The sequence below is a fragment of the Streptomyces sp. NPDC048484 genome, assembly GCF_040651415.1.
Taxonomy (GTDB): domain Bacteria; phylum Actinomycetota; class Actinomycetes; order Streptomycetales; family Streptomycetaceae; genus Streptomyces.
Genome location: NZ_JBEZJY010000038.1, coordinates 1 through 55,023, shown reverse-complemented (window position 1 = coordinate 55,023; position 55,023 = coordinate 1). Strand labels below are relative to the sequence as shown.

Sequence of the window (55,023 nt, the reverse complement as noted above, 5' to 3'; positions counted from 1 at the left end):
TGGGTGGCCAGGACGCTCTTGAGGGGTGATCATGAGAAGTCCAGAGCGCACTTCCGCTGAGGAGGCACGGGTGGCCGAGACTCTGAAGAAGGGCAGCCGGGTAACCGGCGCCGCGCGCGACAAGCTCGCGGCAGACCTGAAGAAGAAGTACGACTCCGGTGCGAGCATTCGAGCACTGGCCGAGGAGACCGGCCGCTCGTATGGCTTCGTGCACCGGATGCTCAGTGAGTCGGGTGTCACGCTTCGAGGGCGTGGCGGAGCGACGCGGGGCAAGAAGGCCGCGTCGGGCTGAAGCCGGGCGGCTACTCGTTCTCGATGGTGGCCACCCGGTCGGTTCTTTGACCAGCCGGGTGGTTACTGTGCAGTCACTTAAGGGTGCTCTTCCATGGCACCCTCTCTGACCGCACCCATCGGAGGCGTGCCCATGGCTTCGTTCGACCCGCTGCTCGACAAGGACGGCGTACGGCTCACCGTCGACGACGCGATCGCCACGGTGACGCTCACCAACCCGGCCAAGCGCAACGCGCAGAGCCCCGCTCTGTGGCGGGCGCTGGCCGAGGCGGGCCGGCTGCTGCCAGGCACCGTCCGCGTGGTGGTGCTGCGCGCCGAAGGCAAGTCCTTCTCCGCGGGGCTCGACCGGCAGGCGTTCACGCCCGAGGGGTTCGACGGCGAGCCGTCCTTCATCGATCTCGCGCGCGGTTCCGACGCCGAACTGGACGCGGCCATCGCCGAGTACCAGGGCGGTTTCACCTGGTGGCGACGGAGCGACATCGTGTCCATCGCCGCCGTGCAGGGGCATGCCATCGGGGCGGGCTTCCAGCTCGCGCTCGCCTGTGACCTGCGCGTCGTCGCGGACGACGTCCAGTTCGCCATGCGCGAGACCGGTCTGGGGCTCGTTCCGGACCTCACGGGCACGCATCCGCTCGTGGGGCTCGTCGGCTATGCCCGCGCGCTGGAGATCTGTGCGACGGGGCGGTTCGTGCAGGCCGAGGAGGCACAGCGGAGCGGGCTCGCCAATATTGCCGTGCCCGTCGATCAGCTCGACGACACGGTGGGCGAGCTGGCCGCGGCGCTGCTGGCCGCGCCGCGGGACGCCCTCGTCGAGACGAAGGTTCTGCTCCAGGGTGCGGTGGATCGTACGTACGAGGAGCAGCGGGTTGCCGAGCGGGGCGCTCAGGGGCGGCGGTTGCGGGATCTTGCGGGGCTTTCCGACTGATCCGGCTGAAGGGCCCTCGCGTCTCTAGAGGGCCGGGGTCACCGGAGCTACCGCTGTTACCAGTACCGCTGCCGACGGGCGGTCGGGAAGCGACTGCGTGATGTTCGCCCGGACGGCCCTGGCCACGTCCAGCGTGCGCTCGGCCGTGTCGACCCTGATCTCCACGCGGACGTGGCGGCGGGGAAGAGCCGCGTCGCTGTGGCGCTCCTCGACCTGTGCCGTGCGGCTCAGGGCTGTCACACCCGGGACGGAAAGGGCGGCGGCCGCCACGCGGGACTCGTCCGTGCCGGACGAGGGCCGCCGCTCGTCAGGGTGTGACGAGGGCCGCCGCTCGTCAGGGCGTACGGCGTCGGGTTCGGCCGGCTCGGGAGCGTCCGCACCGTCCTCCAGCAGCCCCGTCACCCGTAGGTCCACTTCCGTGACCGTCAGCCCCAGCCGCTCCGTCGCCGTCGAGGCGAGGACAGTGCGCAGGCGGGACGCGGTCGCGGGAAGGGGGGCGTCCGGTGTGAGCGTCGCTGTGAACTCCGCGGTGACGCGCAGCGGGCCCGGTGGCAGCGCGCTCGGCGGTGGGGGTACGGCGGGCTCGGACGCGGCGTCCGGGTCGATGAGAGCCAGCCGCAGGGAACCGAGGCGTACGCCCGGCACCCGACGTACCGCACGGCGTAGCACCGAGGCGACCGCCGCCTCCGTGATCCATGCGCCGTCGCCCGGTCCGCCCAGGGGCAGCAGTCTGCCGAGGCCGAGCTGTTGTCGAATTTCCTGCGTCCATCGGTCCGCCGTCATTGCTCCAGCCTGCCGCATCCCCGGCGCGCGACCCGGTAACCGCACTTAATGTGGACGAAGAGGCCTACCGAAAGGGATGCACCGCGATGAGCGACATGACTCAGCAGAAGCGGCCGGAGAGCCCCGGGGCCGAGCAGCCGGACCAGTTGCACAAAAGGACCGGCGCGGCCAAACGAGGCGGTGGCGATCCGTCGACCCGGGGACGCACCACCATCGCCGACGGAGTCGTCGAGAAGATCGCCGGACTCGCCGCCCGCGACGTCCTCGGCGTGCACGCCATGGGCAGCGGGATCTCGCGCACGTTCGGCGCAGTACGCGACCGGGTACCGGGCGGCGGCTCGAAATCCGTCACCCGTGGCGTCAAGGCCGAGGTCGGTGAGGTCCAGACCGCGCTCGACCTGGAGATCGTCGTCGACTACGGCGTGTCCATCGCCGACGTCGCCCGTGACGTACGGGAGAACGTCATCGCGGCCGTCGAGCGCATGACAGGCCTTGAGGTCGTCGAGGTCAACATCGCGGTCAGCGATGTCAAGCTGCCGGACGAAGAGGACGAGGAACCGGAGAGCCGCCTCCAGTGACGCCGCACCGATGGCCCACCAGGCGCCTGTCGGGTGACCTGCTGAGTGGTCTGCCGTGTGACGGGTTGAGTGACTGGTCGAGTGACCTGCTGAGGAGCGCACCATGAGCATGGCCGTGATCGGCATGATCGCCGGAATGGCGCTGGGATTCGCCGGGTACTTCGGCGGGTTCGGTGCCTTCCTCCTGGTGGCGGCGCTGGGCGCCATCGGCTTCGTCGTGGGCCGCTTCCTGGAAGGGGACCTGGATCCCGGGGACTTTTTCCGCTCCCGCGGTACCCGCGACGACCGCCGGCGGTGACGCGCGTGTCCGGTGAGTCCGCCACGGCCCATGAGCCCGGAGAGCCCGGGGAGTCCAGCGAGTCCGGGGAGCCCCGTGAGTCCGGGGAGTCCGGTGAGCTCGTCGGGTCCGCCGGGGCCGGCGTCCGGCCCGGCAGCCCCGGCCGTGCCGTCGCGCCGGGCGAGCGCGGCGCCACCAGGATCGCCGACCGGGTCGTCGCGAAGATCGCCGCGCAGGCGGCGCGCGAGGCGCTCGACGCGCTGCCCCCCGACGCGGTGCCCCCGCACGCCACGGTCGTCGTACACCACGACCTCGCCCGCGTCCGGATCAGCCTCGAACTCGACTACCCCTGCGACATCGGCGGCCGGTGCGGTGCCGTGCGTCACCAAGTCACCCAGCGGGTAGAGGTGTTGGCGGGAATGAAAGTACCCGAGGTCGCCGTCCAGGTGGAGCGACTGCACTCCGTACGGACGCGCGGCGCGGTACAGGGAAGGACGCGATGAGCGAGCCCCAGGGCTTGGAGAGCACCCAACACCTGCCCGTCATCGAGAAGGCCGCCGAGAGCGAACTGGGCCAGTCCGCCTCCGCGGCGGAGTACACACCTCTGCCCACCCTCGACGACGCCGAGGACGGCAGCGGCCGGTTCTGGTCGGCCCGGCGGGTCCCCGCGGGAATCCTCGCGCTGCTGGTCCTGGCCACCGCGGGACTCCTGCTGTACGACGTCGCCGCCGTCCGCGCCGACCGGCCCGCCATGCACTGGCGCAGGTCCCTGGCCCGTGAACTCGCCGAACGGCCCCTCGACGACACCTGGGTGCTCGTCGGCGCCGGCGTCGCGACGGCCCTGGGCCTCTGGCTGCTCGTCCTCGCCGCGACCCCAGGACTGCGCGACGTCCTGCCGATGCGGCGCGCCCACCCCGACGTACGGGCCGGACTGCACCGGGACGCCGCCGCCATGGTCCTGCGCGACCGGGCCATGGAGGTGTCCGGCGTGCGATCGGTCCGGGTCCGCATGGGGCGCGGGAAGGCCGACGTCCGTGCGGTCGCGCACTTCCGTGAACTCGACGACGTACGCGCCGACCTGGACGCCACGCTCGCCGACGGCGTCAGGGGACTCGGCCTCGCCCGGCGTCCCGGGCTGTCGGTACATGTCGTCCGGCCTGGCCGGAAGGGGCGAGTGGGATGAAAGGGGTGAAAGGCGTGCTGAGGATCGTGAACCGGGTCCTGCTGGGTTTCGCGGGTCTGCTCCTGGTCGTGCTCGGCGGCTCCGTGCTCGCTGTCGGCCTCGGTGTGAACCCGCCCTCGTGGTGGATCCACGACGGGCGGCACGACGTGCTGCTGAGCGACGCCGACCGGGCGCGGTGGCGGGACGAGGGCTGGTGGTGGCCGACCGTCATCGCCGTGCTGGCCGTGGCCGTGCTGCTCGCCCTGTGGTGGCTGACGGCGGTGCTGCGGCGGCGCCGGCTCGCCGAGGTGCTCGTCGACACCGGCGACGGCGAGGGCGCGCTGCTGCGGGGGCGGGCCATGGAGGACGTACTGGCCGGTGAGGCGGGCGCGTTGGACGGGGTGCGAGGGGCGCGGGTGTCGCTCGCCGGGCGTCGCAGTGCCCCCGAGGCGCGGGTCTGGCTGCTGCTGGAGCCGCACGCCGGCCCAGGGGAGACCCTGCACCGGCTGACGACGCAGTCACTCGCCCACGCGAGGGACTCGGCCGGCCTCACCTCCCTCCCGGCGGAGGTGCGCCTGCGCGGAGCGAAACACGGCCCGGAAAGGGTCACCTGAGGACGCGCCCGTTTTCAGGGCCCGCTCTCAGAGCAGTCCGCACGACGAACCCCGGGTTCAGAACCCGTGCCGTGCACCCCCGTCGACCGGCACCATGATGCCGGTCAGATAAGACGCCGCGGGCGACAACAGGAACGCGGCCGTCCGGCCGAACTCCTCCGGCGTCCCGTACCGCCGCAGCGGAATCCGCGCCTCGTTGGCCGCCCGCGCGGCAGCCGGGTCGGCGGAGTACCCGTCCAGCTCACGTACGCGATCGGTGTCGATCCGGGCCGGGAGCACGCCGACCACACGGATGCCCCGCGGGCCGAGTTCGTCGGAGAGGGACTTGGCGAACCCGGCGAGCCCGGGACGCAGACCGTTGGAGATGGTCAGGCCCGGAATCGGTTCGTGCACCGAGCCGGAGAGCACGAAGCCGATGACCCCGCCCTCGCCCAGCTCGGCGGCGGCCGCGCGGGCCAGCCTGACCGCGCCGAGGAAGACGGAGTCGAACGCCGACTGCCACTGCTCGTCCGTGTTGTCGGCGACGAAGCCGGGCGTCGGGCCGCCGACGCTGATGAGGATGCCGTCGAAGCCGCCGAAGCGCTCACGGGCGGCCGCGATCAGGCTCTGCGGGGCCGTGGCGTCGGCGTTGTCCACGGCCACGCCGTGCGCGTTCGGGCCGAGCGCGGTGGCGGCCTCGCCCACCGTCTTCTCGTCGCGCCCGGTAATGATCACCTTCGCGCCGTCGGCGACGAGTTCACGCGCGGAGGCGTGGCCCAGGCCGCGCGTTGCTCCGGTGACGACGTAGACGCGGTCCTTCAGTCCAAGATCCATGGCCCCTATCCTGCCTCGTCTCCTGCCTCGTCCGGATCGGGTACCCCAGCTTTCCCCTCGTCGCCGAACAGGGCAAGGGCGGTGCCCACCAGACCGATGTGGCTGAACGCCTGCGGAAAGTTGCCGAGCTGGTGTCCGGCCACGGGGTCGTACTCCTCGGCCAGCAGCCCCACGTCGTTGCGGAGCGCGATCAGCCGCTCGAACAGGTCGAGGGCTTCCTTCGTACGGCCCGTCAGATGCAGCGCGTCCGCGAGCCAGAACGAGCAGACGAGGAACGAGCCCTCACCGCCCGGCAGCCCGTCGACGTCCTTCAGGCCCGAGCCGCCCACGTCCGAGCCGTGCGGCTTCGCTCCGTACCGGCCCGAACCGTGCGGCTTCGCCGCCTGCTGGTCCGAGCGGGGCGGCTCCGCGTCGTAGCGGTGTACGAAGCCGTCGCGGGCGAGTTCCGCGCGCACCGCGTCGACCGTGCCGACCACCCGTGGATCGTCCGGCGGCAGAAAGCCGAGGCGGGGGATGAGCAGCAGCGCGGCGTCCAGTTCACGGGAGCCGTAGGACTGCGTGAACGTGTTCCGCTCCGGGTCGTAGCCGCGCTCACACACCTCGCGGTGCACCTCGTCGCGCATCGCGCGCCACTTGTCCACGTCGCCGTCCAGCCCGGGGTTCTCCTCCAGGGTGCGCACGGTGCGGTCGGCGGCCACCCAGGCCATCACCTTCGAGTGCACGAAGTGCCGGCGCGGCCCGCGCACCTCCCACAGTCCCTCGTCGGGCTTGCGCCACGCCGAGTGCAGGAAGTCCATCAACGCCTGGTGCAGCCGCCACATGTCCGGTTCGACCGGCAGCCCCGCGTGCTGTGCCAGCGTGAGCGAGTCGATCACCTCGCCGTACACGTCGAGCTGCAGCTGCCGTACGGCGTCGTTGCCGATCCGCACCGGCGCCGAGCCGCGGAAGCCGGGCAGCCACGCCAGTTCGTACTCGGTGATGCGCCGCTCGCCCGCCAGGCCGTACATGATCTGCAGGTCCGCCGGATCCCCCGCGACCGCGCGCAGCAGCCAGTTGCGCCAGGCCTCCGCCTCCTCCTGGTAGCCGCACGCGAGCAGCGCGCCCAGCGTGAGAGTGGAGTCGCGCAGCCAGCAGTAGCGGTAGTCCCAGTTGCGCACCCCGCCGATCTCCTCGGGCAACGAGGTCGTGGGGGCGGCGACGATGCCGCCGCTCGGCGCGTACGTGAGGGCCTTGAGGGTGATCAGGGAGCGGACGACCGCGTCGCGGTGCGGCCCGTCGTAGCGGCAGCGGGCCGCCCACGCCTGCCAGTCGGCGACGCTGTGCGCCAGCGCCTCGTGCGGGTCGACGAGGGCGGGGCGCGGCTCGTGCGAGGGATGCCAGGTCAGGACGAAGGCGACCTGCTCGCCCTCGGCGACCGTGAACTCCGCGTGCGTACCGAAGTCCTCGCCCCAGGTGTGCACCTCGGGTTCGCTGCGCAGCCACACCGAGTCCGGCCCCGCCACGGCCACCCGGTGGCCGTCCGACCTGCGGACCCACGGGACGACCGAGCCGTAGTCGAAGCGCAGCCGCAGTGTGCTGCGCACGGTCACCCGGCCCCTGAGGCCCTCGACGATCCGGACGACATCGGGTGCGCGGTCGCGCTGCGGCATCAGGTCGGTGACGCGTACCGAGCCCTCCTCGGTGTCCCACTCGGTGTCGAGCACGAGCGTGTCCGGCCGGTACGCCCGGCGTGTGCAGGTGTCCGATCCTTTTGGCGCCATCCGCCAGTGTCCGTTGTCGTCGTCCCCCAGCAGTTTCGCGAAGCAGGCCGCCGAGTCGAACCGGGGCAGACAGAGCCAGTCGATCGATCCGTCCCGCCCGACCAGGGCGGCGGTCTGGTGATCGCCGATGAGCGCGTAGTCCTCGATGGAAGGGTGCACGTGTGCCGGGTTCCCGGGGCATCGGGTGATCAATCCCGGGGCACGGCGTGTCCGGGTTCTGACGCCGACGGTCTGACGCCGGCGGTCAGACGACGGCGGTCAGACGACGGCGGGCTCGGCCGCCGGTGTGGACTCGGCCTCGGCGGCCTCCAGGCGGTCCCGGCGCTCGCGGCGGACCAGAACCACATAGCCCACGGGGACGCCCGCGGCGAAGAGCCACCACTGGACCGCGTACGCCATGTGGGGGCCGATGCCGCTGTGGTCGGGCTCCGCGATCAGTTCGGGGCTGTCGCCCTTCGGCTCCGGCGCGGTCAGCGCGACGTAGCCGCCGAGGACCTGTTTGCCGAGGGACTCCGACTGCTGCTCGCTGTTGATCAGCATGACCATGCGGTCGGGAAGACCGCGTACGTCCTTGATGCCGCTGTCGGCGGTCGTCTCGTCGGCCATCAGCCGGCCGGTGACGGTGGTCTCGCCCTTCGAGGGCGCGGGAATCCTCGGGAACTCGGTCTGCGCGCCGTCCGCGGGGATCCAGCCGCGGTTGACCATGAGGACCCGGCCGTCGTCCAGGACGAACGGTGTCAGTACGTGGAAGCCGACCTCCTCGTCGGAGTTGGTGCGGCGGCGGACCACGACCTCGTCGGCGGTGTCGAAGGTGCCCTTCGCGGTCACCCGGCGGTACAGGTCCTTGTGCGCGACCGTCCGGCCCGGCGCGGTGAGCGACTCGGCGGGGGCCGGTTTCGCGGCCAGCGAGTCGGAGATCACCTGGTTCAGCGCGACCTTGTGCTCGTGCCGGTGCAACTGCCAGAAGCCCAGCTCGATCATCGTCGGGATGAGCGCGAGCATGATGAGGGTGAGGATCACCCACTGCCGGGACAACAGGAAGCGGTACACCCCACGACCGTACAACCGGGTCGTGGGGTGCGTTCGATCGGGTACCGGGTCACACCCTGTCGATGATCCCCACCTTTCCCTCCGCCCGGGAGCAGTGGGCGCCGCAGTACCAGTGCCCCTCGACCTCGACGCCCTGCCCGATGATCTGGACGCTGCAGTGCTCGCACAGGGGTGTCATCCGCTGGATCGCGCAGGAGAAGCAGTCGAAGACGTGCACCGCTCCCTGCGCGTGAACCTCGAAGGTCATTCCGTAGCTGTTGCCGCAGACTTCACATGTCGCCATGCGCCACAGGGTGGGCCGTCGCCGCGGTCCGGGCGAGGCGGCGCCGGGCGAGTCGCGCGGCAATCACCCGTCCGCACGGTCACCTCTCCGCCGTCCGTACGGTCACTTCTCGGCTGCCGGTTCCGCTGCCGGTTCCACGTTCCCGAGGAGCTGCCCGAACGCCGCCTCGTCGACGACCGGGGTGCCGAACTGGCGCGCCTTGACCACTTTGGACGTACCGGAGTCCGGGTCGTTCGTGACGAGCAGGCTGGTCAGCCGGGACAGGCTCGTCGCGACATGCAGACCGGCCTCGACGGCGCGGTCCTCCAGGAGATCGCGCTCGACCGAGGTGTCCCCGGAGAACGCGATACGCATGCCCTGTTTGAGCTGCCTGCCCGGTTCGTACCGTCCCGGATTCGGGTACGGGCAGGCGGGCCGCTTGCGTGAGGGGCGCCAACTCCCCGACGGGTAGCCGCCGGAGGAGTAGCCGGACGAGTAGCCGCTGGACTGCCGTCCGACGCGCGGCGCCGCCCGGTCCGTCCACTCCGTCAGCGGCAGGCATTCGAGGAGCGGCAACCGTACGCCGTCACGCGCGGCGGCCCGCAGGCTGGGCCGGAACGCCTCGGCGAGCACACGCGCGTCGTCCAGCGCGTGGTGTGCGCGCTGCTGTACGACGCCGAAGTGCGCCGCGAGCGACTCCAGCTTGTGGTTGGCCAGCGGCAGGCCCAGCTCCTTGGACAGCGCGATGGTGCACAGCCGCTGACGGACCGGCGCCTCGCGCTGCGCGCGCGCGTACTCCCGGGCGATCATCGACCAGTCGAAGACCGCGTTGTGCGCGACGAGCACCCGGCCCTGGAGCCGGGCCGTGAACTCCTCGGCGATCTCCGGGAACAGGGGCGCCCCTTCGAGCACGTCACTCGTCAGACCGTGGATCCACACAGGGCCCGGGTCCCGCTCCGGGTTGACCAGCGTGTACCAGTGGTCCTCGACCTCGCCACGCGCGTCCAGCCGGTAGACCGCGGCCGACACTATGCGGTCGTCGCGGGCCAGTCCGGTGGTCTCCACGTCGACGACGGCGTATCCCGGTGGATACGCGGCCGGCCATGGAGTGGCGGACGGTGCGGTCTGACGGTCTTCGAGCATGGTCACTGAGGATAAGGGGCGCGACTGACAGTCCTGTCCCCGGAGTCCGGACCCGAGCATTTGTGCTGCATGCCTATGGACCATTGCCGCGCCCGATGCGACTGTGCTGCGCGCCTGGAACACACAGAGACGCGAAGCGCAGACAGACGAAGGACTGACAGACGAAAGACAGACGAAAGACGGACGAAAGACAGGGACGCGAAGGGCGGTACGGCATGGCACGCGTACGGTACGGCGCGCGGACCGAGGCGGAGACCGCCGCCGCGCGCACCGCGAACTCCCGGCTCCCCGACATCTGGTCCACCGGCGTGGTGGCCGTCTGGGAGAGCGACCCGGACGCGGTCGCGGCGGTCCTGCCGCCTCCGCTCAAACCCACCGGACGTCCCCTGGTCCGGGTGAACATCAGCAAGGTCGACCTGCCCGGATACCCCCTGGGCGCGGGCTCGTTCGCGGTCGCCGCCGCACACGACGGGGTCGAGGGCTGGTATCCGCTGGTCATGCCGATGACGCATGAGCGCGCCCTCATCGGCGGGCGCGAGGTCTTCGGCGAGCCCAAGAAGCTGGGCGAGGTGACGGTCGAGCGCGAGGGCCTCGTCGTGCGCGCCGCGCTCGCCAGGCACGGCATCGAGTTCGTGGAGGTGCGCGGCGCGGTGAGCGGGCCGCTGCCCCTGCCCGAGCCGACGCGGAAGACCGACTTCTACTTCAAGTTCCTGCCCGCGGTGGACGGTTCGGGCTTCGACGCCGACCCCGTCCTCGTGCACTGTGTGCGCAACGAGAAGGCGCGGAAGCTGGAGCGGATCACCGGTGACGTCGTCCTGCGGGAGTCGATGTACGACCCCGTCGCCGACCTCCCGGTCCGTGAACTCGTCGGTATCACGATCGGCGAGAAGACGACGGACCAGAAGGGAACCGTCGCCGAACGTGTCGACGCGCAGGCGCTGTTGCCGTACATCCACCAGCGGTACGACGATCCGCAGCAGATCCACGACGGCCCTCCGGAAGGAAGTGCCTGATGGATCTGCGGGAGGGACAGGTCGCCGTCGTCACGGGCGCGGCGAGCGGTGTCGGGCTTGCCATGGCACGGCGGTTCGCGGCCGAGGGGCTGAAGGTCGTCCTCGCGGACGTGGAGGAGGGCGCCCTGGAGAAGGCCGCCACCGGGCTGCGCGAGGACGGAGCCGTCGTGCACGCGCGCGTGGTGGACGTCGGGGAGCGCGAGGAGTTCGTCGCGCTTGCCGAGGAGACGTACGAGAGGTTCGGCGCCGTGCACGTCCTGTGCAACAACGCGGGGGTCGGTTCGGGTGCCGAGGGCCGGATGTGGGAGCACGACCCGAACGACTGGAAATGGGCGTTCGCGGTCAATGTGTGGGGTGTCTTCCACGGCATTCAGGCCTTCGTGCCGCGGATGCTGGCCGGCGGCGAACCCGGCCACGTCGTCAACACCTCGTCCGGCGACGGTGGCATCGCGCCGCTGCCCACCGCGTCGGTGTACGCCGTCACCAAGGCGGCCGTCGTGACGATGACCGAGTCCCTGTACGCGCATCTGAGGGCGGAGCACACGCGCGTGGGGGCCTCGGTGCTCTTCCCCGGGCCGCACATGCTCCGTACGGGCCTGTGGGAGTCGCACCGCAACCGGCCGCAGCGATACGCCAAGCAGCGGCCCCGCAGGACGCCGTACCGCAGCCTCGACCAGTGGGAGGCCGCGATGCGGAAGGCGGGGAAGGACGTGCGGTTCACGCCGGTCGAGGAGGTCGCGGGCCTCGTCGTGGACGGCGTCCGCGCGGACCGCTTCTGGCTGCTGCCCGAGAGCGAGCACAGTGACGCGCAGATCCGCGCGCGGTCGCAGTCGATGCTCGACCGCGCCGATCCGGCGTACCTGGAGAACTTCATCCTGGACTGACTGGACTGACTGGATTCACTGGACTGAACTGGACCGACTGGACTGAGGAGTCGCTGTGGCCTCTGCGACAGAGCCCTATCTGATCATCTCCTCCGACTGCCACGCCGGGCTGCCCACCGAGGAGTACCGGCCCTATCTGGACGCCCGTTTCCACCGGGACTTCGACGAGTTCCTCGCGGGACGCGACCGCCGCCGCGAGGAGATGACCCGCCTCGGCATCCGCAACGAGGCCTTCGCCGACAAGTGGTTCCACGACAACGAGGAAGGTCTGCGCGGCGGCTGGGACTCCGCGCAGCGCCTCAAGGAACTGGACGGCGACGGCGTGGCGGCCGAGGTGGTCTTCCCGGACGCCGACGCGGTGGACAGCCGGACGGCCGCACCCTTCGGAGTGGGACTCGGGCTCTCCGGCGACCACGACCCCGACCTGGGCATGGGCGGCGCGCAGGCGCACAACAGGTGGCTCGCCGAGTTCGTCGGCGAGAACCCCGAACGGCACTGCGGGGTGGCCCTGTTACCCGTCACGGCACCCACCGACCGCGTCGTCGCCGAGATCCACCGTGCCAAGGAGTCGGGGCTCGGCGCCCTGATGATCCCCTCCATGTGGGTCGACAAGGAGCCCTACCACGACCGCCGTTACGACCCGGTGTGGGCCGCGGCGGCGGAGTGCGGGATGCCGGTGATGACCCACTCCGGGGCGGCGCCGCGCCACGAGTACGGCGACCACCTCGGCATCTATGTGAGCGAGGTGACCTGGTGGCCCGCCCGGCCCCTGTGGTTCCTGCTCTGGTCCGGCGTCTTCGAGCGGCACCCCGGGCTCAGGTTCGGCGTGGCGGAGTCGGGATGCTGGTGGCTGCCGAACCTGCTCTGGTTCATGGACCGGCTCTACCTCGGCGCGCACGGCGGCAAGAAGCTGTCCCCCTTCGCGGAGCTGCGGCGCCCGCCGCACGAGTACCTCGACCGCCAGGTGTTCATCTGCGCGACCAACACCAAACGCCGCGAGCTGGCCCAGCGGTACGAGATCGGGGTCGACAACATCCTCTGGGGCAGCGACTTCCCGCATCCCGAGGGCACCTGGCCCGACACGCGCGCGTGGCTGTCGCGGACCTTCCACGACATCCCGGTGACGGAGACCCGCCGGATGCTGGGCCTCGCGGCAGCGGAGGTCTTCGGCTTCGACACCGGGAAACTGGCTCCGCTCGCGCGCCGCATCGGCCCGACCCCGGCCGAACTCGGCCAGTCCGAGGACCAGACGGCGGTAGAGGCGTCCTGGGCGCGCTCGCGCGAGGTGGGCCGCCACTGGCTGACGGACCACGACTTCCCGGTCCTGGGGGTGGCCCCGTGAGCCCGGACCTGATGGACAGTCCGAACCACCCGAACCACCCGAACCACCCGAACCACCCGGACCGCTCAGACCACCCTGGTCACCCGGGTCACCCGGAGCGCTACACCGTCATCTCGGCCGACTGCCACGCGGGAGCCGACCTCCTGGACTACCGGCCGTACCTGTCGAAGGCGTTCCACGACGAGTTCGACGCCTGGGCCGCCACGTACGTCAACCCGTACGAGGACCTGGTGGCCGACACGGCCGACAAGAACTGGAACTCGGAGCGGCGCCTGGCCGAGCTGGAACAGGACGGGATCGTCGCCGAGGTCGTCTTCCCCAACACCATCCCGCCGTTCTTCCCGTCCGGGTCCCTGATGGCGCCGGCGCCGACGGCCGGGGAGTTCGAGCGGCGCTGGGCCGGCCTGCGCGCCCACAACCGCTGGCTGGCGGACTTCTGCTCTGCTGCCCCCGGCCGCCGTGCGGGCGTCTTCCAGATCCTCCTGAACGACGTCGGGGAGGCGGTGAAGGAGATCAGGTGGGCCGTCGCGGCGGGCCTCAAGGGCGGGCTGCTGCTGCCCGGCACACCGCCGGGGTCAGGGCTTCCCGAGCTGTACTCGTCGGCGTACGACCCCGTCTGGGCGGTGTGCGAGGAACTGGACGTCCCCGTGAACCACCACGCGGGCTCGGCCTCGCCGCCGCTCGGTGAGGAGCCCGCGGCCCGGGCGGTCTTCATGGTGGAGACGACCTGGTTCTCGCACCGCGCGCTCTGGCACCTGATCTTCGGCGGCGCCTTCCGCCGTCACCCCGGCCTGAAACTGGTGCTGACCGAGCAGGGCTCGGGCTGGATCCCCGGGGTGCTCGACATGCTGGACTACTACCACGGCCGCCTGGTGGCCGCGGCCTCGAAGGCGGCCACCGCCGAGTCCAAGTTCGGCGCGGGGCTGGCCGCTTCGATGGGCAAGGGGCCCTCGCAGGTGTGGCGGGACAACTGCTTCGTCGGGGCGAGCTTCATGCGCCCCCACGAGGTGCCGCTGCGGGACCGTATCGGCCTCGACAAGATCATGTGGGGCAGCGACTACCCGCACGACGAGGGCACGTACCCCTACAGCCGGGAAGGCCTGCGGATCGCTTACGCGGGCCTGCCACGCGAGGAGATCACGGCGATGACGGGCGGGAACGCGGCCCGGGTGTACGGCTTCGACCTGGACCTCCTGGACGCTGTCGCGGCCGAGGTCGGCCCCACGACGCGGGAGATCGCCGAACCGCTGGGGGAGCCTCCCGCGGACGCGACGAGTCCGGCGTTCGCCCGGGGAGGCTCGGTACGGGTCTGGTGACGAGTCCGGCGGAACAGCTCACCGAACCGGACGGGCCGGTCCTGCGGTCCCCTGGCGGAGGATTTGGCGGAGATCACCAACAAGTAAGCGCGTACCGCAGGTAATACTTGTGGGTAACAACGTCTGGCGGGGCGGACCGGCCGGTTCTACGGTGCACACATGCCGAACCTGCCCGATGTCGTGCTGTGGTCGATACCCGCCTTTGTGCTGCTCACCGTGGTGGAGATGGTGAGTGTCCGGATCCACCCGGACGAGTCCGCCGCGGGATACGAGACGAAGGACGCCGCCACGAGTGTCGGCATGGGCCTGGGCAGTATCGCCTTCGACCTCCTGTGGAAGATCCCGATCCTCGCCGTCTACACGGCCATATATGAGCTGACACCACTGCGCGTGCCCGTCCTGTGGTGGACCGTGCCACTGATGTTGCTGGCGCAGGACTTCTTCTACTACTGGTCCCACCGTGGGCATCATGTGATCCGCGTCCTGTGGGCCTGTCACGTCGTGCACCACTCCAGCGAGAAGTTCAACCTCACCACCGCGCTGCGACAGCCCTGGACGACCTGGACCGTGTGGCCGTTCTACCTGCCCCTCATCGCCCTCGGTGTCCATCCGGCGGCGCTCGCGTTCTGCTCGTCCGCGAACCTCGTGTACCAGTTCTGGATCCACACCGAACGCATCGACAAGCTGCCGGGGGCCTTCGAGTCCGTCTTCAACACGCCCTCGCACCACCGGGTCCACCATGCCTCCCAGGGAGGCTATCTGGACCGTAACTTCGGCGGGATCCTGATCGTCTGGGACCGCCTCTTCAAGTCGTTCGTCCCGGAGACGGAGCGGCCGGTGTACGGGCTGACCAAGAACATCGACACGTACAACCCGATCCGGGTCGCCACGCACGAGTACGCCGCCATCGCCAGGGACCTGAGAGCGGCGGGCAGTTGGCGCGAGCGGGCCGGGCGGGTGTTCGCAGGGCCGGGCTGGCAGCCTGCGGTACCTGCTACCGCCCCCGCGCGGGGCGCCTCTCCGGAGACACGGGCCGCCTCTCCGGAGACACCCGTCACGGAACCCGCCGCGTGAACCCACGCCACGCGCGCGTGGCGCTCGTTCTCTTCGGCCTGGTGAGCGTCGTGGACCTGGTCTCCCTGGCCATCGGCCACGACACGGGTCACACACTGGCCAAGCCCCTGCTGATGCCCCTGCTCGCCGTCCACGCGTACCTGCGCGGCGGGCCCGGACTCCTCGTCGGCGCCCTGCTCCTCGGGTGGGGCGGCGACGTCCTGCTCCTTCTCGACGCCGAGCCGGCCTTCGTCGCCGGGATGGCGTCCTTCGCGGCGGGCCATGTGTGCTACCTGCTGCTCTTCGCGAGGCGCGTCGGGAAACGGACTCGACACGACGCCGCACGTGCCTCTCGAAGCACCGCTCCACGCACCTTTCGACGCACCGCTCCTCGTGCGCGGGCGGACTCCCTCACGGCCGCCGCGTACACCCTCGCCCTCGCCGCCACCGTCACCCTCCTGTGGCCGGGGCTCCCCGCGGGACTGCGCGCCCCCGTCGCCGTTTACAGCCTGCTGCTGACCGCGATGGCGTACGGCGCCACCCGGCTCGGGCCCGTCGCGGCTGCCGGGGGCGCGCTGTTCATGCTGTCGGACACCCTCATCGCGACCGGCGTCGCCGAGTGGCCGCAGCCTCCACGGCCCGACCTCTGGATCATGCTCACCTACCTCGCGGCGCAGTACCTGCTGACCAGAGTCGTCCTCGTTGACCGGCCGGCCCTGTCGCTCACCAGCGGATCGGCACCGGCACCGCGGTGAGCACGGCCGAGACCGCCACCACCAGGCCCAGCGCCACGACCTCCGCGCGCGCGGGGGAGTAGGCGGTGAGCGGGTCGGCCGCCCGGTGCAACCGGCGGCGGGCCCACAGCGCGAGGGCGGCGACGGCGACCACCAGGAGCACCTTCGCGAGCAGGGTGCGCCCGTACGCCGTCGTCGTCAGCTGGTCCAGGACCGTGCCGGGCGGCATCCGGCGCAGTGTGCTGCACACCCCCGTCGCGGTGATCACGGCGAGCAGAACGGCCGCCACGCGCGCGTAGAGACCCAACAGCGCGGCGCCCTCTCCGGGAGCGGTGTGCCGCCACCGGAGCAGCGTGCGCAGAACGTACAGCAGCCCGCCCGCCCACAAGGCCGCGCAGGTCACATGAACGAGCGTCAGGCCCGAGCCGATCAGCGGGCTCTGCTCGGTCGTCGGATGCGCGCGCAGCGCCTCCGCGACGGCTATCGCGGCCAGCGGCCACACCTGGGCGGCCGGGCGGCGTGACAGGGCGCACAGGCCCATCACGACGAACGCGTTGACCTCCAGGAGCGCGAGCGCGCCGTCGCGGGACTGGTAGAGCCCACCGATGTCCATGTCGGAGGGACTGCGCGGCACGAGGTTCCCGGTGGCCACCACCGAGGCGAGACCGAGCGCGGCGAGGAAACCGGCGGCGGCCGCGGCCGGGGCCCAACTGCGCGGCGCGTCCTCCCGCGGCGTTCCGGGCACCCGACGCGCCAGGCGGGCGACGAAGACCTCGCCCGCCGAGACGCTCACCGCCGCGAACAGCACCGCCCGCAGCAGTGCGATCCCGCCCACCCCGGGCGCGGCGGCCTCGCCGGTGTCGCGCAGCACAACGGATGGCCCGAGCAGGGGTATCAGCGTGGCCAGGGACACCAGGGCGACGACGGTGACGGAACGCTGGACGGCGGCCGCGCTCACCCGGGGCGCGCCCGCCTCGCCACCCGTGCCGGCAGTCGGTCCTATCGAACTCACCTCAAGATCTTCACCAGTCGTCCCAGGCCCGGGCGAGTCCGGGAAAACAACTGGTGGAACGGCGTTCCGCCCGCTCTACGGGCATTTTGCCCATTCATACGTTTCCAGACGCCCCGTGACTCATGTCCAGCGCGGGGAATCCGAATCCCAGGGCCGTCCGTCCACCAGAACCGCGACAGCGGTGCGACAGAGGTGCGACAGAGGTGCGACGGGGTTGAGAGAAGGGGCCGGGCAGCACACGGCTGCCCGGCCCCTTCAAACGGTGCCTCTCAGGTGGTGACCCTCAAGCGGTGCGCCCTACTTCGTCACCGCGTCCAACGCGTCCGCGGTGCCCCAGCCGTAGAAGCTGTTGCGGTTCTTCGAGCCCTCGCAGACCGCGTCGACCTTGCCGTCGCCGTCGATGTCGTACGGGTCCGTGCACGGTGTGGCGTCGGCCTCCGCGTACAGCAGCGCCTTGACCAGGGCCGCCGAGGCGTGCGGGTGCGTCGACTTGATGAGCGCGGCGACACCCGCGACGTGCGGCGACGCCATCGACGTACCGGCCATGTAGCCCCACGAGCCGCCCGGCAGCGGGCCGAGGATCAGACCGCTGGTGGCGGGCGGGGCCGGGGTCTGGAAGCGCGTCGAGTCGCCACCGGGGGCCGCGATGTCGATGACGCCCAGGCCATGGTTGGAGAAGGACGACTTGATGCCCTTCGCCCCGGTCGAGGCGACCGTGACGACACCCGGCAACTGGGTCGGGATGTCGAGGCACTCGGACGGGTCGATGACGCGATCCGTCGGAGTCGAGTCGTTCGGCGAGGTCGAGTCGGCGATCTCGTCGGAGGCGAGGTCGTAGTTCTCGTTGCCCGCCGCCGCGACGTTGACCGTGCCCTTCTTCTCCGCGTACCGCGTCGCCCGGGTGAGGGCGTCGACGAGCGCCTTCTGGTCCGGGTCGTTCTTGCAGTTGAAGTACCACGGGTCGGTGTAATAGCTGTTGTTCGTGACGTCCACGCCGTGCTCGGCCGCCCACATGAAGCCGCACACGACGGCCTCCGTGTAGAAGAAGCCGGCCGTCGTGGAGACCTTGATGCCGGACACCTTCACGCCGGGCGCGACGCCCGTGACGCCGACACCGTTCTTCGCGGCGGCGATCTCGCCCGCCACGTGCGTGCCGTGCGGGCTCTCGGCGGCGCTCGGCCGCCAGGCCCCGTCGGTCGTGTCCGGCTTGCCCGACACGCAGTTGACCGACGCCTTGCGGTCGAAGTTCGGTGCGATGTCGGGGTGTGTGTCGTCGACGCCGGTGTCGATCACGGCGACGGTGACCTTCTTGCTCCCGAGCGTCTTCTCGTGGGCCTTGTCCGCCTTGATGGCGGGCAGGTCCCACTGCAGCGGCTCCAGCGGGTCCTGTCCGGCCGCGGCCTCGACGTCCGCGACCTCCTCCGAGGTGAGCACCTTCGGGGTGCCGACATCGGTCGTGGACTGCGCGGGCAGCGGCGCCGTACGCGTCGAGCCCGCCGACTCCACACCGCGCACCTTGCGGATGGTCTTGGCGAAGTCGGCGTTCGACGAGTGGACGACGATCACGCCGATCCGGTCGTACGACGTCACGATCGTGCCGCCGGCCTTGGCGATGGCCTTCGTCACCTGGGACTTCACCTTGGAGGAAGTCCCGTGTCCGGCGCGGATGTTGACGACGTAGCTCAGCGGGGTGGCCTCCGCCGAGATCCGCCCGGCCACGTCGGCCGTGTCGGCGGCCGGAGCCGGAGCCGCGGACGCGTTGACGTTCGGCAGGAAGGCGAGAGCCGTGGCCATGGCCATTCCCAGCGGGATGGCTATGACGCGGCGCGAGCGCGTAGTGGGCGCGGTCATGCTGTCTCCAGTTCGTTTAGCGAGTTGTGCGGGTTGTGCGGGCTGTACGTGCCGTGCGGGCCATGCCGGCCGTGTGGGCCGTGTGGGCCGTGTGGGCCGTGCCGTGCGGGAGGCCCCGTCGAACTCGGGCTACTTGACAGCCTTCAGCGCGTTGACGATGCCGAAGCCGTAGAAGCCGTTCACGCGCTTGCCGCCCTCACAGGTGGCGTCCTGCGTGCCGTTGCCGTCCTGGTCGTAGGAGTCCGGGCAGCCGGGGTTGTCGGCCTGGGCCTTCAGCAGCGCCTGCAGCTGGGCCGGGCTCGCCCACGGGTGCTCGGACTTCAGCAGCGCGGCGACGCCCGCGGCGTGCGGCGACGCCATCGAGGTGCCCTGCAGGAAGCCGTACTGGTTGTTCGGCATCGTGGAGAGGATGCGGCCGTTCTTCGACGGGGTGTCCGGGATCTGGTAGAGCCGGTCACCACCGGGAGCGGCGATGTCGATGACACCCTTGCCGTACGTCGAGTAGTACGACTTGAGGTTCTGTACGCCGGTCGCGCTCACCGTGACGACACCCGGCAGCTGGGTCGGTACGTCGTAGCACTCGTGCGGGTCGATCGTGCGGGTGACCGGCGTCGAGTCGTCGGGGCTCGTCTCGTCGACGATGGCGTCCGAGTCCAGGTCGTGGTTGGAGTTGCCGGCCGACGCGAGGTGCAGGGTGCCCTTCTTCGTGGCGTACTGCTGGGCCCGGTTGACCGCGTCGACGATCGCACGCTGGTCGGGGTCGTCCATGCAGTTGTAGAGCCACGGGTCCACGTAGTAGCTGTTGTTCGTGATCTCGACGCCGTGGTCGGCGGCGAACACGAAGGCGCAGACAACGCTCTCCGGGTAGAAGAGACCGTTGTCCGGGTCGCTGACCTTGATGCCGGAGACCTTCACGCCGGGCGCGACACCGGCCACGCCGATGCCGTTGCGCGCGGCAGCGATCTCACCGGCCACATGCGTGCCGTGGTAGTCCTCGGCGGTGTACGGGCGCCAGGCGCCCTCACTCGTGTCGGCCACGCCGCCCACACAGTTCGCGGACTGCCCGGCGGAGAAGTTGGGGGCCAGGTCCGGGTGCGTGTCGTCGACACCCGTGTCGATCACGGCGACCGTGACCTTCCTGCTGCCCGGGTTGATCCGAGAGGCCTTGTCGGCGCCTATCGCGCGCAGGTCCCACTGGTCGGCCTCAAGGGGCTCGCTCTCAGGGGTGGCCGCGGCCTTCACCTTGGCGGCCTCGGTGGCCGACAGGTAGTCGGCGGCGCCCTCGTCGGTCGTACCCGCCGCGGTCAGCGGGGTCGTACGGGTGGCACCGGCGGACTGGACGCCGCGCACGGCGCGGATCTGCGACCCGAACCCGGGGTCGGCCGAGTGGGCGACTATGACGCCGATCTTGTCGTACGTGGCGACGACGGTGCCGCCGGCCTGGGTGATCGCCGTCTTCACCGACCCGATCGTGCGATGGTCGGTCTTCGTGTTGACCACGTACGCGAGGTTCGGTCCGTCGGCCGCCGCGACGGCGGGGGCGGGCTGCGGTGCCGACTGCGGTGCGGCCGACGCGATGCCCGGAACGAAGCCGAGCGAGGTGGTGAGGGACAGCACGACGGGCACGGCGAGAGCGAGACGGCGTCTGGAACGCAGATGAGCCATGGGATCTCCACATCATCCGGAAACGGAACCGGCCCGAACACAGGTGGTACTCGGGCAGGTACATGACGGGGTGGTGCAGGGCGAAGTTATCGCCCGTCGTCCCTGGCCAGCAATGACTTACGGGGATGTCGTGCGAAACGCCGGAGACGAGTTCCGAAAGAAGTGACCGGAGTTGAACCGCGCCTCGCGCGGCGCCGTGACGTTGAGCAGGGAGCACGAGCACCGTCGAGCCCCCTGTTGGATCACGCCCGGGGGACCTAACATCGCCACCCGGCCCACGTGATCCACGTCACCGTGAGGTCAGAAATCAGCCATGCCCGTACCGAACCCTTCCCCCGATCCGGAAACGCCCCCGTCCGACCCGTCCGACGTCGCAACCGCACCCGCAACGCGAGGAGACTCCGTGGCCACCGACGCACCGCCCCCCTCGAAAGCCGAACCTCATCTCCCGTCCACAGCGGAGTTCGTAGAGGTGCAGGAGAGCGCCGAGTTCGGTGAACTGCGCCGCGCCCACCGCTCCTTCGCCTTCCCGCTGACCATCGGCTTCATCACCTGGTACCTGCTGTACGTCCTGCTGTCGATCTACGCGGACGACTTCATGGCCACCAAGCTGTTCGGCAACTTCAACGTTGCCCTCTTGCTGGGCCTCGCCCAGTTCCTCACCACGTTCCTCATCGCCTGGTGGTACGAGCGGCATTCCTCCACCAAACTCGACCCCAAGGCCGAGGCGATCAAGTCCCGGATGGAGGGCGGCGCATGAGCCCCGCGATCACTCAGGTTCAGCTCGCGCAGGCGCAGCTCGCGGCGGGAGAGGCCAGCGAGCACCGGCCGCTGATCATCTCCCTGTTCGCGGTCTTCGTCGTCGCCACCCTCGTCATCACCGTCTGGGCGGGCCGGCAGACCAAGAGCGCCGCCGACTTCTACGCCGGCGGCCGTCAGTTCAGCGCCTTCCAGAACGGGCTCGCCGTCTCCGGCGACTACATGTCCGCCGCCTCGTTCCTCGGCATCGCGGGCGCCATCGCCCTCTTCGGATACGACGGCTTCCTGTACTCCATCGGCTTCCTCGTCGCCTGGCTGGTGGCGCTGCTCCTGGTCGCCGAGCCGCTGCGCAACTCCGGCCGCTACACGATGGGCGACGTCCTCGCCTACCGCATGCGCCAGCGCCCGGTGCGTACGGCGGCCGGCACCTCCACGATCGTCGTCTCGATCTTCTATCTGCTGGCCCAGATGGCGGGTGCGGGCGTCCTGGTCTCGCTGCTGCTCGGCATCACCAGCGACGCCGGGAAGGTCGCCATCGTCGCCCTGGTCGGCGTCCTGATGATCGTGTACGTCACCATCGGCGGCATGAAGGGCACCACCTGGGTCCAGATGGTCAAGGCCGTGCTGCTCATCAGCGGCACCCTGCTCATCACCTTCCTGGTGCTGCTCAAGTTCGACTTCAACATCTCCGACCTGCTCGGTTCGGCGGCCAAGAACAGCGGCCAGGGTTCGGCCTTCCTGGAGCCCGGTCTGAAGTACGGGCTCACGACCACCTCCAGCATCGACTTCATCTCGCTGGGCATCGCCCTGGTGCTGGGCACCGCCGGCCTGCCGCACATCCTGATCCGCTTCTACACGGTGCCCAACGCCAAGGCCGCGCGTAAGTCCGTGAACTGGGCGATCGGCATCATCGGCGGCTTCTACCTGATGACCATCGCGCTCGGTTTCGGTGCGGCGGCCCTCATCTCGAAGACGGAGATCGTCGAATCCAACCCGGCGGGCAACACGGCCGCGCCACTGCTCGCCCTGCACCTCGGCGGCGTCGACTCGACCTGGGGCGCGATCCTGCTCGCCACGATCTCCGCGGTGGCCTTCGCCACGATCCTCGCGGTGGTCGCCGGTCTGACCCTGGCCTCGTCCTCGTCGTTCGCCCACGACATCTACGCGAACGTCATCAAGAAGGGCCAGGCCACCGAGAAGGAAGAGATGAAGGCCGCCCGCTACGCCACCATCGGCATCGGTGTCGTGTCCATCGGCCTCGGCGCCCTGGCCCGTGACCTCAACGTCGCCGGTCTGGTCGCCCTCGCCTTCGCGGTCGCCGCCTCCGCCAACCTGCCGACGATCCTCTACAGCCTCTTCTGGAAGCGGTTCACCACCCAGGGCGCGCTGTGGTCGATCTACGGAGGCCTCACCACGGCGGTCGGCCTGGTGCTCTTCTCGCCGGTCGTCTCGGGCAAGGCCACCTCGATGTTCCCGGACGTCGACTTCCACTGGTTCCCGCTGGAGAACCCGGGCATCATCTCGATCCCGGTCGGCTTCCTGCTCGGCTTCCTCGGCACCCTCCTGTCCAAGGAGGAGCCCGACGCCGGCAAGTACGCCGAACTGGAGGTCCGGTCCCTCACCGGAACCGGAGCGCACTGACCGTACCGAGCCCACTGGGGTACTGACCGTCACGCCGAGCGGCCGCGTCGTAGATCCCTGCGACGCGGCCGCGGTGCGTCTCGGTCAGTATCCCAGTGGGCTCGGGCCGCCCCTGTTGTCGGTGCTGTCACGTAGGCTCGCTGGTATCGGGTCGACTGACCGTTCGAAACCGTCCGGTCGTTCGAACCGTCCGGCCGTTCGAAGCTGTCCGGCCGTTCGGAACTGTCCGGTTGCCAGGAACTGTCGGTCCGTGTCGCGGTCCGTATCGAGGGAAGGGGCCCACGTGCTCATCGACACCTACGGCCGGGTGGCCACCGACCTGCGCGTCTCGCTGACCGACAAGTGCAACCTCAGATGTACGTACTGCATGCCCGAGGAAGGCCTGCAGTGGCTGGCCAAGCCCGACCTGCTCACGGACGACGAGATCGTCCGCCTCATCGGCATAGCGGTGACCCGGCTGGGCATCACCGAGGTCCGCTTCACCGGCGGCGAGCCCCTGCTCCGCCCCGGCCTGGTCGGCATCGTGGAGCGGGTGGCCGCTCTGGAGCCCCGCCCCCAGATGTCCCTGACGACGAACGGCATCGGTCTCAAGCGCACCGCGACCGCCCTGAAGGCGGCGGGCCTCGACCGGGTCAACGTCTCGCTGGACACGCTGCGCCCGGACGTCTTCAAGACCCTGACCCGCCGTAACCGCCACCAGGACGTCATCGACGGCCTCGAAGCGGCTCGCGCCGCGGAGCTGACGCCGGTCAAGGTCAATTCCGTACTGATGCCGGGACTGAACGAGAACGAGGCGCCGGACCTGCTCGCCTGGGCCGTGGAGCACGACTACGAACTGCGGTTCATCGAGCAGATGCCCCTCGACGCGCAGCACGGCTGGAAGCGCGAGGGCATGGTCACCGCCGGCGACATCCTCGCCTCGCTGCGTACGCGCTTCGAGCTGACGGAGGAAGGGTCCGACGAGCGGGGCTCGGCGCCCGCCGAGCGCTGGATCGTGGACGGCGGCCCGCACCGGGTCGGCGTGATCGCCTCGGTCACCCGCCCGTTCTGCTCGGCCTGCGACCGTACGCGGCTGACCGCCGACGGGCAGGTCCGCACCTGCCTCTTCGCCTCGGAGGAGACCGACCTGCGGGCGGTGCTCCGCTCGGACGCGCCGGACGAGGAGGTCGCCCGGATCTGGCGGCTGGCGATGTGGGGGAAGAAGGCCGGAGCAGGTCTGGACGACCCTTCGTTCGTGCAGCCGGACCGCCCGATGTCGGCGATCGGCGGCTGATCCGGCCGGGGGTCGGACACCGGCTCTCAGCCCGCGGGCGGTCCCTCCGCCGACTCCCATTCCTTCAGGGGCACGACGTCTTTGAGGAAGCCGCGTACGCCCAGGAACTTCGACAGGTGATCGCGGTGCTCCTCGCACGCGAGCCAGGTCTTGCGGCGCTCCGGCGTGTGCAGCTTCGGGTTGTTCCAGGCCAGCACCCACACGGCGTCCGCTCGGCAGGCTTTCGCGGAACAGATGGGAGACGACGGGGACGACGGTTCGGAACCGGGGACGTTCAGGATCACGTCCCCGACACTAGTCGAGTCGCAACGAGCCCCAAAAGGCGACGCCGAGCAGCCACGGGGGGAGCTGCCCGGCGTCGGTCTGTCGCTCCGACGGGGGATGCGGAGCGCCTACTAAGTATGTCACGGGTAACCCATGGCCCGGCAACGGAACAACGTGATTGATCTGAGCTTTTCTTGAGCTTGGCAGGGGGTTCTGATTCCGCTTTCTACCGGCTCCCCGCGCTCAGGCCCGCTCGTGCGGTTCGTCCCGCTGACGCGCGCCGGGATCGGCTGTGACGTCCTCCGGGACGGGTTCCGCGGCGCCGCCCGCGCGCGGCCCCGCGAGCATGGGACGGGTGGGCGCGGTCACATAGGTGGACGGCAGCGACGGCGCGTTCTCCCGGCCCGCGTTCGCGATCACCACGGAGATGTAGGGGAGCAGTATGCCCAGTACCAGCGCAACGACGGCGACATGCCGTTCGACGTTCCAGAGGGTGGCGGCGAGGACCACGGCGACCGTGCGGACGGACATCGAGATGATGTAGCGGCGCTGCCTGCCGCGTACGTCGTCGGTGAGCCCCTGTCTGGCTCCGGTGATCCGGAAGACCTCGACGTCGTTCTGCTTCCGCATCACGTTCCACCACCCGCCTGCATCGGACGCTCCCCGGCCCGTACGGGAAACAACGTTACGCCGCTGCCGGGCCGCCTACGAGGGCGGGGCGGTTCCGATCCGGGGGATCCGGGGTGGACGGCTGGGCCGTACCGCGTATGGCCGTGTCCGGCATGCGCCGTACGGCACACACGCCGACACTGGGCGTAATGCTCGAGCAGAGCCGTATAGGAGGTAGCCATGGGCTGGTTGTGGGCGATCATCGTGGGATTCGTACTGGGCCTGCTGGCCAAGGCGATCATTCCGGGCAAGCAGCACAGCCCGCTCTGGCTCACCACGATCTTCGGGATCATCGGTGCCGTCGTGGGCAACGCGATCGCCCGCGGTATCGGCATCGACCAGACGAGCGGCATCGACTGGGGCCGGCACGCCCTCCAGCTCGTCGCCGCGGTCGTGGTCGTCTTCCTGGGCGACATGCTCTACTCGGCGATGCGGGGCAAGAAGCAGCGGGCCTGAACGCATTGGCCTGAACGCAACGGAAGGAGGAGGGCGGGCCCGCCCTCCTCCTTCCGTTGCGTTCAGGCCTGTATGGAAGGCACTCCCTACGGAGCGACCTCCACGGCGGCAAGGTTCTTCTTGCCTCGCCGGAGCACCAGCCACCGCCCGTGCAGCAAGTCCTCCTCGCCGGGAACGGCGTCCTCGGACGCGACCTTCACGTTGTTCACGTACGCCCCGCCCTCCTTGACCGTCCTGCGTGCGGCGGACTTGCTGGCCACCAGCCCGACCTCGGCGAACAGGTCCACCACCGAGCCGGGCTCGGTGACCCGGACGTGCGGCAGCTCGGAGAGCGCCGCACTCAGTGTCGCCGCGTCGAGCCCGGCCAGCTCGCCCTGGCCGAAGAGCGCCCGCGACGCGGCGATCACGGCGGCCGTCTGGTCGGCGCCGTGCACCAGCGTGGTCAGTTCCTCGGCCAGCGCGCGCTGGGCGGCGCGGGCCTGGGGACGCTCCTCGGTCTGCTTCTCCAGCTCCTCCAGTTCCTCCCGGGACTTGAAGGACAGGATCCGCATGTACGTCGAGACGTCACGGTCGTCCACGTTCAGCCAGAACTGGTAGAACGCGTACGGCGCCGTCATCTCCGGGTCGAGCCAGACGGCGCCGCCCTCGCTCTTGCCGAACTTGGTGCCGTCCGCCTTGACCATCAGCGGCGTCGCGACGCAGTGCGCCTCGGCGTCCGGCTCCAGCCGGTGGATCAGGTCCAGGCCCGCCGTGAGGTTGCCCCACTGGTCGCTGCCGCCCTGCTGGAGCGTGCAGCCGTACCTCCGGTACAGCTCCAGGAAATCCATGCCCTGGAGCAACTGGTAGCTGAACTCCGTGTAGCTGATGCCCTCCTGGGACTCCAGGCGCCGGGCGACCGAGTCCTTGGCGAGCATCTTGTTGACACGGAAGTGCTTGCCGATGTCCCGGAGGAACTCGATGGCCGAAAGACCAGCCGTCCAGTCCAGGTTGTTCACCATCACCGCGGCGTTCTCGCCCTCGAAGGACAGGAACGGCTCGATCTGGCCGCGCAGCCGGGTGACCCAGTTGGCGACCGTCTCCGGGTCGTTCAGCGTGCGCTCCGCCGTCGGGCGCGGGTCACCGATCTGACCGGTCGCCCCGCCCACCAGGGCCAGCGGGCGCAGGCCCGCCTGCTGGAGGCGGCGCATGGTGAGGACCTGCACCAGATGCCCGACGTGCAGCGAGGCCGCGGTCGGGTCGAAGCCGCAATAGAAGGTGACGGGACCGTCCGCGAGCGCCTTGCGCAATGCGTTCTCGTCGGTGGACAGGGCGAACAGCCCGCGCCACTTCAGCTCGTCGACGATGTCCGTCACGGTTCTCGTGTCTCCTTGGATGATCTTCGGGCAGTCATGATTTTCGAGCAGTCATGATTCCTGGGCAGCCGGGCGACAAAAGACCGCGAGGCTGCCCATCGAGGTTAATCGAAGTCAATCGAGGTTATACGCCCTGACTGACAGAGCTCATGTTGAAGTCCGGCACGCGCAGGGCCGGCATCGCGGCCCTGGTGAACCAGTCGCTCCACTCGCGCGGCAGCGTCTTCTCCGTCCGCCCGGCCTGGGTCGCCCGACCCAGCAGGCCCACCGGCGACTCGTTGAACCGGAAGTTGTTGACCTCACCGGTGACCTCGCCGTTCTCCACGAGGTAGACACCGTCCCGGGTCAGCCCGGTCAGCAGCAGCGTCGCCGGGTCGACCTCGCGGATGTACCAGAGGCAGGTCAGCAGCAGCCCGCGCCCGGTGGCGGCGACCATCTCCTGCAGGGACGTGTCCTCGCCGCCGTCGAGGATGAGGTTGTCGATGCCGGGGGCCACCGGCAGCCCGGTCAGGCCCGCGCTGTGCCGGGTGCTCGTCAGGTGTTTCAGCTCGCCCTCACGGATCCAGTCCGTGGCCGTGAGGGGCAGGCCGTTGTCGAAGACCGAGGCGTCGTCCCCGGAGGAGTGCGTGAGCACGAAGGGGGCGCTTTCGAGCCCAGCCTCGTTCGGGTCGCTGCGCAGGGTCAGCGGCAGGTCGGTGAGCCGGTCGCCGACGCGCGTACCGCCGCCGGACCTGCTGAACACCGTCCGGCCCTCCGCCGCGTCCCGGGCCGCCGCCGACCACATCTGGTAGATCAGCAGGTCCGCGACGGCGGTCGGCGGCAGCAGCGTCTCGTACCGCCCCGCGGGCAGTTCGACGCGCCGCTCGGCCCAGCCCAGCCGGACGGCCAGCTCGGCGTCGAGCGCGGCCGGGTCCACATCCTTGAAGTCCCGCGTCGACCGGCCGGCCCACGCCGAGCGCGTACGGTCCGGCGACTTGGCGTTCAACTCCAGCGTTCCGTTGGGCTGGTCGTGGCGCAGGCGCAGCCCCGCGGACGTACCGAGATAGCTGGAGACGAGCTCGTGGTTGGCGAAGCCGTACAGCTCGCGTCCGCCCGCACGCGCGCGTGCGAACGATTCACCGAGCGCCGGGGCGAAGTCCGTGAAGACGGCCGACGAGGTCTCGGCGGGCGCGTCCGTGAAGTCGGGGGAGACGGGCACGCCCTCGACGAGCGGCTGCGCGTCCTCCGCCGGGCCGGCCCCGCGGGCGGCGGCCTCGGCGGCCCGCACCAGCGGCTCCAGCTCGTCCGCGGTCACGGCCGAGCGCGAGACGACCCCGGAGGCGGTGCCCTCGCGGCCGTCGACCGTCGCGACGACGGTCAGCGTGCGCCCGCGTGTGACGCCGTTCGTGGTCAGCGCGTTGCCCGCCCAGCGCAGGTTGGCGGTCGACCGCTCGTCGGCGATGACGACGCACCCGTCCGCCCGGGACAGTTCCAGAGCGCGCTCGACGATCTCGTGCGGCTTGAACGAAGTGGTGCCGTTGGGCACACGAGCGCTCATCGACCGGCCTCCTGGGTCGTGTTGAGGATGTTGACGCCCTTGAAGAGGGCGGACGGGCAGCCGTGCGAGACCGCAGCGACCTGGCCCGGCTGGGCCTTGCCGCAGTTGAAGGCACCGCCCAGGACGTACGTCTGCGGGCCGCCGAGGGCCGCCATCGAGCCCCAGAAGTCCGTGGTCGTCGCCTGGTAGGCGACGTCCCGCAGCTGGCCCGTGATCCGCCCGTTCTCGATCTTGAAGAACCGCTGGCCGGTGAACTGGAAGTTGTAGCGCTGCATGTCGATCGACCAGGACCGGTCGCCGACGACATAGATCCCGCGGTCGACACTCCCGATGAGGTCCTCGGTGGACATCCCGGCGGGATCCGGCTGGAGCGACACGTTCGCCATGCGCTGTACGGGCACATGGCCGGGGGAGTCGGCGTACGCGCACCCGTTGGACCGCTCGAAGCCGGTCAGCTTCGCGATCCTGCGGTCCAGCTGGTAGCCGACGAGCGTGCCGTCCTTCACCAGGTTCCAGGACTGCCCGGCGACACCCTCGTCGTCGTACCCGACGGTCGCCAGCCCGTGCTCGGCGGTGCGGTCACCGGTGACATTCATCAGCTCGGAGCCGTACCGCAGCTTGCCCAGCTGGTCGAAGGTCGCGAACGACGTCCCGGCGTACGCGGCCTCGTAGCCGAGCGCACGGTCCAGCTCGGTGGCGTGGCCGATGGACTCGTGGATGGTCAGCCACAGGTTGGACGGGTCGACGACCAGGTCGTACACGCCCGCCGTGACGCTGGGCGCCCGCATCTTCTCGGCGAGCAGTTCCGGGATCCGCTCCAGCTCCGACTCCCAGTCCCAGCCGGTGCCCGTGAGGTACTCCCAGCCGCGGCCGACGGGCGGCGCGATCGTACGCATCGAGTCGAACTCGCCGATCGACTCGTCGACGGCAACGGCGGTCAGCTGGGGATGCAGCCGGACCCGCTGCTGGGTGGTCACGGTGCCCGCCGTGTCCGCGTAGAACTTGTTCTCGTGCACTGTCAGCAGCGAGGCGTCGACATGGCTGACGCCGTCCGCCGCGAGGAGCCGCGCACTCCACTCGGCCAGCAGCCCCGCCTTCTCCTCGTCCGGCACGGAGAAGGGATCGATCTCGTACGAGGAGACCCACGTCTTCTCGGCGTGCACGGGCTCGTCCGCCAGCTCGACCCGCTCCTGCGAGCCCGCCGCCTTGATCACCTGCGCCGACAGCTTGGCCATCGCCACGGCCTGCGACGCCACCTTCGCGGCGGCGTCCATCGTCAGATCGACCCCCGACGCGAACCCCCAGGTCCCGCCGTGCACCACCCGCACCGCGTACCCCAGGTCCGTGACGTCCGAGGACCCGGCGGGTTTCGCGTCCCGCAGCCGCCAGGACGCGCCGCGGACCCGCTCGAACCGGAAGTCCGCGTGGTCGGCGCCCAGCGCCCTGGCCCGCGCGAGCGCCGCGTCCGCGAGAGCCCGCAGCGGCAGTGCCAGGAATGACTGATCGACCTCGTGTGCCATGAGCGGCCTCCCCTTCTCACCGTCGTCGATATGTCTCGCAGTGAATCATGCAGCGCCGACACCCCGGCTTCCAGCGGAATCACGCCAGGCAAGGCGACGTATGAGGCTGTGGTCAACGCCGACGGCGAGAAGGTGAACACCTGCAACCGCAGTCCGCGCCGAGGGGCTGCCCGCACACGCCCCGGGCATGGCTGACTGAAACAGCGCGTCCGCGGGGTGCGCCGACTGTAGGGATCCGACAGCACGCGGGGTGAGCCACTGTCGGTGCCCGATTCTCCGCACGGCCGACCGTACCGATAGGTTTTCGAGGTACCAGACCGGCAATCGAAAGGGTGATCCGTTGAGCCGCTCGGTTCTCGTCACCGGAGGAAACCGGGGCATCGGCCTCGCCATCGCCCGCGCTTTCGTCGACGCGGGCGACAAGGTCGCGATCACGTACCGTTCGGGCGAGCCCCCCGCCGCCCTCACCGAACTGGGCTGCCTCGCGGTCAAGTGCGACATCACCAACAGCGATCAGGTGGAGCAGGCCTACAAGGAGATCGAGGCCGAGCACGGCACGGTCGAGGTGCTCGTCGCCAACGCGGGCGTCACCAAGGACCAGTTGCTGATGCGGATGTCCGAGGAGGACTTCACGTCCGTCCTGGACACCAATCTGACGGGCACCTTCCGGGTCGTGAAGCGCGCCAACCGCGGCATGCTGCGCGCCAAGAAGGGCCGCGTCGTCCTCATCTCCTCGGTGGTCGGCCTCCTCGGCTCGGCGGGGCAGGCGAACTACGCCGCCTCCAAGGCCGGCCTGGTCGGGTTCGCGCGCTCGCTCGCCCGTGAGCTCGGCTCGCGCAACCTCACCTTCAACGTCGTCGCGCCCGGCTTCGTCGACACCGACATGACCAAGGCGCTCACCGACGAACAGCGCGAGGCCATCGTGAAGCAGGTGCCGCTCGGCCGGTACGCGCAGCCCGAGGAGATCGCCGCGACCGTGCGGTTCCTCGCCTCGGAAGAGGCCTCGTACATCACTGGAGCCGTCATCCCCGTAGACGGCGGACTGGGAATGGGTCACTGATCACCATGAGTGGAATTCTCGAGGGCAAGCGCGTCCTGATCAGCGGTGTGCTGATGGAGTCGTCCATCGCCTTCCACACCGCGAAGCTGGCCCAGGAGCAGGGTGCCGAGATCATCCTGACCGCGTTCCCGCGGCCCACGCTGACCGAGCGCATCGCCAGGAAGCTCCCCAAGCCCACCAAGGTCATCGAGCTCGACGTGACGAACGACGAGCACCTCGGGCGGCTCGCCGAGGTCGTGGGTGCGGAGCTGGGCAGCCTCGACGGCGTCGTGCACTCCATCGGCTTCGCCCCGCAGGACGCCCTGGGCGGCAACTTCCTGAACACGCCGTTCGAGTCGGTCGCCACGGCCATGCACGTCTCCGCCTTCTCCCTGAAGTCGCTGACCATGGCCTGCCTGCCGCTGATGCAGAACGGCGGCGGCTCGGTCGTCGGCCTCACCTTCGACGCCCAGTACGCCTGGCCGCAGTACGACTGGATGGGTCCGGCCAAGGCCGCACTGGAAGCCACCAACCGCTACCTCGCCCGTGACCTGGGCAAGCAGAACGTGCGCTCCAACCTCATCTCGGCCGGTCCGATCGGCTCCATGGCCGCCAAGTCCATCCCGGGCTTCGGCGAACTGGCGGCCGTCTGGGACAGCCGCGCACCCCTGGAGTGGGACCTCAAGGACCCCGAGCCGGCCGGCCGCGGTGTCGTCGCCCTGCTCAGCGACTGGTTCCCGAAGACCACCGGCGAGATCATCCACGTCGACGGCGGTCTGCACGCGATCGGCGCGTAAACGCCTGCGCAAACGCTTTCGTACGGTATCGGCGCCCCGTTCCCCGCAACACGCGGTGAGCGGGGCGTCACCCGTTCGGCCCTACCGGCCGGGCGGCGGAAGGAGCAACGGCCCACTCTGGCGTAGGAGTTCTTCTCGCGAGATCTCTCCACCGGCCTTCCCCGGTCTCCCCTGATCTCCTCCGATCTCCTCCGATCTCTCCCGAGACGTCCTCCAGAGCCCAGCCGAGGAGGTTCCTTTGTGCGCCTCTCCCCGCGCCGGTGCAACCACCGGCTCCCCAGGAACGGCTTCGCGGCACCCCCTGTCGCGCTGTTCGCCGCTCTGACCCTCCTGCTCGCGGTGCCCGATGGGGCCACCTCGCACACCACGAGAGCAACGCCCCACGCGCGCGTGCCCGCACAGGAACGGCCCTTCGGAGCGGCGTGCCGGACCGTCGTCGACGGCTCACATGTGACGGCGTACTGCCACAACCCGTATCCGGAGCCCGATCGTGTCAGCCTGCACATCGAGTGCGACCGCTGGTGGGACATCGACGCCGACGGGGCGAGGGCCGAGGCGGGCCCCGCACAGAACATCCGGCTGACCGGCCGCTGCTGGAAGGAGGTCCGCTCGGCGTGGGTCAGCCACCAGAAGTGACGTTCTCCGGCCGTCGCGGTCGCCCCGGGCGGCACAGGAACGGATAACCGGCCGCCTCCGAGGCAGCCGTCTGCGCGTCGCCCGTGCGGATCGCGTCCACCAGGCGCGTGTGGTCCATACGCGTCTCGGGCGTCAGCTCCTCGCCGACATCCTCGCGCAGCCAGTCGCGCACGACCTCGCCCAGGTCCGCGTACATCGCCGTCATGACGTCGTTGTGGGACGCGGCGACCACGGCCAGGTGGAAGGTCGTGTCGGCGCTCACGAACGCCTCGGCGTCACCCGACTCCCAGGCCTCGTCCCGGCGTACGAGGAGCGCGTCCAGCTGTTTGAGATCGCGTTCGGTACGGCGCTCGGCGGCCAGCTTCGCCGCGCTCGACTCCAGCGTGGAGCGCAGCTCGGCGATGTGCCGCGGGTCGGCGTCCGCGAACCGGCGGTGCATCACGCCGGCCAGCTCGCTGGTCGCCACGACGTAGGTGCCCGAGCCCTGACGAATGTCGAGCAGGCCGTTGTGCGCGAGGGCGCGGACGGCCTCGCGGACCGTGTTGCGGGCGACTCCCAGCTGCTCGACCAGCTCCGTCTCGGTGGGGATGCGGGAGCCCACCGGCCACTCGCCCGAGGTGATCTCGTTCCGCAGCGCGGCGATGACCTGCTCGGACAGCGCCGAACGGCGGGGGTGGCTCAGAGGCATGACGGTCCTTCGCGCCAGGGGGTGCACCGGGAGGACACACCTAGTGAGAACACACCGTAGTGAGGACGCACCGTGGTGCGGGTACCCGGGATGGTGCACCAGGGGATTGGACAACCAATCATCCCATGATTCTATGATGGTGTTCATGACTGGCGAGGAAACCCGGACGATCACGTCCCCACCGATACGCGGTTCCGCGCAGGACGCGGAACCCCGCACGCCCCCCACGCGCGCGTGGATGACGCGCCTGGTGATCGCCGGCATCGTCCTGACGGCCCTCAACCTGCGGCCCGCCATCACCAGCCTGGGCGCCCTCCTGGAAGAGGTGCGCGACGGGCTCGGGATGAGCGGCAGCGTCGCCGGGCTCCTCACCTCCGTACCGCCACTCTGCTTCGCCGTCTTCGGTGTCATGGCACCACGCCTCGCCCGCCGCTTCGGACCCGCCGCCGTGGTTTGCGCCGGCATGCTGGCGATCGGCACGGGCCTGGTGATCAGGCCCTTCGCCGGGAACACGGTCGGATTCCTGATCGCGAGCGCCCTCGCTCTCATGGGCATCGCGGTCAGCAACGTCCTCATGCCGGTGATCGTCAAGCGCTGGTTCCCGGACCGGGTCGGCTCCATGACCGGCCTCTACTCCATGGCCCTCGCGCTCGGCACCGCCACCGCGGCCGCCGTCACCGTGCCCATGACCCGGGCCCTGGGCGGCGACTGGCAGTCGGGCCTCGCCGTCTGGGCGGGACTCGCGGCCGTCGCCGTCCTGCCATGGATCCCTCTCGCACGGGCCAAGGGCACCGCTCTCTCCGTCGAGAAGGCCTCCGCCCCCGCCCCGGTCGCCGAAACGGCCACCGAAGGACGCCAGGAGCCCGCGCCGCTGCGCATCACCCGGAGCCGTACCGCCTGGGCGCTCGCCGTCTTCTTCGGACTCCAGGCCACCGCCGCGTACATCACCATGGGCTGGATGGCGCAGATCTTCCGGGACGCGGGAGTCCCGGCGGGCACCGCAGGACTGCTGCTCGCCGTCACGATGGTGATGGGAGTGCCGCTGGCCTTCGTCATACCGCGGCTGGCCACGCGACTGCCTCACCAGGGGCCCATCGTGGTGGCCCTCGGCCTCTGCGGATTCGTCGGCTACGGAGGGCTCTATCTCGCCCCGGCGGGCGGCGCCTGGGCGTGGGCCCTGCTGCTCGGTGTCTCCAACTGCGCGTTCCCGCTGGCCCTCACCATGGTCGGCATGCGGGCCAGGACCGGAGCGGGGGTGGCGCAGCTCTCGGCCTTCGCGCAGAGCACCGGCTACCTCATCTCGATCCCCGGCCCGCTGCTGGTGGGCGTGCTCTACCAGCACAGCGGTGGCTGGGGGCTGCCGATCGCGCTCATGGCGGGCCTGATGGTTCCGCAGATCGTGGTGGGCGTCCTGGCCGGCCGCGACCGCACCGTGGAGGACGAGGCCGCGCGGTGACGTTGCCAGGCCGCGCGGTGACGTACCAGGGCCCTGCTCGTGGAGCCGCCCCGACTGTCCTGGCCGCTCCCGTGAGGCGACCCCACTGGAGGGGAGCCGGGTGAAGAGTGCGAGACTGGCGGCATGCCCGTGCTCGATCCGAACCCCCAGAACGGCCAGAAGAAGATGCTGCTCGTCTTCGGCGCGTTCCTCCTCATCTTCGTGATCATCGGCGTCATCGCGTCGATCGCCGCACCCTGACCGACGCAGTCGGCCCCCTGCCGTGATCTCTCCGGCCCGCCCTCCTCGCCGCGCGACGCGAGGGTGGGGCTGTCCCCACCATCCCCTAGGGGGTGAGTGTCAGGGTGAAGTGGGTGGATCACCGGATGGGACGAGGGTCCCCGAGTCCGTACCTTCGAGATGTGACCGCGAGGACGCGGACCACGGAGCACTCGAAGCCCCACGGAGGCGGCATGTCGGCCCCTACGCACACCCCGCCCCACCCGGCGACCGGGCGCGGCGTCGAAACCCGGCTGCCATGGTGGGCGCTCGTCCTCCCGGTGCTCGCCTTCGCGGCGCTGCTGCTCATACTGAACCCCGCGGACGCCCACGCGGCGGGCGCGGACCCGGCCCTCGGCAACCTCTTCGAGCGGATTCAGCAGATCGTGCAGCACCAGGGTTCCTGAGCTCCGGTCCCCAGGGCTCCTGACCTCCAGGGCTCCTGACCTCCAGGGTTGCGGCGCTCCTGAGGTCCCCGCGACTCACGGCGGGGCAGCGCATCAACTCCCTGCGCCCCATGGCGTGTTTCATGCGAAGCTGGGAACCATGAGCGTCGCAGAATCCCGCAGGATTGTCCTTTTCCGGCATGCGAAGGCCGACTGGCCCGACGTGGCCGACCAAGAGCGTCCGCTCGCTGAGCGGGGCCGCAAGGACGCGGCCGTCGCCGGACGTAAACTGGCCGATACCGGCATCCCCTTCGACCTGGCCCTCTGCTCCACCGCGACCCGGACCCGCGAGACATGGAAGCTCGCGGTCCAGGAACTCCCGCACCGGCCGAAAACGGTCTATGAGGAGCGGCTCTACGAAGCCTCCCCGGGTGAGCTGATCGCTGTGCTCAACGAAACCCCGGACGACGTGCGGAGCGCCCTCCTGATCGGCCACAACCCCGGAGTGCACGGCCTCGCCGACGTCCTGGCCGGCCAGTTCGAGGGCGACGCGCAGGAGCGGATGAGTCGCCGCGAATTCCCCACTGCCGCCTTCGCCGTGCTCTCCTTCACCGGTTCGTGGAAGAGTCTGGATCCCGGCTCGGCCACGCTGGTCGACTTCTGGGGCCCCTCCGAGTGAACACGCAGTGAGCGCGGACGGGGCCCGGCACCACGATGCACGATGGTGCCGGGCCCCGTCCGTTTCACGGGTCACGGGAGACCGACCAGGCGCTCGCAGACACACCGCGAGACACCACAGGGGGCTCAGCGGGGTCACCGCGGGGGTCTCCGCGGGAACGCTCAGTCCACGTGCATGTCCGCCGCCTCGACCTCTTCGCGTGTCACGCCCAGCAGGTAGAGGACCGTGTCGAGGAAGGGGAAGTTCACCGCGGTGTGCGCCGCCTGGCGGACCACCGGCTTGGCGTTGAAGGCGACTCCGAGGCCGGCCGCGTTGAGCATGTCCAGGTCGTTGGCCCCGTCACCGATCGCCACGGTCTGGGTGAGCGGCACGCCCGCCTCCGCGGCGAACCGGCGCAGCAGCCGCGCTTTGCCCGCACGGTCCACGATCTCGCCGATGACCTTGCCCGTCAGCTTCCCGTCGACGATCTCCAGCGTGTTGGCCTGGGCGAAGTCGAGCCCGAGCCGCTCCTTCAGATCGTCCGTGACCTGGGTGAACCCGCCCGAGACGACACCGACTTGGAAGCCGAGCCGCTTCAGCGTACGGATGAGTGTGCGCGCCCCGGGTGTCAGCCGCACCTCGCTGCGCACCTTGTCCACCACGGAGGCGTCGAGCCCCGCGAGCAGCTTCACGCGCGCGTGCAGTGACTGCTCGAAGTCCAGCTCCCCGCGCATCGCCGCCGCCGTCACCTCGGCGACCTCTTCCTCGCAGCCGGCGTGCGCCGCGAAGAGCTCGATGACCTCGTCCTGGATGAGGGTGGAGTCCACGTCCATGACGACCAGGCGCTGGGCCCGTCGGTGCAACCCGGCCGCGACCACCGCGATATCGACGCCGAGGGCCGCGGCCTCGGTCACCAGCGCGGTACGCAGCCCTTCGGGCTCCGTACCGGACACGGCGAACTCGACGGCCGTCACGGGGTACTTGGCCAGCCGGAAGATACGGTCGATGTTGCCGCCGGTCCCGGTGATCCGGGCGGCGATGGCGGCCGTCGACTCCGCGGTGAGCGGATGCCCGAGGACGGTCACCAGCGACCTGCCGTGCCCACGTGGCCGGTTGTCGCCGTGCCCGGAGATGATCTCGGCCTGCAGCCTCATCGAGTCGGCCCAGCTGTGCACCGTGGCGCGCAGATCGCCCTCCAGACCGGCCGGAGGATGCGTCACCAGCGCGCACAGCACGATCCGGCCACGGGTGACGACCTGCTCGATGTCGACCACGTCGACCGAGTAGGCGGCGAGGGTGTCGAAGAGTCCGGCAGTGATACCGGGACGGTCCTTGCCGAAGATCTTGACGAGGAGTGTGGGGACATCAGAGGTCTGCATGGTGCTTCCACCGTATCCGGCACTCCGTGCCGTACGCCCCCGAGGTCCGCCTGACGGACAGGGAACAGTACATGTCGCCTCGATGTCCCCCGTCTTCACAGGCCGTGTCCGCCCCGCGTCGCGTCCTCGGTCAGCGCCGTCCGTCCGGCTTCCGGGGCGGGGGCGGCGGCTCGTCCGGCGGGGGAGGCGGCCCGTCCTGCGACGACCGGCCCCGGCGGCGAGGCCCTGGCGCCGGGGGTCCCGGACGAGGCTGTGGTGTGAAGGGTCCGATCACCGTCTGAGCGCCGTACACGTCGTCGGGCGGGCGGGCACCCGGGGGCTGCCCACCGGAGGGCCGCCCCGCAGGAGGCCTGGGCTGCCCACCTGGCGCCCTGCGCTGTCCACCGGGGTCGCGGGGCTGCCCACCAGGATCCCGGGAGCCGCCGGGACTCCGGGAGCCGCCAGGAGGCGGGGACCCGCCGGGAGGCTGGGAGCCGGGGCGCCGCCCGGGCCCGGGCTCCCGCAGCTCTTCGGGCAGCCGCAGATAGGGGTTCGTCTCCGGATTCGACGGCCGGTACGGCGTCCCGGGACGGTAGGGCCCGGTCTCCCCGGCGGCCTTCCCGGCGACCACCGCGTGCGAGGCGACGCTTTCCGAAGTGTCCAAGTCACCCCGTGCCGACAGTGCCGCCTGCCGCCCGGCCGCACCCGTGGCGCACGCGAGCAGCGCGCCCACCGCCCCCGCCCCGGCCCCCCACAGCGCACCGAACAGCAGCGCCATGCCGAGCCGGCCGCGCAACTCGATCCCGGAGTCGAACGCGTCGATGCCGAACACGGACAGCGAGGCGTTCACGGACACCTCGGTCAGCCAGGCCAGCAACGGCAGCGCCAGCGCGGTCACGACCGCCAGCCGCAGCGCGCAGCGACCGGCGAACCCGGCGATCCCGAAGCCGCCCCGTTGCCGTACGAACGGGGTGCGCGCCGCGGTGAGGACACCCGCGAACAGCATCATCAGCGCCGCCGCGACCCCCAGCAGCCAGACCCGGCTGTCCAGTTCGGCCAGCCTGCCCAGCGTGACGGGCCGGTCGGAGAACTTCAGGAGGTCGTCCATGGGATCCGGCAGGAACTGGAGGAACGGGCCCGTCGCCTTCCCGTCCCACGGTACGAAGAGCCCGACCGGGACGCCGAGCCACACCCCGTTGGGCGCCCCGAGCAGGGCGGCACCGGCGATCCGCTTCGGGTTGTCGTCGCCGATCGCCGCGTACGCCGCCGCCGCGAACCCCGCCAGGACCGCCACGAGTAACACCGTGACCAGCGCGGACACCGCGGGCCGCACCACGCGGTGCACCACATCCCAGCCGCGCGGCAGCGGGGTCCTGCGCGAGGCCAGCAGTGCGATCACCAGGACGCCGAGCACCCAGCCCAGGCCGCCGAACAGCGTCGGGACGGTGTCGACGGTGAAGCCCACCTTGGCGTTCGCGTCCGCGAGGTCCCCGAGCCGGTCCGGCAGCAGGCCGCCGAGGTCGCCGAGCCCGGGCACCTTCACATCGTCGGGCAGCCCGCCGCCCGGCAGCTTGTCGAGCCCGAGGGAACCGCCGTCGATCGTGATGATGTCGTGTCCCGCCCAGGCGAGACCGCCCAGCATGGCCACGAAGAGGGCGGCCACCGTGCCCGCCCGCGCCATCAGTTCGGCGGGCGTGATCACCGCGCCCGCCCCGCGCAGGGAGCGCAGGAAGAACCAGGACAGCAGCAGCGCGCCCACCAGGCTCACACCGAGTGGCGTGATCTGGAGGGCGGTCTCGGCCTGTGCGCTGTCCACCCCGAACGCCGACATGTCGCCCGAGGGCGTCACCGAACCACCCGCCCCGAGCGCCACAACCGCCGCGGTCATCGGCCCGAGCGAGGCCGTCGCGTCCGCACCGAGCAGATGCAGCCCCAGTGCTCCCACGCCCGCCATCCCGATCAACGCCCAGCTCACGGCGGCGATCGAGGACAGCAGCACATCACCCACCGGTACGCGCCTGCTGTGTCCCACGGACCCGTCGCTCATCGTCAGCCCCCCGACTCCGCACCGTGACGCCTCCGTCACGGTGTCCCCCTCGCGTGGGATTACCACTCTCCGGTCCGGTTTCAACCCCGTCAACGGAAACGGACAAGCCGCCCGTACGCGGTCTTCACGAGGCCCGACTTTCGGTCAGGGCCCTCCTACTGAAATAGTTCCCCACGATGTTCGACATCCCTAGACTCCCTGTGTTGGGGGTAAATCGGGGGACAACACAGTGGGGCATGGAGTGCCGGAACTAGTACTGGAATTGAACGGACGGACCTGGAAGCTCGACGCGTCCAGGCCCTACACCCTCGGACGCGATCCGCAGGGGGACGTCGTGCTCGAGGATGCCAGGGTGTCCTGGCGTCACGCCACGATCAGCTGGGGCGGCCACAGCTGGGTCATAGAGGACCACGGCAGCACCAACGGCACGTTCGTGCAGGGGCAGCGGATCCATCAGATGGAGATCGGCCCCGGCTCGGCCGTGCACCTCGGCAACGCGACCGACGGACCACGCCTGAGCCTGACGGGCGCCGCGGCCGCGGCGCCGCAGCAGGCGCAGTCCCAGCAGCAGCCGTACGCCGCTCAGGGCGCACCCGCGGCCGGCTGGGCCCAGCAGGCTCCGCCGCAGCAGCAGGCACCGGAGCAGGGCTGGCAGCAGGCGCAGCAGGGCGGGCACATCCCGCAGCAGCAGGGCCCCGGTGGTGTCGCGGGGGCGCCGCCGGTCTACGGCGACCGCAGCCCGACCACGTTCCACCAGATGTCCCTCGGCCGTGTGATGCGCATCGGCCGTGCGCTGGAGAACGAACTGGTCGTATCCGACCTGCAGGTCTCGCGCCATCACGCCGAGTTCCACGCGACGCCCGACGGACGCTACGAGATCCGCGACCTCGGCTCGCACAACGGCACGTACGTCAACGGTATGCCGATCGCCAAGAGCGGCTCCGCGCTGCTCGACCCGAACGACATCGTCGGCGTCGGCCACTCGACGTTCCGCCTGGTGGGCGACCGCCTTGAGGAGTTCGTCGACACCGGTGACATCTCCTTCTCGGCCCGCCACCTGACCGTCACGGTCGACGGCGGCAAGCAAATCCTCAAGGACGTCTCCTTCGGCGTACCGGAGAAGTCGCTCATCGCGGTCATCGGCCCGTCCGGATCCGGCAAGTCGACACTCCTGAAGGCGCTCACGGGCTACCGCCCCGCCAACCAGGGTGACGTCCTCTACGACAACCGGAACCTCTACAAGCAGTTCGCCGAGCTGCGTCAGCGCATCGGTCTGGTCCCGCAGGACGACATCCTGCACAAGGAACTGACCGTCAAGAAGGCCCTCAAGTACGCGGCCAAGCTGCGCTTTCCCGCGGACACCACGACGCAGGAGCGCGACGCCCGGATCGACGAGGTGCTGCGCGAGCTCAAGCTGGACGTCCACAAGGAGAAGAAGGTCACCTCCCTCTCCGGTGGCCAGCGCAAGCGCGTCTCGGTGGCCCTGGAGCTGCTCACCAAGCCGTCGCTGATCTTCCTGGACGAGCCGACCTCCGGCCTCGACCCGGGCATGGACCGCGACGTCATGCAGCTGCTGCGCGGCCTCGCCGACGACGGCCGCACCGTCCTCGTCGTCACGCACTCGGTGGCCGAGCTGGCCATCTGCGACAAACTTCTGGTCATGGCGCCAGGCGGGTCCGTGGCCTATTTCGGCCCGCCCGAGGAGGCACTGAACTTCTTCGGCTACGACACCTGGGCCGATGTCTTCTCCGCCTTCGAGAACTACCGCGACTACGACTGGGCGGGCCGCTGGAAGGGCTCGCAGCACTACCAGATGTACGCCGCGGACATCGACGCGGTCGCCCCGCAGTCCGTACACATGCCGCCGCCGCAGTCGATGCGGCCGCCGAAACCCCAGGGCTGGCTGTCCCAGCTGAGCACCCTGGTCCGGCGGTACGTCTCGGTCATCGTGTCCGACAAGGGCTTCCTGGCCCTGACGGTGATCCTGCCGGCGGTCCTGGGCGCGGTCAGCCTGCTCATCGAGCCGGACAAGACGCTGCTGGTGAACAAGCAGCTGCAGCCGAACGGCCTGCCCGTCCCGAACAGCACGGCCGCGACCGTGCTGCTGATCCTCGCGGTCGGAGCCTGTTTCGCGGGCGCCGCGAACTCGGTCCGTGAGCTGATCAAGGAACGGGTCATCTACGAGCGGGAGCGCGCGACCGGTCTGTCGCGCTCCGCGTACCTGATGTCCAAGGTGATCGTCCTGGGCGTGATCACCATGCTCCAGGGCGCGCTGGTCGGAGCGATCGGCTTCGTGAGCCGGACGATCCCCGACAAGGGCCTGATCCTCGGCGGAGCGGTCGCGATCGAGCTCTCCCTGCCGATCATGGCGCTGGGCTTCGCTTCGATGATGTTCGGCCTGGTCATCTCCTCGCTGGTGAAGACCGCAGAGAAGACCATGCCCCTGCTGGTCATGTTCGCGATCATCCAGGTCGTGTTCACCGGATGCCTGTTCCCGCTGAACGGCGCTCTGGGCGTCAACCAGTTCTCGTACCTGATGCCGTCGCGCTGGGCGGTCGGCGCCGCCGGCTCCACGCTCGACTTCAACAAGATCAACCCGCACAACACGGCCGACAGCGATCCGCTCTGGAACCACGATGCACTGACCTGGGCCCTGGACATGACCGCCCTGTTCGCCCTCTCCGCGGTCTGTGCCTTCCTCGTGGCCCGCTTCCTGCGCCGCCACGAGCCGGAGGTCATGCGGAAGTAGCTCCTGGATCCGAGCGGTCCTGCGGTCCGAGGGCACGCGAAGGGCGGCACCCCACTGGGGTGCCGCCCTTTCGGCGTACGCGTCAGAGGTCCGCGCAGACCTCAGTACGCGCTGTCGACGTTGTCGATCGAGCCGTACCGGTCCGCCGCGTAGTTGGCGGCGGCGGTTATGTTGGCGACCGGGTTGTACTGGCTCTTGACCGTGCCGGCGACGTGGTAGGCGTCGAAGGTCGGCTTGATGACCTGCAGCAGACCGATCGACGGGACGCCGTTGATGGCGTTGATGTCCCAGCCGTTGATCGCGTTCGGGTCGCCTGCGGACTCCCGGATGATGTTGCGGTGCAGGCCCTCGTAGGTACCCGGGATGCCGTGCTTCTTCATGATGTCCAGCGACTGGCGGATCCAGCCGTCGAGGTTGTTCGCGTACGTCTTCGCAGCGGCCGGCTTGATCGCGGCGCGCTCGGCGGAGCGGCTCGCGGCCTCCTTCGCCTTGCGGGCGTCCTCGGCCTTCTTCGTCGCGGCGGCCTTGGCGGCGGTCGCGTCGGCGGCCTTCTTCTTCGCGGCCGCGGCCTGGGCGTCGGCCAGCTGGTCGCTGAGGCCGGCGGTCTCGACCTTGAACTGCTCCGAGGAGAAGGCGGCCGGAGCGGCGGAGGCCGACTCGGAACTGGCCTTGGTGTCGGCGGGCGCGAGGGAGAAGGCGAGGGCGGCGGCGCCGAGCGTGGCGACACCGGCGAACGAGAGCTTGTGGATCCTGGTCAGCACGGGACTATGACCAGGAGTGATGGGCTGCTTGGGCATGGCTGAGGGACCTCTTCGAATAGCGCGGAGGTCGCTCTGGGTCCGGTGGGGACGAATGTGTTTCCGGAACAAACGCTGCGGGTAAAGGCATGCGGCGTCGAGCGACGTGAGCCATTGTTAGCGGCCGAAATTTTCCGTGGCAAAGGTGTGACGTACGACCTCAGGTAGTGGACCCCAAAGGGCAAAACGGGACAGACTGTCACGTCTGTCCCGCTCATCGGGAGTCCGGTTGTCTCCTATGCCCCTTCGTACGTGATGTATGCCCTATGTGCGGGCTCACACCGGCGATGGTTCGGTCTCACCGAAAGTTGCTGGAGCAATGCCCTGTGTGAGGACTCCCCTCCGGCAGGATGAGGTGCACGTCGCCGAACTCGTGCCAGAGGTAGCGCCCGCGCAGCGCCTCGTCGTACCCGCGGTCGACGGCCGCCCTCCCGGTGATCGCCTCCAGCATCAGCAGATGCGAGGCCTCCGGCTCGTGCAGCCCGGTGAGCAGCCCGTCGACGACCCGCACCCCGCGCTCCGGGGTCACCACGAGACCGGTCCAGCCCTCGGCGGCACGCACCACCCCGCCGGGGTCGGCCGCCGACTCCACGGCGCGTACGGCCGTGGTGCCCACCCCGATGACCCGTCCGTCACCGGCCCTCGCCGCGTTGATCAGCCGCGCCGAGGCCTCCGGCACCGCGAAGCGCTCCGGGTACGGAGGCTCGTGCGCCTCGGCCGAGGCGACCCCCGTGTGCAGGGTGACGGGCGCGAACTGCACCCCCCGGCTCACCAGCTCCGCCACCAGCCGCGCGGTGAAGGGCCGCGCTGCGCTCGGCATCTCCGCGCTCCCCGATCCGTCGGCGGACGGCAGCGCGAACACGGTCTGGTACGCCGACAGCGGCTGATCCCGGTCCGTATAGGAATAGCGAATGGGCCTCCCGTGCCGTCGCAGCAGCCCCAGGACGTCGGAATCCGAGACCCGCCCCCACCACAGCCGAGGGCTGCGCCCGGCGAGAGGCTCCTCCAGTACGAGCCGTACGTTCCCGGGGAGCCGCACCTCCGTCCCCGCGGGCCCGCCCCCGCGCACCCGCGTGGTGCCCTGTCCGTCGGGCTCCCGCAGCTCCACAGCCCAGCGTCCGTCGTCGCCCCGGGTGGAGAAGTGGACCACCACGCGCGCGTGCCCGACCTTCCCGTCCACCGCGGCCGCCAGCGTCACGGACGTGTTCACGACGAGCAGGTCCCCGGCCCGCAGAAGGCCCGGCAGATCCACGAACGCGTGATGCGACACCTGCACCCCGCGTGAGACGAGCAGCCGCACGGAGTCACGGTCGAGCCCCGGCCCCCGCTGTTCGGCCGGTACACGGGCCGACAGCTCCTCCGGAACCTCCCTCCCCGCCCTGCCGCGGTCGAGCGGGGGCACCCCCATCGTGGTCGTCATCGTTGCCCCGGCAGTGACGGGGCAGCGTGGCGAGTGCTGCGGTGCGGCTGGACCGGACCGCGTCCGCCGGCGGCGGTGCCGGTGACAGCGGCGGTGGCAGCGGTGGTGGCAGCGGTGGTGCAGGTCACAGGGTCACCTCCAGGAGGGCCGGCGCCGCATACCGGCCACTGTCCGGACGCCTGTCGAGCAGCCGCAGGAAGGCAGGCACGACACTCGCCGGGTCGGGCCGCGGATCGTCGTCGTCCGGAACGGCCGCCGTGTACAGGTCGGTGCCCATGTCACCCGGATCGACCGCCCAGACCCGCAGCCCGGGCTCCTCCTCCCCGAGCACCGCCGAGAGATGGTCGAGCGCCGCCTTCGAGGCCCCGTAGCCGCCCCAGGTCTCGTACGCCTCCGCCGCCGCGTCCGAGCTGACATCGATCACCGCGCCCGCCGGCGACTCCCGCAGCAGCGGCAGCGACTCCTGGACCAGCCCGAGCGCCGCGACCACATTGACCTCCAGCGCGCGCCTGAACCCGTCCAGAGACAGCGCGTCGAGCCGTACGAGCGGTTCGGCGCCCAGCGCGCTCGCGTTGTTCACGAGGAGATCGACGCCGCCGAGTTCCCGGGCCGCCGTCACCAGACCGGCACGGTGTGCCCCGTCCGTCACGTCCCCGGGCAGCGCCCGTACCCGTGCCCCGTACTTACCGAGGGCCGCGGCCGTCTCCTGAAGGGGCTGCGCCGTTCTGGCGTCGAGCACCAGATCCCAGCCCCGCTCCGCCAGAGCCTCGCCGAGCGCCCGCCCCAGCCCCTTCGAAGCCCCCGTGATGATCGCTACCGGCATGATCCGTCCCCTCGTGTCCTGACCGCCGCTCCCGGCGGTCGACCTCAACGTAGGAACCCGGACACCCTCACCGCCTCGTGCGCGGGCCGCAGTGCACAGGGGCCCTTCGCCCTAGGCCCAGCGGCCCAGGCCGGCCCGCCACAGGGCGGATACGCGCTGTCACACCCCGCCGGTACCGTGAGGCCATGAGTCAAGGACCCACCTCGGGCCTGTACGCGGTGAGCACCGCGCTGCTGGCCATGAGCAGACACCTGGAGGTGCGCGACGTCCTCAAGACGATCGTCGCCTCGGCCCGCGAACTGCTCGACGCGCAGTACGCGGCCCTGGGGGTCCCCGACGACCACGGAGGCTTCGCCCAGTTCGTCGTCGACGGAGTCAGCGACGCCCAGTGGAAGGCCATCGGCCCGCTCCCGCGTCAGCACGGCATCCTCGCCGCGATGCTGCACCAGGCCCACCCGGAGCGCCTCGCCGACGTGCGCAAGGACCCGCGCTTCGAGGGCTGGCCCGCCGCCCACCCCGACATGTCCGACTTCCTGGGCCTGCCCATCCGCGACGGCGACGAGGTCATCGGAGCCCTCTTCCTTGCCAACAAGCTGCGTCCTGTGGGGGGAGACCCCCCTGGTGCGGAGCCGGAAGGCGGTTGCGGCTTCACCGAGGAGGACGAGGACTTGCTGGGGATCCTCGCCCAGCACGCGGCGATCGCCCTCACGAACGCCCGCCTGTACGAACGCAGCCGCGAGCTGACCATCGCCGAGGAGCGCTCCCGCCTCGCCCACGAACTGCACGACGCCGTCAGCCAGAAGCTGTTCTCCCTGCGCCTCACCGCCCAGGCCGCCGCGGCCCTGGTGGACCGTGACCCGGGCCGCGCCAAGGGCGAACTCCAGCAGGTGGCGGCCCTCGCCGCCGAGGCCGCCGAGGAACTGCGCGCCGCGGTCGTCGAGTTGCGCCCCGCCGCCCTCGACGAGGACGGCCTGGTCGCCACGTTGCGCACCCAGATACAGGTCCTCGACCGGGTCCACGCCGCGCGCGTGACCTTCGCCGGCCGCGGCGTCCGCGCGCTGCCCGCCGCTCAGGAGGAGGCCATGCTGCGAGTCGCCCAGGAGGCACTGCACAACGCGCTGCGGCACTCCGGCGCGGCCCGCGTCGACGTCACCGTGGAGAGGCGCGGTCCGGGTGCCGTCCTGCGTGTCAGCGACGACGGCGGCGGCTTCGAGCCCAGGGCGACCCGCCGCGCCGGCCGGCACCTCGGCCTGGTCTCCATGCGTGACCGTACGAACGGCGTCGGAGGCACGCTCACGGTGGAATCGGCGCCGGGAAAGGGCACCACGATCGAGATGGAGGTCCCTGGTGGCTGACGCAATCAAGGTGCTGCTCGTCGACGACCATCAGGTGGTCCGCCGGGGGCTGCGCACCTTCCTCGAAGTACAGGACGACATCGAGGTCGTGGGGGAGGCGTCCGACGGCGCCGGGGGAGTCGCCCGCGCCGAGGAGTTGAAGCCCGACGTCGTCCTGATGGACGTCAAGATGCCGGGCATGGACGGCGTGGAGGCCCTGCGCAGGCTCCGCGAACTCGACAACCCCGCGCGCGTGCTCATCGTCACCAGCTTCACCGAGCAGCGCACGGTGGTCCCGGCCCTGCGGGCGGGCGCCGCGGGCTATGTCTACAAGGACGTGGACCCGGACGCCCTCGCCGGAGCCATCCGTTCGGTCCACGCGGGGCACATCCTGCTCCAGCCCGAGGTGGCCGGTGTGCTGCTGTCCCAGGAGGGGACCAACTACGGCCGGGGGAGGGGTGGTTCGCTCACCGAGCGGGAGCGCGAGGTGCTCGGCCTGATCGCCGACGGCCGTTCCAACCGCGAGATAGCCCGCGCCCTCGTCCTCTCCGAGAAGACCGTCAAGACGCATGTCTCGAACATTCTGATGAAACTCGACCTCGCCGACCGCACCCAGGCCGCCCTGTGGGCCGTACGCCACGGTATGACCGACTGATGACCTGCTGATCCGTGGAACGGCCGGCCTTCCGGGTGGCAATGCGGAACGTCTCCCTCCGGGCTGAGATTCATACCGTCGTGGGAATGTCCCCCGGATGGCGCATCCTTCCCGGATCTCCGCCGTTCTTCAGTGCGTGCTGCGGCGCTTTGCCGCAGTGGTTCACGAGGAGAGGGCTCAGAAGTGAAGAACCTGAAGAAGGCCGCAGCCATCACGATGGTGGCCGGTGGCCTCGTTGCCGCCGGTGCCGGATTCGCCTCCGCCACCGATGGTGCGCACGCGGGTGGCAAGGCCGTGGGCTCGCCGGGTGTCGCCTCGGGCAACCTCGTCCAGGCCCCGGTCGCCATCCCTGTGAACGCGGTGGGCAACACCGTGAACGTCGTCGGCATCCTGAACCCGGCGTTCGGCAACGACGGCCTCAACGGCTGACGTACGCCCCGGGTCAGCAGTGACCACCGGCCCTCCAGGATCGCCTGGGGGGCCGGTCCGGTTTTCGCCTCGTCGGATCACTGGACCGAACGGGCAGAACGCGCCGGCCCGCCGTGCCGTCGGGGACCTTCGGACGTTGCTCAGGCTACGGTCCGCGGCAGGGCCGGATACGCAACCGCAGGAGGAACGCTTCTCATGAACATCGCCAAGAAGGCCGTCATGGCCGTCGCCGTCGCCGGTATCGCAGCGGGTGCCTCGGCCGGTGCCGCTGTCGCCGACTCGGATGCCGACGCCGCTGCCGTGAAGTCCCCGGGCGTCGTCTCGGGCAACGTGGGCCAGGCCCCGATCCACGTTCCCGTCAACTTCCTCGGGAACAGCGGCAACCTGTTCGGGCTCCTGAACCCGGCCTTCGGCAACGAGGGCACCAACGACTGAGGCCCCGTCCGGCAGAGGGCCCCGCGGACACACTGCCCGCGGGGCTCTCTGCCGTGGGCGCGGCCAGGGCGGTCGTCATCAGCCCGGCCCGCCCTGGCCCGGCGTGCCCTTCAGCGCACGCCGCGTCCTTCAGCGCACGCCGCGCTCCCGCTCCTCCACGAACGCGTTGTACGCCGCCACCTGAGCCCGCCTGGCCGTGCGTTCGACCGGACGCAGAGCCTCGGCGCGTGCGGCCATCTCCGACGCGCTCACCGCCCCGCCGTGCCCGTTGCCGTACGCCACGGACACGAGGAGTCCGACCCGCCGGGACAGGGCCAGCACCCGAACCGCCCTCGGCGGATAGCCGGGAGCGAGCGCCTCGCCGTCCCGTTCGGCCCGTGCCCGGTACGCGTCGATCGCCGCCTCGGCGACCGGACCCGAACCCGCCACGTCCAGCCGGGACAGTACGTCGGTCGCGTCGCGCAGCGCCTCCGCGAGCTCCCGCTCCGCCTCACCGAGGGACGGCACATCGGCGGGTGGCGCCTCCCGCACGGTCAGACAGTGCCAGACGACCTCCACATGCACGTCGCCCTCGGGGCCGGCCTCGTACACCTCGGGCACGAGCCCCAGCGCGGCCCCGTGGCACACCACCGCCTCCTCGGCCTCCAGGGCGCGCGCGTTGAACTCCGGCGGTCCGCTGAGCCCGAGCGGATGCCCGGGCGCGGGCAGCGCGACCCGCAGACCGGACACCCCGAGCGTGCGCAGCCGCCCCAGAGCGAGTGAGAGCCCGACGGGCCCCGTCTCGCCGGGCAGTCCCTCGACCCGGTGCACGGCGTCGTCACCGACCATGGCGACGACCGCGTCATCCGGGGAAACGAAACCGGCTAAAAGGGCATTTCCCCATGCTGCCAGCCGTCCTGAGCGTGATTCCGAAAGCATGCCTCCCACCCTAAGGACCGGCCGATGGATTGGACGGGTCGACCGGTGGCGTAGGTTTTCCCTGGGGGCTGCGTCCACAGACGTCAGCGACGGCCGAGACTGCAATGGGAGACAGCGCGCTCATGAGCGAAGTACTGGAGCTTGAGGACGTATCCGTGGTCCGAGAGGGCCGGGCTCTGGTGGACCAGGTCTCCTGGTCGGTCAAGGAAGGCGAGCGCTGGGTCATCCTCGGCCCCAACGGCGCCGGAAAAACGACCCTTCTCAACCTCGCCTCCAGCTACCTCTACCCCAGCCAGGGCACCGCCACCATCCTCGGCGAGACCCTCGGCAAGGTCGACGTGTTCGAGCTGCGCCCGCGTATCGGCATGGCCGGTATCGCCATGGCCGAGAAGCTCCCCAAGCGCCAGACCGTCCTGCAGACGGTGCTGACCGCCGCGTACGGCATGACGGCCGGCTGGCACGAGGACTACGAGGACATCGACGAGCGGCGCGCCCGCGCCTTCCTCGACCGCCTCGGCATGACCGAGTTCGTCGACCGCAGGTTCGGCACGCTCTCCGAGGGCGAGCGCAAGCGCACCCTCATCGCCCGCGCGCTGATGACCGACCCCGAGCTGCTGCTCCTCGACGAGCCCGCCGCGGGCCTGGACCTCGGTGGCCGCGAGGATCTCGTACGCCGCCTCGGCCGCCTCGCCCGTGACCCGATCGCCCCCTCCATGATCATGGTCACGCACCACGTCGAGGAGATCGCCCCGGGCTTCACCCACGTCCTGATGATCCGGCAGGGCAAGGTGCTCGCGGCAGGCCCCCTGGAGCTCGAACTCACCTCGCGCAACCTGTCGTTGTGCTTCGGCCTCCCGCTCGTCGTCGCCCAGAACGGTGACCGCTGGAGCGCCCAGGGCCTGCCCCTGTCGTGACGCCCCTGTCCTGATGCCCCTGCTCTGACGACCGGGAACGCCCGCCCCAACCGGATCGGCGCCCTGTCGGGACGGGACCCGCGGACCTACCATGACCACGTGGACGACATCGACGCATGGGTGTGGTGGCTGATCGGCGCGGCCGGGCTCGGAATCCCGCTGGTCATGACCGCGATGCCGGAGTTCGGAATGCTTGCTGTCGGCGCCGTCGCGGGCGCCCTGACCGCGGGGCTCGGAGGCGGCGTCGTCCTCCAGGTCGTGCTCTTCACCGCCGTCTCGGTCGCGCTCATCGCGGTCGTACGCCCCGTCGCGGCCCGGCATCGTACGCAGCGGCCCCAACTGTCCACGGGCATCGACGCGTTGAAGGGCAGGCAGGCCGTCGTCCTGGAGCGGGTCGACGGTTCGGACGGCCGGATCAAGCTCGCCGGAGAGATCTGGTCCGCGCGCTCCCTCGACCCCGGACGCGCCTACGACGTGGGCCAAGAGGTGGACGTGGTGGAGATCGAGGGTGCCACGGCGATCATCATGTGACTTCCTGCGGTGTGCCAGTGAACGGAACGTTCCACGTGGCGAGTTGTGGTCTGACACACTCGTCCAGCAAGATCTTCGACAAGCACGAGATCTTCGACAAGCACAAGATCTTCCGGAAGCACTGAGGCGGAGAAGGGTACGGGGAGCCACGATGGAACCGATCATCATCGTCCTGATCATTCTGGTGGTGTTGGTCTTCATCGCGCTGATCAAGACCATCCAAGTCATCCCACAGGCCAGCGCCGCCATCGTCGAGCGCTTCGGCCGCTACACGCGGACGCTCAACGCGGGCCTCAACATCGTCGTCCCGTTCATCGACTCGATCCGCAACCGCATCGACCTCCGTGAACAGGTCGTGCCGTTCCCGCCCCAGCCGGTGATCACCCAGGACAACCTGGTCGTGAACATCGACACCGTCATCTACTACCAGGTGACCGACGCGCGCGCCGCGACCTACGAGGTCGCCAGCTATATCCAGGCGATCGAGCAGCTCACCGTCACCACGCTCCGCAACATCATCGGCGGCATGGACCTGGAGCGGACCCTGACCTCCCGCGAGGAGATCAACGCGGCGCTGCGCGGTGTCCTCGACGAGGCCACCGGAAAATGGGGCATCCGCGTCAACCGCGTCGAACTCAAGGCGATCGAGCCGCCCACCTCCATCCAGGACTCGATGGAGAAGCAGATGCGCGCGGACCGTGACAAGCGCGCCGCGATCCTCACCGCCGAAGGTATCCGCCAGTCCCAGATCCTCACCGCCGAGGGCGAGAAGCAGTCCGCCATCCTCCGGGCCGAGGGTGAGGCCAGGGCAGCCGCACTGCGCGCCGAGGGCGAGGCCCAGGCGATCCGTACGGTCTTCGAGTCCATCCACGCCGGTGACGCGGACCCGAAGCTCCTCGCCTACCAGTACCTCCAGATGCTCCCGAAGATCGCCGAAGGCGACGCCAACAAGCTCTGGATCGTGCCCAGCGAGATCGGCGACGCCCTCAAGGGCCTGAGCGGCGCGATGGGCAACTTCGGCCCCATGGGCGGCAACCAGGGCGGCGGCGGCACAGAACGCCTGGAAAAGCCTCCGGTGGACTGACCACCACCAGCACACAGAAGGGGCTCCCCTCACCAGAGGGGAGCCCCTTCCGCTGCCCAGGGGCGCGGAACACGGCGCGGTCTTTTGCCTCTCAGGGGCGCGGGGAACAACGCAGCCTGTTAGGGGCGCGGGGAACGGCGCGTCTTTAGGGGCGCGGGGAACGGCGCGTCTTTAGGGGCGCGGGGAACTGCGCGACCAGCCACAGCGCACCCGCACCCGACAACGCACCCTCGTCCCCGCCCACGGCAAGCGCCGAGCGCCGCGCGCCGCGCGGCTAGGCCGACTGCGCAAGCCACTCCGGCAAAGCCTCAAGATCGTCCCGCCCCAGCGCGAGCAACATCGCATCGGCCGGCGTCGGCTCGAACGGCTTCCGCAACAACGGCATCCCCGCCTGATCGGGCGTACGCGCAGCCTTGCGGTGGTTGTCCTCCGCGCACGAGGCAACCGTGTTCAGCCAGGAGTCCTGACCACCCTGCGCCCGCGGCACCACGTGGTCCACCGTGGTCGCGCGCCGACCGCAGTACGCGCACCGGTGCCGGTCACGCACCAGCACACCCCGCCTCGACCACGGCGCTTGTCTTCGGAACGGCACCCGCACATAACGGCAGAGCCTGATCACCCGGGGCGCGGGTATGTCCAGCGCGGCTCCGCGCATGCGCAGTTCGGGGTGGGCCTGCTCGACGACCGCCTTGTCCTGCAGCACCAGAACGACGGCTCGGTTCAACGTCACCGTCGACAGCGGCTCGAAGCTCGCATTCAGCACCAGCGTGTCACGCATCCAGCCCACCTCCCATGCGCACCGGCCCACCACCTGGCGGGCGTGGATCAACTCTGGCCGGGCACGCCGAGATGGACAACGCAATAAAAATGCCCGCCTCTGATCAATTCCAAGACCAGAGGCGGGCAAACACTCAGTGAAAGGTCAGCTCTCCGCGGGAGCCGCGTACTCGGCGACGAGCTGCGCCCTCGCCAGCGTGTGGAACCGGAGGTTGAAGCCCACGACGGCCGGTGAGGTGTCCGAGTCCGGACCGAGTTTCTCCTGGTCCACCGCGTACACCGTGAACACGTACCGGTGCGCCGGATCCCCGGCGGGAGGCGCGGCGCCCCCGAACTCCTTCGACCCGTAGTCGTTGCGCACCTGCACCGCACTCCCGGGCAGACCCTCGAACTTCCCCGTGCCCGCACCTGTCGGCAATTCCGTCACCGAGACCGGAATGTCGAACACGGTCCAGTGCCAGAAGCCGCTCCCCGTGGGGGCGTCCGGGTCGAAGCACGTCACGGCGAAACTCCTGGTCTCCGCCGGGAAGCCCTCCCAGCGCAACTGCGGCGAGGTGTTCCCTGCCGCGTAGACCTGAGCGTCCTTCAGCGTCGCCCCCGCCTCGACGTCCTCACTCGTGACGGTGAAGGACGGCACGACGGGATGGAAGTCGTGGGGAAGCGGCGGCCTCTTGGACTCCGTCACCTCGGCACCTCCTGATCGGTTCCTGCTCGTTGAAAACTCTCGTCCCGAGCCTAGAAGCCTAGAACCAGTTACGGCGACTGCCGACCTCCGACAGCCACTGGTTGAGGTACGCGGCCCAGTCGGTCCCCTGGAAGTCGTTGAGCCCCACCTTGAAGGAGCGGAAAGAGTCGCTTCCCTCACTGAACAGACCCGGCTTCTTGTCCATCTCCAGGACGACGTCCATCTCGCGGTCGTCCGCGACGAAGGTCAGCTCGACCTGGTTGAGACCGCGGTACTGCTGCGGCGGGAAGAACTCGATCTCCTGGTAGAACGGCAGCTTCTGCCGGGTACCACGGATGTGCCCCTTCTCCAGGTCCGCGCTCTTGAAGCGGAAGCCCAGCTGGATGAAGGCGTCCAGCAGCGCCTGCTGCGCCGGCAGCGGGTGCACGCTGATCGGGTCCAGGTCACCGGAGTCCACCGCGCGGGCGATCGCCAGCTCCGTGGTCACACCGATGTTCATGCCACGCAGCGACTGACCGGCGATGTTCGTGATCGGTGTCTCCCACGGGATCTCCAGCCCGAACGGCACCGCGTGCACCCCGTTGGCCTGCAGCTCGAAGGCACCGCCGAGCTGGAGCTTCGTGAACTCGATGTTCTGCTTGTGCTCCTGGTCGTCGGGGCCCTCGACCTCAACCCTGGCCTGCAGCCCGACCGACAGTCCCTCGATCGCCTGGTTCACGGATCCGCCCTGGATCCGCACTTCGCCCTGGACGACGCCGCCGGGAACGACGTTGACCTCGGTCAGCTCCGTCTCGACCGAAGCCCCACCGGCCCCCAGGCTCGCAAGCAGTCGCTTGAACGCCATGTCTTTTCCTCCTCGGGCAACGCCCCGTTGTTGTTCTGTCCGGATCGGATCCTTGATCCATACATACGCGATCCAGCCGAGTCCGGTTCCGCGCCCTCACCCTGGCAAGACGGGCGCTCCCTGACCACCCCGCACGCAGTCACACGTGTGCACTACGCTTGTAGGCCATGATCGCGGCCCCTGACCGTACGCCCCTCACCCGGGACTTCTTCGACCGACCCGTACTCGAGGTCGCGCCCGACCTCCTGGGCCGCGTGCTCGTGCGCACCACTGCGGACGGTCCGATCGAGCTCCGCATCACCGAGGTCGAGGCCTACGACGGCCCGAACGATCCCGGCTCACACGCCTACCGAGGCCGCACGGCCCGCAACGACGTGATGTTCGGCCCGCCCGGATACGTGTACGTCTACTTCACCTACGGCATGTGGCACTGCATGAACCTGGTCTGTGGTCCGGAGGGCAGAGCGAGCGCGGTCCTGCTCCGCGGGGGAGAGATCACCGAAGGTGCCGAAGTGGCTCGCAAACGTCGACTTTCGGCCCGGCACGACAGAGAACTGGCCAAAGGCCCGGCCCGCCTGGCCACGGCACTGGGGGTGGACCGATCCCTCGACGGCACGGACGCATGCGCCCCCGGGAACTCACCACTGAGCCTCCTGCACGGCACTCCGGTCTCCTCCGACCAGGTACTCAACGGCCCGCGGACGGGAGTTGCCGGCGACGGGGGAGTCCATCCCTGGCGTTTCTGGATCACCAACGATCCGACCGTGAGCCCCTATCGGGCCCACACCCCCCGCCGTCGCCGAACTTGACTCGCCCCTGGGCGATCCGTAACGTAGTTCCAGCCGCTTGACCCGGGTACTGCGTTCAGTCAGCAGCCGGAAGCGGCCAACCCACTACCTACGACCTCCTCTCAGCGAGGGTCTATTCAGCATGCCTGCATGCTTGAATTTCGAGCTCGCGCAACTCGATTATGAGTTGCTGGGAGGATCGGCTAGCGTAGTGAATGTCGAAAGGCCGTGAGGCTAAAAGGCAAACCCAACCGGCTGGGAATCAGGACCGGAAACGGTCTGGTAAAGTCGGAACCGCCGGAAAGGGAAACGCGAAAGCGGGAACCTGGAAAGCGCCGAAGAAATCGGAGCCGGAAACGGTCTGGTAGAGTCGGAAACGCAAGACCGAAGGGAAGCGCCCGGAGGAAAGCCCGAGAGGGTGAGTACAAAGGAAGCGTCCGTTCCTTGAGAACTCAACAGCGTGCCAAAAATCAACGCCAGATATGTTGATACCCCGTCCATCACATTGTGGTGGGTGG

57 protein-coding genes are annotated in these 55,023 nt (G+C 70.1%); 33 read left to right on the top strand and 24 right to left on the bottom strand.

All coding sequences use genetic code 11. The features are described from left to right. Positions 1-70: 70 nt before the first annotated feature. The gene (locus AB0D14_RS32285) at positions 71-292 is read left to right on the top strand and encodes a helix-turn-helix domain-containing protein (protein WP_362786211.1); all 222 of its coding nucleotides are present in this window, start codon (positions 71-73) and stop codon (positions 290-292) included. Positions 293-424: 132 nt separating this feature from the next. Next, on the top strand, positions 425-1,216 hold the full coding sequence (locus AB0D14_RS32280) for an enoyl-CoA hydratase/isomerase family protein (RefSeq protein WP_362786269.1): 792 nt from the start codon (positions 425-427) through the stop codon (positions 1,214-1,216). A 24-nt stretch (positions 1,217-1,240) separates the two neighbouring features. Here AB0D14_RS32280 and AB0D14_RS32275 read toward each other — a convergent pair whose 3' ends face one another. Next, positions 1,241-1,999, bottom strand: coding sequence for a nucleopolyhedrovirus P10 family protein (locus AB0D14_RS32275; RefSeq protein ID WP_362786209.1), 759 nt, complete (start codon positions 1,997-1,999; stop codon positions 1,241-1,243). 86 nt (positions 2,000-2,085) lie between these two features. Here AB0D14_RS32275 and AB0D14_RS32270 point away from each other — a divergent pair, with 86 nt between their 5' ends. The 5 genes from AB0D14_RS32270 (at position 2,086) to amaP (ending at position 4,630) form a co-directional block, all read left to right on the top strand. Then, positions 2,086-2,577 (top strand): Asp23/Gls24 family envelope stress response protein, encoded by a 492-nt coding sequence (locus tag AB0D14_RS32270; protein WP_362786207.1) that lies wholly within the window; start codon positions 2,086-2,088, stop codon positions 2,575-2,577. A 103-nt stretch (positions 2,578-2,680) separates the two neighbouring features. Continuing rightward, positions 2,681-2,875: a hypothetical protein gene (locus tag AB0D14_RS32265; protein WP_107017754.1), complete on the top strand. Its 195-nt coding sequence runs from the start codon at positions 2,681-2,683 to the stop codon at positions 2,873-2,875. Between the two features lie 179 nt (positions 2,876-3,054). Then, the gene (locus tag AB0D14_RS32260; RefSeq protein ID WP_362786268.1) at positions 3,055-3,357 is read left to right on the top strand and encodes a hypothetical protein; all 303 of its coding nucleotides are present in this window, start codon (positions 3,055-3,057) and stop codon (positions 3,355-3,357) included. Beyond that, positions 3,354-4,037, top strand: a complete 684-nt coding sequence (locus tag AB0D14_RS32255) for a DUF6286 domain-containing protein (protein WP_362786205.1) — start codon at positions 3,354-3,356, stop codon at positions 4,035-4,037. The genes AB0D14_RS32260 and AB0D14_RS32255 overlap by 4 nt, the downstream gene beginning before the upstream one ends. Then, positions 4,034-4,630 carry an alkaline shock response membrane anchor protein AmaP gene (gene amaP / locus AB0D14_RS32250; protein WP_362786204.1) on the top strand — a complete coding sequence of 199 codons (597 nt, stop codon included), beginning with the start codon at positions 4,034-4,036 and terminating at the stop codon, positions 4,628-4,630. The genes AB0D14_RS32255 and amaP overlap by 4 nt, the downstream gene beginning before the upstream one ends. Positions 4,631-4,687: 57 nt before the next feature. On the opposite strand, the gene AB0D14_RS32245 is transcribed toward amaP, so the two are convergent. The 5 genes from AB0D14_RS32245 to AB0D14_RS32225 form a co-directional block, all read right to left on the bottom strand. Beyond that, positions 4,688-5,443, bottom strand: a complete 756-nt coding sequence (locus AB0D14_RS32245) for an SDR family oxidoreductase (protein ID WP_362786203.1) — start codon at positions 5,441-5,443, stop codon at positions 4,688-4,690. Positions 5,444-5,448: 5 nt separating this feature from the next. Beyond that, positions 5,449-7,362: a glycoside hydrolase family 15 protein gene (locus AB0D14_RS32240; RefSeq protein ID WP_362786201.1), complete on the bottom strand. Its 1,914-nt coding sequence runs from the start codon at positions 7,360-7,362 to the stop codon at positions 5,449-5,451. A 99-nt stretch (positions 7,363-7,461) separates the two neighbouring features. Then, positions 7,462-8,253 (bottom strand): SURF1 family protein, encoded by a 792-nt coding sequence (locus tag AB0D14_RS32235; protein WP_362786199.1) that lies wholly within the window; start codon positions 8,251-8,253, stop codon positions 7,462-7,464. Between the two features lie 49 nt (positions 8,254-8,302). Further along, the gene (locus tag AB0D14_RS32230) at positions 8,303-8,536 is read right to left on the bottom strand and encodes a hypothetical protein (RefSeq protein WP_362786197.1); all 234 of its coding nucleotides are present in this window, start codon (positions 8,534-8,536) and stop codon (positions 8,303-8,305) included. A 102-nt stretch (positions 8,537-8,638) separates the two neighbouring features. Next, on the bottom strand, positions 8,639-9,658 hold the full coding sequence (locus tag AB0D14_RS32225) for a DEDDh family exonuclease (protein ID WP_362786196.1): 1,020 nt from the start codon (positions 9,656-9,658) through the stop codon (positions 8,639-8,641). Between the two features lie 215 nt (positions 9,659-9,873). Between AB0D14_RS32225 and AB0D14_RS32220 the strand changes: the two genes are divergently transcribed. The 6 genes from AB0D14_RS32220 to AB0D14_RS32195 all read left to right on the top strand — a co-directional run bounded on the left by AB0D14_RS32220 (position 9,874) and on the right by AB0D14_RS32195 (position 16,021). Beyond that, entirely contained in the window at positions 9,874-10,671 is a 798-nt protein-coding gene (locus AB0D14_RS32220; protein ID WP_362786194.1) for an acetoacetate decarboxylase family protein, read from the top strand. Beyond that, positions 10,671-11,555 (top strand): SDR family NAD(P)-dependent oxidoreductase, encoded by an 885-nt coding sequence (locus AB0D14_RS32215; RefSeq protein ID WP_362786192.1) that lies wholly within the window; start codon positions 10,671-10,673, stop codon positions 11,553-11,555. Before AB0D14_RS32220 ends, AB0D14_RS32215 begins: the two co-directional genes overlap by 1 nt. 55 nt (positions 11,556-11,610) lie before the next feature. Further along, positions 11,611-12,897 (top strand): amidohydrolase family protein, encoded by a 1,287-nt coding sequence (locus tag AB0D14_RS32210; protein ID WP_362786190.1) that lies wholly within the window; start codon positions 11,611-11,613, stop codon positions 12,895-12,897. Beyond that, complete coding sequence (locus AB0D14_RS32205) at positions 12,894-14,213, top strand: amidohydrolase family protein (protein ID WP_362786188.1); 1,320 nt, start codon at positions 12,894-12,896, stop codon at positions 14,211-14,213. Before AB0D14_RS32210 ends, AB0D14_RS32205 begins: the two co-directional genes overlap by 4 nt. 159 nt (positions 14,214-14,372) lie before the next feature. Continuing rightward, entirely contained in the window at positions 14,373-15,287 is a 915-nt protein-coding gene (locus AB0D14_RS32200; RefSeq protein WP_362786186.1) for a sterol desaturase family protein, read from the top strand. After that, positions 15,284-16,021, top strand: a complete 738-nt coding sequence (locus AB0D14_RS32195; RefSeq protein WP_362786184.1) for a lysoplasmalogenase — start codon at positions 15,284-15,286, stop codon at positions 16,019-16,021. Before AB0D14_RS32200 ends, AB0D14_RS32195 begins: the two co-directional genes overlap by 4 nt. Here the strand turns inward: AB0D14_RS32195 and AB0D14_RS32190 are convergent. The 3 genes from AB0D14_RS32190 to AB0D14_RS32180 form a co-directional block, all read right to left on the bottom strand. Continuing rightward, complete coding sequence (locus AB0D14_RS32190; protein WP_362786266.1) at positions 15,990-16,958, bottom strand: CopD family protein; 969 nt, start codon at positions 16,956-16,958, stop codon at positions 15,990-15,992. The genes AB0D14_RS32195 and AB0D14_RS32190 overlap by 32 nt on opposite strands. Before the next feature lie 351 nt (positions 16,959-17,309). Then, positions 17,310-18,863, bottom strand: coding sequence for a S8 family serine peptidase (locus tag AB0D14_RS32185; protein ID WP_362786182.1), 1,554 nt, complete (start codon positions 18,861-18,863; stop codon positions 17,310-17,312). A gap of 129 nt (positions 18,864-18,992) precedes the next feature. After that, positions 18,993-20,528, bottom strand: coding sequence for a S8 family serine peptidase (locus AB0D14_RS32180; protein ID WP_362786180.1), 1,536 nt, complete (start codon positions 20,526-20,528; stop codon positions 18,993-18,995). Positions 20,529-20,931: 403 nt separating this feature from the next. On the opposite strand from AB0D14_RS32180, the gene AB0D14_RS32175 reads away from it, so the two are divergent. The 3 genes from AB0D14_RS32175 to moaA all read left to right on the top strand — a co-directional run bounded on the left by AB0D14_RS32175 (position 20,932) and on the right by moaA (position 24,201). Continuing rightward, the gene (locus AB0D14_RS32175; RefSeq protein ID WP_362786178.1) at positions 20,932-21,288 is read left to right on the top strand and encodes a DUF485 domain-containing protein; all 357 of its coding nucleotides are present in this window, start codon (positions 20,932-20,934) and stop codon (positions 21,286-21,288) included. Continuing rightward, positions 21,285-22,928, top strand: a complete 1,644-nt coding sequence (locus AB0D14_RS32170) for a cation acetate symporter (protein WP_362786176.1) — start codon at positions 21,285-21,287, stop codon at positions 22,926-22,928. The genes AB0D14_RS32175 and AB0D14_RS32170 overlap by 4 nt, the downstream gene beginning before the upstream one ends. Before the next feature lie 283 nt (positions 22,929-23,211). After that, complete coding sequence (gene moaA, locus AB0D14_RS32165; RefSeq protein ID WP_362786174.1) at positions 23,212-24,201, top strand: GTP 3',8-cyclase MoaA; 990 nt, start codon at positions 23,212-23,214, stop codon at positions 24,199-24,201. 26 nt (positions 24,202-24,227) lie between these two features. Here the strand turns inward: moaA and AB0D14_RS32160 are convergent, their stop codons facing one another. Together AB0D14_RS32160 and AB0D14_RS32155 are read right to left on the bottom strand one after the other, a co-directional pair. Then, positions 24,228-24,485: a hypothetical protein gene (locus AB0D14_RS32160; RefSeq protein ID WP_362786173.1), complete on the bottom strand. Its 258-nt coding sequence runs from the start codon at positions 24,483-24,485 to the stop codon at positions 24,228-24,230. 223 nt (positions 24,486-24,708) lie between these two features. Continuing rightward, the gene (locus AB0D14_RS32155; protein ID WP_362786171.1) at positions 24,709-25,095 is read right to left on the bottom strand and encodes a DUF3099 domain-containing protein; all 387 of its coding nucleotides are present in this window, start codon (positions 25,093-25,095) and stop codon (positions 24,709-24,711) included. Between the two features lie 219 nt (positions 25,096-25,314). Here AB0D14_RS32155 and AB0D14_RS32150 point away from each other — a divergent pair, with 219 nt between their 5' ends. Further along, the gene (locus AB0D14_RS32150; protein ID WP_362786169.1) at positions 25,315-25,590 is read left to right on the top strand and encodes a GlsB/YeaQ/YmgE family stress response membrane protein; all 276 of its coding nucleotides are present in this window, start codon (positions 25,315-25,317) and stop codon (positions 25,588-25,590) included. 86 nt (positions 25,591-25,676) lie between these two features. On the opposite strand, the gene tyrS is transcribed toward AB0D14_RS32150, so the two are convergent. The 3 genes from tyrS to AB0D14_RS32135 form a co-directional block, all read right to left on the bottom strand. After that, entirely contained in the window at positions 25,677-26,942 is a 1,266-nt protein-coding gene (tyrS, locus tag AB0D14_RS32145; protein WP_362786167.1) for a tyrosine--tRNA ligase, read from the bottom strand. 124 nt (positions 26,943-27,066) lie between these two features. After that, positions 27,067-28,479 carry a metallopeptidase TldD-related protein gene (locus tag AB0D14_RS32140; RefSeq protein ID WP_362786165.1) on the bottom strand — a complete coding sequence of 471 codons (1,413 nt, stop codon included), beginning with the start codon at positions 28,477-28,479 and terminating at the stop codon, positions 27,067-27,069. Next, positions 28,476-29,999, bottom strand: a complete 1,524-nt coding sequence (locus tag AB0D14_RS32135; protein ID WP_362786163.1) for a TldD/PmbA family protein — start codon at positions 29,997-29,999, stop codon at positions 28,476-28,478. The genes AB0D14_RS32140 and AB0D14_RS32135 overlap by 4 nt, the downstream gene beginning before the upstream one ends. A 340-nt stretch (positions 30,000-30,339) precedes the next feature. On the opposite strand from AB0D14_RS32135, the gene fabG reads away from it, so the two are divergent. The 3 genes from fabG (at position 30,340) to AB0D14_RS32120 (ending at position 32,471) form a co-directional block, all read left to right on the top strand. After that, complete coding sequence (fabG, locus tag AB0D14_RS32130) at positions 30,340-31,059, top strand: 3-oxoacyl-[acyl-carrier-protein] reductase (protein WP_362786161.1); 720 nt, start codon at positions 30,340-30,342, stop codon at positions 31,057-31,059. A gap of 5 nt (positions 31,060-31,064) precedes the next feature. After that, positions 31,065-31,835 carry an enoyl-ACP reductase FabI gene (gene fabI, locus AB0D14_RS32125; RefSeq protein WP_362786159.1) on the top strand — a complete coding sequence of 257 codons (771 nt, stop codon included), beginning with the start codon at positions 31,065-31,067 and terminating at the stop codon, positions 31,833-31,835. Between the two features lie 339 nt (positions 31,836-32,174). Next, positions 32,175-32,471 carry a hypothetical protein gene (locus AB0D14_RS32120; RefSeq protein WP_362786265.1) on the top strand — a complete coding sequence of 99 codons (297 nt, stop codon included), beginning with the start codon at positions 32,175-32,177 and terminating at the stop codon, positions 32,469-32,471. Here AB0D14_RS32120 and AB0D14_RS32115 read toward each other — a convergent pair. After that, on the bottom strand, positions 32,455-33,159 hold the full coding sequence (locus AB0D14_RS32115) for a FadR/GntR family transcriptional regulator (protein WP_362786158.1): 705 nt from the start codon (positions 33,157-33,159) through the stop codon (positions 32,455-32,457). The genes AB0D14_RS32120 and AB0D14_RS32115 overlap by 17 nt on opposite strands. 133 nt (positions 33,160-33,292) lie before the next feature. On the opposite strand from AB0D14_RS32115, the gene AB0D14_RS32110 reads away from it, so the two are divergent. The 4 genes from AB0D14_RS32110 (at position 33,293) to AB0D14_RS32095 (ending at position 35,938) form a co-directional block, all read left to right on the top strand. Next, positions 33,293-34,615, top strand: coding sequence for a CynX/NimT family MFS transporter (locus AB0D14_RS32110; protein WP_362786156.1), 1,323 nt, complete (start codon positions 33,293-33,295; stop codon positions 34,613-34,615). A gap of 123 nt (positions 34,616-34,738) precedes the next feature. Continuing rightward, a complete protein-coding gene (locus tag AB0D14_RS32105) occupies positions 34,739-34,855 on the top strand; it encodes an SGM_5486 family transporter-associated protein (RefSeq protein ID WP_362786154.1) in 117 nt (38 codons plus the stop codon). A 212-nt stretch (positions 34,856-35,067) separates the two neighbouring features. Further along, entirely contained in the window at positions 35,068-35,280 is a 213-nt protein-coding gene (locus tag AB0D14_RS32100) for a hypothetical protein (protein WP_362786152.1), read from the top strand. A gap of 139 nt (positions 35,281-35,419) precedes the next feature. Continuing rightward, positions 35,420-35,938 carry a histidine phosphatase family protein gene (locus AB0D14_RS32095; RefSeq protein WP_362786150.1) on the top strand — a complete coding sequence of 173 codons (519 nt, stop codon included), beginning with the start codon at positions 35,420-35,422 and terminating at the stop codon, positions 35,936-35,938. 161 nt (positions 35,939-36,099) lie between these two features. On the opposite strand, the gene serB is transcribed toward AB0D14_RS32095, so the two are convergent. Then, the gene (serB, locus tag AB0D14_RS32090; protein WP_362786148.1) at positions 36,100-37,296 is read right to left on the bottom strand and encodes a phosphoserine phosphatase SerB; all 1,197 of its coding nucleotides are present in this window, start codon (positions 37,294-37,296) and stop codon (positions 36,100-36,102) included. Between the two features lie 130 nt (positions 37,297-37,426). After that, positions 37,427-39,322 (bottom strand): streptophobe family protein, encoded by a 1,896-nt coding sequence (locus AB0D14_RS32085; RefSeq protein ID WP_362786147.1) that lies wholly within the window; start codon positions 39,320-39,322, stop codon positions 37,427-37,429. A 241-nt stretch (positions 39,323-39,563) separates the two neighbouring features. On the opposite strand from AB0D14_RS32085, the gene AB0D14_RS32080 reads away from it, so the two are divergent. Then, on the top strand, positions 39,564-42,071 hold the full coding sequence (locus tag AB0D14_RS32080) for an FHA domain-containing protein (RefSeq protein ID WP_362786146.1): 2,508 nt from the start codon (positions 39,564-39,566) through the stop codon (positions 42,069-42,071). A gap of 101 nt (positions 42,072-42,172) precedes the next feature. Here AB0D14_RS32080 and AB0D14_RS32075 read toward each other — a convergent pair whose 3' ends face one another. The 3 genes from AB0D14_RS32075 to AB0D14_RS32065 form a co-directional block, all read right to left on the bottom strand. After that, complete coding sequence (locus AB0D14_RS32075; protein ID WP_362786145.1) at positions 42,173-42,868, bottom strand: transglycosylase SLT domain-containing protein; 696 nt, start codon at positions 42,866-42,868, stop codon at positions 42,173-42,175. A gap of 298 nt (positions 42,869-43,166) precedes the next feature. After that, on the bottom strand, positions 43,167-44,288 hold the full coding sequence (locus tag AB0D14_RS32070) for an S-adenosylmethionine:tRNA ribosyltransferase-isomerase (protein WP_362786143.1): 1,122 nt from the start codon (positions 44,286-44,288) through the stop codon (positions 43,167-43,169). Positions 44,289-44,412: 124 nt separating this feature from the next. Further along, a complete protein-coding gene (locus tag AB0D14_RS32065) occupies positions 44,413-45,111 on the bottom strand; it encodes an SDR family NAD(P)-dependent oxidoreductase (protein ID WP_362786142.1) in 699 nt (232 codons plus the stop codon). 185 nt (positions 45,112-45,296) lie between these two features. Between AB0D14_RS32065 and AB0D14_RS32060 the strand changes: the two genes are divergently transcribed. The 4 genes from AB0D14_RS32060 to AB0D14_RS32045 all read left to right on the top strand — a co-directional run bounded on the left by AB0D14_RS32060 (position 45,297) and on the right by AB0D14_RS32045 (position 47,964). Beyond that, positions 45,297-46,466 carry a GAF domain-containing sensor histidine kinase gene (locus AB0D14_RS32060; protein ID WP_362786140.1) on the top strand — a complete coding sequence of 390 codons (1,170 nt, stop codon included), beginning with the start codon at positions 45,297-45,299 and terminating at the stop codon, positions 46,464-46,466. Then, the gene (locus AB0D14_RS32055) at positions 46,459-47,100 is read left to right on the top strand and encodes a response regulator transcription factor (protein ID WP_362786138.1); all 642 of its coding nucleotides are present in this window, start codon (positions 46,459-46,461) and stop codon (positions 47,098-47,100) included. The genes AB0D14_RS32060 and AB0D14_RS32055 overlap by 8 nt, the downstream gene beginning before the upstream one ends. A gap of 183 nt (positions 47,101-47,283) precedes the next feature. Then, positions 47,284-47,529 carry a chaplin ChpE gene (gene chpE / locus AB0D14_RS32050; protein ID WP_362786137.1) on the top strand — a complete coding sequence of 82 codons (246 nt, stop codon included), beginning with the start codon at positions 47,284-47,286 and terminating at the stop codon, positions 47,527-47,529. Between the two features lie 195 nt (positions 47,530-47,724). Beyond that, complete coding sequence (locus AB0D14_RS32045; RefSeq protein WP_362786135.1) at positions 47,725-47,964, top strand: chaplin; 240 nt, start codon at positions 47,725-47,727, stop codon at positions 47,962-47,964. 129 nt (positions 47,965-48,093) lie between these two features. Here AB0D14_RS32045 and AB0D14_RS32040 read toward each other — a convergent pair whose 3' ends face one another. Beyond that, positions 48,094-48,882 (bottom strand): hypothetical protein, encoded by a 789-nt coding sequence (locus AB0D14_RS32040; protein WP_362786133.1) that lies wholly within the window; start codon positions 48,880-48,882, stop codon positions 48,094-48,096. Positions 48,883-49,004: 122 nt separating this feature from the next. On the opposite strand from AB0D14_RS32040, the gene AB0D14_RS32035 reads away from it, so the two are divergent. The 3 genes from AB0D14_RS32035 to AB0D14_RS32025 all read left to right on the top strand — a co-directional run bounded on the left by AB0D14_RS32035 (position 49,005) and on the right by AB0D14_RS32025 (position 51,411). Next, positions 49,005-49,796: an ABC transporter ATP-binding protein gene (locus tag AB0D14_RS32035; RefSeq protein WP_362786132.1), complete on the top strand. Its 792-nt coding sequence runs from the start codon at positions 49,005-49,007 to the stop codon at positions 49,794-49,796. Between the two features lie 99 nt (positions 49,797-49,895). Continuing rightward, the gene (locus tag AB0D14_RS32030; protein WP_362786130.1) at positions 49,896-50,327 is read left to right on the top strand and encodes an NfeD family protein; all 432 of its coding nucleotides are present in this window, start codon (positions 49,896-49,898) and stop codon (positions 50,325-50,327) included. Between the two features lie 151 nt (positions 50,328-50,478). Continuing rightward, positions 50,479-51,411 (top strand): SPFH domain-containing protein, encoded by a 933-nt coding sequence (locus tag AB0D14_RS32025; RefSeq protein ID WP_362786128.1) that lies wholly within the window; start codon positions 50,479-50,481, stop codon positions 51,409-51,411. 274 nt (positions 51,412-51,685) lie between these two features. On the opposite strand, the gene AB0D14_RS32020 is transcribed toward AB0D14_RS32025, so the two are convergent. The 3 genes from AB0D14_RS32020 to AB0D14_RS32010 all read right to left on the bottom strand — a co-directional run bounded on the left by AB0D14_RS32020 (position 51,686) and on the right by AB0D14_RS32010 (position 53,717). Continuing rightward, positions 51,686-52,189, bottom strand: coding sequence for an HNH endonuclease (locus tag AB0D14_RS32020; RefSeq protein ID WP_362786126.1), 504 nt, complete (start codon positions 52,187-52,189; stop codon positions 51,686-51,688). 144 nt (positions 52,190-52,333) lie between these two features. Continuing rightward, positions 52,334-52,873 carry a YbhB/YbcL family Raf kinase inhibitor-like protein gene (locus tag AB0D14_RS32015; RefSeq protein WP_362786124.1) on the bottom strand — a complete coding sequence of 180 codons (540 nt, stop codon included), beginning with the start codon at positions 52,871-52,873 and terminating at the stop codon, positions 52,334-52,336. A 58-nt stretch (positions 52,874-52,931) separates the two neighbouring features. Then, on the bottom strand, positions 52,932-53,717 hold the full coding sequence (locus AB0D14_RS32010; RefSeq protein WP_362786122.1) for a sporulation protein: 786 nt from the start codon (positions 53,715-53,717) through the stop codon (positions 52,932-52,934). A gap of 167 nt (positions 53,718-53,884) precedes the next feature. Between AB0D14_RS32010 and AB0D14_RS32005 the strand changes: the two genes are divergently transcribed. Further along, a complete protein-coding gene (locus AB0D14_RS32005) occupies positions 53,885-54,526 on the top strand; it encodes a DNA-3-methyladenine glycosylase (protein ID WP_362786120.1) in 642 nt (213 codons plus the stop codon). Positions 54,527-55,023: the final 497 nt, after the last annotated feature.

Excerpts from the sequence above, each read along its gene's own strand:
- AB0D14_RS32025 (WP_362786128.1), top strand. The coding sequence starts at position 50,479 with ATGGAACCGATCATCATCGTCCTGATCATTCTGGTGGTGTTGGTCTTC.
- AB0D14_RS32005 (WP_362786120.1), top strand. The coding sequence starts at position 53,885 with ATGATCGCGGCCCCTGACCGTACGCCCCTCACCCGGGACTTCTTCGAC.
- AB0D14_RS32200 (WP_362786186.1), top strand. The coding sequence starts at position 14,373 with ATGCCGAACCTGCCCGATGTCGTGCTGTGGTCGATACCCGCCTTTGTG.
- AB0D14_RS32100 (WP_362786152.1), top strand. The coding sequence starts at position 35,068 with ATGTCGGCCCCTACGCACACCCCGCCCCACCCGGCGACCGGGCGCGGC.
- AB0D14_RS32135 (WP_362786163.1), bottom strand. The coding sequence starts at position 29,999 with ATGGCACACGAGGTCGATCAGTCATTCCTGGCACTGCCGCTGCGGGCT.
- AB0D14_RS32105 (WP_362786154.1), top strand. The coding sequence starts at position 34,739 with ATGCCCGTGCTCGATCCGAACCCCCAGAACGGCCAGAAGAAGATGCTG.
- AB0D14_RS32040 (WP_362786133.1), bottom strand. The coding sequence starts at position 48,882 with ATGCTTTCGGAATCACGCTCAGGACGGCTGGCAGCATGGGGAAATGCC.
- AB0D14_RS32280 (WP_362786269.1), top strand. The coding sequence starts at position 425 with ATGGCTTCGTTCGACCCGCTGCTCGACAAGGACGGCGTACGGCTCACC.
- AB0D14_RS32155 (WP_362786171.1), bottom strand. The coding sequence starts at position 25,095 with ATGCGGAAGCAGAACGACGTCGAGGTCTTCCGGATCACCGGAGCCAGA.
- amaP (WP_362786204.1), top strand. The coding sequence starts at position 4,034 with ATGAAAGGGGTGAAAGGCGTGCTGAGGATCGTGAACCGGGTCCTGCTG.
- AB0D14_RS32275 (WP_362786209.1), bottom strand. The coding sequence starts at position 1,999 with ATGACGGCGGACCGATGGACGCAGGAAATTCGACAACAGCTCGGCCTC.
- AB0D14_RS32115 (WP_362786158.1), bottom strand. The coding sequence starts at position 33,159 with ATGCCTCTGAGCCACCCCCGCCGTTCGGCGCTGTCCGAGCAGGTCATC.
- AB0D14_RS32225 (WP_362786196.1), bottom strand. The coding sequence starts at position 9,658 with ATGCTCGAAGACCGTCAGACCGCACCGTCCGCCACTCCATGGCCGGCC.
- AB0D14_RS32180 (WP_362786180.1), bottom strand. The coding sequence starts at position 20,528 with ATGGCTCATCTGCGTTCCAGACGCCGTCTCGCTCTCGCCGTGCCCGTC.
- AB0D14_RS32245 (WP_362786203.1), bottom strand. The coding sequence starts at position 5,443 with ATGGATCTTGGACTGAAGGACCGCGTCTACGTCGTCACCGGAGCAACG.
- serB (WP_362786148.1), bottom strand. The coding sequence starts at position 37,296 with ATGCAGACCTCTGATGTCCCCACACTCCTCGTCAAGATCTTCGGCAAG.
- AB0D14_RS32230 (WP_362786197.1), bottom strand. The coding sequence starts at position 8,536 with ATGGCGACATGTGAAGTCTGCGGCAACAGCTACGGAATGACCTTCGAG.
- AB0D14_RS32215 (WP_362786192.1), top strand. The coding sequence starts at position 10,671 with ATGGATCTGCGGGAGGGACAGGTCGCCGTCGTCACGGGCGCGGCGAGC.
- AB0D14_RS32270 (WP_362786207.1), top strand. The coding sequence starts at position 2,086 with ATGAGCGACATGACTCAGCAGAAGCGGCCGGAGAGCCCCGGGGCCGAG.
- AB0D14_RS32020 (WP_362786126.1), bottom strand. The coding sequence starts at position 52,189 with ATGCGTGACACGCTGGTGCTGAATGCGAGCTTCGAGCCGCTGTCGACG.
- AB0D14_RS32150 (WP_362786169.1), top strand. The coding sequence starts at position 25,315 with ATGGGCTGGTTGTGGGCGATCATCGTGGGATTCGTACTGGGCCTGCTG.
- AB0D14_RS32085 (WP_362786147.1), bottom strand. The coding sequence starts at position 39,322 with ATGAGCGACGGGTCCGTGGGACACAGCAGGCGCGTACCGGTGGGTGAT.
- AB0D14_RS32065 (WP_362786142.1), bottom strand. The coding sequence starts at position 45,111 with ATGCCGGTAGCGATCATCACGGGGGCTTCGAAGGGGCTGGGGCGGGCG.
- AB0D14_RS32110 (WP_362786156.1), top strand. The coding sequence starts at position 33,293 with ATGATGGTGTTCATGACTGGCGAGGAAACCCGGACGATCACGTCCCCA.
- AB0D14_RS32075 (WP_362786145.1), bottom strand. The coding sequence starts at position 42,868 with ATGCCCAAGCAGCCCATCACTCCTGGTCATAGTCCCGTGCTGACCAGG.
- AB0D14_RS32060 (WP_362786140.1), top strand. The coding sequence starts at position 45,297 with ATGAGTCAAGGACCCACCTCGGGCCTGTACGCGGTGAGCACCGCGCTG.
- AB0D14_RS32010 (WP_362786122.1), bottom strand. The coding sequence starts at position 53,717 with ATGGCGTTCAAGCGACTGCTTGCGAGCCTGGGGGCCGGTGGGGCTTCG.
- AB0D14_RS32185 (WP_362786182.1), bottom strand. The coding sequence starts at position 18,863 with ATGACCGCGCCCACTACGCGCTCGCGCCGCGTCATAGCCATCCCGCTG.
- AB0D14_RS32265 (WP_107017754.1), top strand. The coding sequence starts at position 2,681 with ATGAGCATGGCCGTGATCGGCATGATCGCCGGAATGGCGCTGGGATTC.
- AB0D14_RS32035 (WP_362786132.1), top strand. The coding sequence starts at position 49,005 with ATGAGCGAAGTACTGGAGCTTGAGGACGTATCCGTGGTCCGAGAGGGC.
- AB0D14_RS32140 (WP_362786165.1), bottom strand. The coding sequence starts at position 28,479 with ATGAGCGCTCGTGTGCCCAACGGCACCACTTCGTTCAAGCCGCACGAG.
- AB0D14_RS32095 (WP_362786150.1), top strand. The coding sequence starts at position 35,420 with ATGAGCGTCGCAGAATCCCGCAGGATTGTCCTTTTCCGGCATGCGAAG.
- AB0D14_RS32220 (WP_362786194.1), top strand. The coding sequence starts at position 9,874 with ATGGCACGCGTACGGTACGGCGCGCGGACCGAGGCGGAGACCGCCGCC.
- AB0D14_RS32045 (WP_362786135.1), top strand. The coding sequence starts at position 47,725 with ATGAACATCGCCAAGAAGGCCGTCATGGCCGTCGCCGTCGCCGGTATC.
- fabI (WP_362786159.1), top strand. The coding sequence starts at position 31,065 with ATGAGTGGAATTCTCGAGGGCAAGCGCGTCCTGATCAGCGGTGTGCTG.
- AB0D14_RS32070 (WP_362786143.1), bottom strand. The coding sequence starts at position 44,288 with ATGACGACCACGATGGGGGTGCCCCCGCTCGACCGCGGCAGGGCGGGG.
- AB0D14_RS32255 (WP_362786205.1), top strand. The coding sequence starts at position 3,354 with ATGAGCGAGCCCCAGGGCTTGGAGAGCACCCAACACCTGCCCGTCATC.
- AB0D14_RS32170 (WP_362786176.1), top strand. The coding sequence starts at position 21,285 with ATGAGCCCCGCGATCACTCAGGTTCAGCTCGCGCAGGCGCAGCTCGCG.